Below are 50,019 nucleotides of genomic sequence, written 5' to 3'. Positions count from 1 at the left end.
CCCCGACGACCCCTTCGGCCAGTGGATCAACCCGATCGAGAAGCACGTGGCGTCCACCACGCTCGGCGACGACCTGGCGTGGGAGAACAGCACCCGGATCACGGGCGACGTCCTCGAGTTCGTCCGCGGGCTGCAGCAGCGGGACGGCGCCGACATCGCGGTGTGCGGCAGTGTCACGCTCGTGCGCAGCCTGTTGTTCGCAGGAGTCCTCGACGAACTGCAGCTGATGGTGCACCCGGCGATCGCCGGCTCGGGCCGCAGGCTCTTCGAGCCGACCGACCCGCCCACGCGCCTGCGCTTGGTCGACAGCACCGTGACGAGCAAGGGCAACGTCGTGAGCACCTACGCGCGGCGCGACGCCTGACGGAGGCGCGCAGCGCCTCCAGGCCGTCGAACGACTGTCCGAACCGCGCGTACCCTCGGTGGTGACCATCTCACCATCCGAGGAAGCCGGAGTCAGCATGCCCCAGGACACCCGCCCGCACGTCGTCATCGTCGGCGGTGGATTCGCCGGTGTCGCGGCCATGCGCGAGCTCGCCGACGCACCGGTGCGGGTCACCCTGGTCGACCGCCACGTCTACAACATGTTCCAGCCGCTCATGTACCAGGTGGCGACCGGTGGGCTGAACGCCGGCGACGTGACGTACTTCCTCCGGAGCCTCCGCGCGAAGCAGAGCAACGCCGAGTTCCGGCACGGGCTGCTGACCGGCATCGACCCGGTCGAGCGGGTCGCCGAGATGTCCGACGGCGAGCACCTGCACTACGACTGGCTGATCCTCGCGAACGGCGTGAACACGAGCTACTTCGGCACGCCCGGCGCGTACGAGTACGCGTACTCGATGTACTCCCGCTCGCAGGCGCTCCGCATCCGCGACGAGCTGTTCACCCGCCTCGAGGAAGCCGCCGCCAACCAGGGCCCCGACGAGATCAAGATCGTCATCGTGGGCGGTGGCGCGACCGGCGTGGAGATGGCCGGTGCGCTCGCCGAGCTCCGCGACCAGGCCCTCGTCGGCGCGTACCCGGAGATCGAGCGGGGCAACATCTCGATCACCCTCGTGCACCGCAGCGGCGAGCTCCTCAAGCCGTTCGCCCCGCGGCTGCGTCGGTACGCGGCCAAGGTCCTCCGCAAGCGCGGCGTGGTCCTGCGCCTCAACACCGGCGTCTCCGAGGTCAAGCCCGACGGTGTGATGACGGCCGAGGGCGAGTTCATCCCGGCGTCGCAGGTCATCTGGGCGACCGGTGTGGCCGCGCACAAGGAGGTCTCCGGCTGGGGCATGCCGCAGACCCACGGTGGACGCATCCAGGTGAACGACGACCTCAGCGTGAAGGGCGTCGAGCGGATCTTCTCCGCCGGTGACATCGCCGCGCAGGACGACGCCCTCGCGCAGCTCGCCCAGCCGGCACTGCAGGGCGGACGGCACTCGGCGCGGCAGATCGTGCGGCTCATGGCGGGCAAGCCGACCGAGCACTTCAAGTACTTCGACAAGGGCACGATGGCGACGATCGGCACGAACGCCGCGGTGGCCCAGCTCCGTGGGGGCATCACGATGGTCGGGCCCGTGGCCTGGGCGGCGTGGGTGGCCGTGCACATCGCGTCGCTGCTCGGCAACGGCAACCGGCTGTCGACGCTGTCGCACTTCTTCGTGCGGTACCTCTGGTTCATGCGGAAGCGGGCGATCCCGATCGTCGGCGACGTCCGGCCCGTGCGGCCGAACGGCGACCGCGAGCCCGAGCCCTGGCAGATGCAGAAGGCGGAGTAGGCGCGCGCGGGCGCCGCGCGCCCCGCGGGCGCGCACTTGGTGAGCAGGAATGGTCGGGTCCGGAGACGGGACCCGACCATTTCTGCTCACCAAGGGCGCGGTGGTCCGGACCGGCGACGGCCTGGAGGCGCGGGGCGGGGCCACCACGCGCCTCCAGGCCGTCGGTGGGTCGCGCTACGCCACCCGCACGTCGGAGTAGGCGCCGGCGGCGATGTCCTCGAGCAGCCCCGGCCCGGTGGGCTCCCAGCCGAGGAGCTCGCGCGTGGCCTCGGACGTCGCCGACATCTCCATGCCGAAGAACTGCCCGATGAACCCGAAGTGCGACAGCGCGTCCTGCGGATCGATCGAGGTCACCGGCAGCCCGAGGGCGTCGCCGATGGCCTCGGCGATCGCCCGGGTCGGGATCGCGGTCTCGGCGACGGCGTGCAGCTTCGTGCCCGCGGGTGCGTGCTCGAGGCCGAGCCGGACGAGCCGAGCGGCGTCCGTGACGTGTACGGCCGCCCAGCTGTTCGTGCCGTCGCCGATGTAGCCGGACTCACCCCGCTCCTGGGCGGCGGCGACGATCGCGGCGATGAACCCGTGGTCGCCGGTGCCGTGCGTGGTCGGGCTGAAGCGGGCCGCGATGGTCCGCACGCCCTGCTCGACGAAGTCGAACCCGCGGTTCTCGCTGCCGCCGCGCATGCTGTCCGGGCCGACGAACGGGTTGGGGTCCGCCTCGGTCGAGGGCCGCCCCTGTGCGAGTCCGGCGACGCCCGAGGCGACGACGAACGGCCGGTCGGTGCCGACGAGCGCCTCGCCGATGGTCTCGACCGCGGCGCGTTCGCTCGCGTTCGTGGCGGCCGGGTTCGCCCAGTCGTGCTTGTTCGCGAGGTGCAGGACCCCCTCGGACGCGGCGGCCCCGCGGCGGATGGCGTCGAGGTCGTCGAGGTCACCGCGGACGACGGCGACGCCCTTCGCCTCGAGCGCGGCGGCCGACGAGTCGGAGCGGGCGAGGCCGGTGACGGTGTGTCCGGCGGCGAGGAGCTCGTCGACGGTGTGGGAGCCGATCCATCCGGAGGCCCCGGTGACGAACACGTGCATGTGCTTTCCCTTCGCAGGTGTCCACGGCGGTGATGTCATGAACTGACATCACCGTAGCACTCGATGTCAGTCGCTGTCATCAGTAGACTGCGGACATGGCGAGATGGCAACCCGGGACCCGTGAGCGACTGCAGGCCACTGCCCTGCAGCTCTTCGCGGAGCAGGGGTACGACGAGACGACGGTCGCCGAGATCGCCGCCGCGGCCGAGGTCACCGAGCGCACCTTCTTCCGACACTTCGCCGACAAGCGCGAAGTGCTGTTCGCCGGGCAGGACGACTTCCTCGGCATGTTCACCACCCCGATCGAGGCGGCACCGGCCGGCACCCCGCCCTTCGACCTCGTCCGGCTCGCGCTCGACGCCAGCGGCGCGTTCTTCCCCGACGAGCGCCGCCCGTGGTCGCGCGCACGCCAGGGCATCATCGACGGCAACCCCGCACTCGGCGAACGGGAGCTCGGCAAGCTCGCGACCCTGAAGGTCCGACTGGGTGAGGTCCTGCGCGACCGCGGCGTCCCGGAGCCCGCCGCGACCATCGCCGCCGAGACCGCCGTCACCGTGTTCCACCTGTCGTTCGCGCAGTGGATCGCCGACGACGAGGACCGCCCGTTCGCCACGATCGCCCACGAACGACTCGACGCCCTGACGACCCTGGTGCACCCCGGTCGTTGAGACGGCTCTTACCTTCCGCGAGCATCATGTAACGATCCGGTCACGGCCCGACGGCCCGTGACCCCATCGACAGCATCGCGCAGGAGGCGTCCGTGGCCATCACCACGACCTCGCCGGAGCGGACCCGTACGACATCCGCACCGGCCGACACCGACGGCAGGCACGAACGACCGACGCCCCCGCCGCCGCTCACGAACCGTGCTCCGGCGCTCGACGGGCTCCGGACGGTCGCGATCCTCATCGTGATCCTCTACCACCTGCACGTGCCGCAGTTCGAGGGCGGGTTCATCGGCGTGACGGTGTTCTTCGTGCTCTCCGGGTTCCTCATCTCGACGCTGCTCCTCGGCGAGCACCGCCGCACCGGGCGCATCCGGCTCGGCTCGTTCTGGACGAAGCGGCTCCTCCGCCTCTACCCGGCACTGCTCGCGCTCGTCATCGTCGGCCTCGCGCTGTGGAACTGGGTCGGCGACTACAAGGGCGCCTCGTTCTCCCCCGGCGAGGCGGCGTTCATCGCGCTGAGCTACACCGGCAACCTCTTCCGCTCGTACTGGGACACCACGCAGGGCGTCTTCGCGCACACGTGGAGCCTGTCGATGGAGGAGCAGTTCTACCTCGTCTGGCCGCCCGTCCTCGTGCTCCTGTTCGCACTGCGGTCGCGTCGGCGCTGGCTGATGACCGGGCTCGGCGTCGTGATCGTCGGCGCCGCAGCGGCGTCGTGGCTGAGCTACCGGACGCCGAACAGCGGCGCGACCCCGGACGTGTACTTCTCCCCCGTGCTCGGCGTCGTGCCGCTGGCGACCGGGTGCCTGCTCGCACTGCTCCTCGACGACGAGCGCTTCCGGACGTGGGCCTCCGGGATCGCCGGGCACGTCGGCACCTGGCTCGGCATCGGACTGCTCGGCGCGGTGCAGTTCTGGATCGACGACGACTGGACGCAGCACGCCTGGTCGTTCGGTGTCGTGCTCCCGGTGACCGGGCTGATCTCCGCGCTGCTCATCGGTGGCCTGGTGTCGGTGCGGTCCCCGCTGTCGGCCGCGCTCGCGTGGACGCCCGTGTCGTGGTTCGGTCGTCGCGTGTCGTACTCGGCGTACCTCTGGCACCCCGTGGTCATCGCGCTGCTCGGCACGTTCGCGATCGGGGCGTGGGGCACGGTGTGGCTCGTGGGGGCGGCGCTGCTGGTCGCGGTCGGGGCGGCCTACGCGGTCGAGGTGCCGGTCGAGCGGCTGCGGAAACGGTTCCGTGAGGCCCGGCGACTGGTCGCCGCGGACCGGTCCGCGCGCGAGACGGCGGACGCGACCGCCTGACGGACGGGAGGCGCGGGTCGGCCCCGTACCGCGCCTCCCGACCCACGGTCTGCCGGAGGCGACACGACCGACGGCGCGTGCACCGCGCCTCCCGACCCGCGGTCTGCCGGACGCGACACGACCGACTGCGGCTGCACCGCGCCTCCGGGGTCCGCGTCAGCGGGTGCGACGGCTGCGTCCGACCAGCAGTCCGACGGCGCCGACCACGAGCACCAGCGCGACGACCACCGGCAACCGGAAGGCGAGCTCGGTGACGATCCCGGCGACGCCACCGCCGCCGAGGAGCACCCGACCGGCGATCCCGAGCACGGCAAGGACGACGATCGCGCCCGCGGCCACCACGACCGCGGCCTCCCACCGAGCGACCGGCGGCATCCGACGCGGCGTGCTCCGTCGCCACCACACCACGGCCGCGACGACGAGCCCGAGCAACCCGAGCACGCTCGAACCGTCCTGCACGCCGGCCCAGACCGGGTAGGCCGCCGGGCCCTCGCGGAGGAACGGGATCGCCTGCACCGCCCACCCGGCCTCGTGCGAGAACGCGTCCCACACGACGTGCGTCACGCTCCCGACGAGACAGGCGACGACGACCGCGACCGCCCGGCGGACCGGCCGGTCCCCGGCACGCGGAGGGGACGACCAGCTCGCCGGCAGCCGCTCGCGGACGCCGGGCACCGCCTCCGCCCACGCCGGCCGCACCAGGTACCACCAGGCCAGGAGGACGACCAACGCGACCACCAGGTCGATCGTCACGACGCCCACCCACGAGTGCGCCACGACGTAGGGCGGCAGGAACGGCGCGAACAGGACGGCGTCCGGCGCCATGGCTCCGACGGCGACCGCCGCGACGGGCAGCGGGGTGCGGCGGGCGGCCAGGGCGACGACCGCGTGGCTGACGGTGAAGGGCACGACCCCAGCATCGCGGACGGCCCCGGTGGAGCGCTTCGGTCGAGCGGATGACCCCGGGGCGCCGATCGGCTGGGTGGGCGCTGCGTCGACCGTCCGTAGGCTCGGGCCGTGACCACGGAGCGCGTCGACGTCCTCGTCGTCGGCGGTGGGCCCGTCGGCCTCTTCGCCGCGGCGCTCCTCGCGGCCCGCGGGCTCGAGGTCGTGGTGTGGGAACGGCGCGAGGGTGTGCCGACGGGCTCTCGCGCGATCGGGATCCACCCGCCGTCCCTCGACGCGTTCGCGGCGATCGGGCTGGACGGGCCGGTCCTCGCGGAGGCCGTCCGGGTCCGCCGCGGTGTCGCGCGCAGCCGTGGCCGGGAGCTCGGCGCCCTGACGTTCGACCACGCGTCGGCCACGCACCCGTACGTCGCGACGCTCGACCAGCACCGGACCGAGGCCCTGCTGCGGGAACGGCTCGCCGCGGCGGCGCCGGACGCGCTCCGGACCGGCACGGTGCTCTCGGCGCTCGAGCGGCACCCGGACCACGTCGACGCGGTCGGGACCGGCCCCGACGGCGCGGTGGCCGTGCGTGCCCGGTTCGTCATCGGGGCGGACGGCTCGCGGAGCACCGTGCGGGACCTGCTCGGCATCGCCACCACCGGTCGCGACTACCCGGACCGCTACGCGATGGGGGACTTCGCCGACGTCGAGGACCCCGCTGCCCGGACGGACGCGCTCGTCGACGTCGGACCGGCCGGCGTGGTCGAGTCCTTCCCGTTGCCCGGCGACCGTCGTCGGTACGTCGTGCTCCTGGCATCCTCGGACGATCCGTCGCCGAGTGCGGCGGACCTCGCGGCGATCGTGGCGGCACGCACCGGTGTCCGGCCGGACCCGACGTCCTGCAGCATGCGCAGCGGGTTCGGTGTCCGACGCCGGGAGGCCGAGCGGGTCGGCGTCGGCCGTGTCGTCCTCGCCGGGGACGCGGCGCACGAGATCAGCCCGATCGGCGGGCAGGGCATGAACCTCGGGTGGCTCGACGCGGCCGAGCTCGCGCCGCTCCTCGCGGAGGCGGTCGCCTCGGGCAGCGCCGGCCCGTGGCCGGAGTACGCGCGGCGGCGGCAGGCGGTCGCGCGGCGGGCGGCGCGGCAGGCGGAGGTGAACATGGCGCTCGGACGTCCGTTCGGCCGTCCGCTCGGCAGGGTGGGGGCGGCCGGACGGGAGGCGCTGCTCCGGACGGCCCTGTCCCTCCCGACCGCGGATGCGCTGGCCGGTGTGTACGCGATGCGGTGGGCATGACGGGTCGCGCGGGCGGCGGGTCAGGCGACCAGGCGGGCGCCGGCGAGGCCGAGCTCGACGACGAGCACGAGTGACGACGCGATGACGAGCCGGAACAGCACCCGCGATGCCCGCCCGGCCAGCACGAGCCGCGCCCCGACCCCGGCGAGCGCGACGACCACCACGGTCCCGAGCACCGCGAGCACCACCCCCACGCCGCGGACCGGATCGTCCCCGAGCACCTGACCACCGAGCACGAGCAGCGCCGCCACGACGAGCGACCCGAACGCCGTGACGCCCGCGCCCCGGAGCCCGAGCCGGTGCGGGAACCCCCGGACCCCGGTGGCCGCGTCGTCGACCAGGTCCGGCAACACGTTCGTGCAGTGGATCGCGACGCCGAACACGGCCCCCGTCGCGATCGCCCACCACGCCGGCCAGTCGCCGTCCGGCCCGGCCGAGACCGCCACGACCGGGAGCAGCCCGAACGCGACCACGAACGGCACGACGGACCAGACCGTGCGCTTGAGCCCCGCGTCGTACGCCCACCCCGCGGCCACGAGCACGAGGTGCGCGACGGCGGCGACCGGCCCGAGCAACACCGACAGGACGACGGACGCCAGGGCGGTACCGAAGGCCGCGCGACGGACCGTGCCGACGGCGATCGACCCCTGCGCCACGGGCTTGTCCGACCTGCCGACGGCACGGTCGCGATCGGCGTCGATCCAGTCGTTCGCGAGCCCGATCGAGAGCTGCCCGGCGACGACGGTCAGGGCGACGAGCACGACCGTCCACCACGCGTGCCCGACCGCCACGGCGATCACCGTCGCGAGCACGGTCACGGTGACGGTGGGCCCCGGGTGCGACGACGCGAACAGCAACCGTGCGGTCGAGGGTCGGCGTGGCCGGGTCACAGGTGCCAGCGTACGTCCGGCACCCGCCGAGTCACTCGCCTCAGGCCTGCCGGACGCAGTCGAGCCGTTCCGGGAGCTTCGTGAAGCCGGCCGCCCGGTAGGTCGCGACGGCGCTGTCGAGGTCGCTCGGGGTGCAGACCCACGCGGTCGACGCTCCCGTCTCGCGGAGCAGTGCCGCACCGGCGACGCAGATCGCGGTCCCGTGTCCCGCACCGCGGTGGGCGGCGTGGACGCCGAGCGGCTCGATGAGTCCGGGACGGCCGCGACCGGCCGACCAGACCGTGATCCCGGCGACCGGTTCTCCGGCGTCGTCCCTGCCGAGCAGACAGCGAGCCTCCGCGAACGGTGCACCGGCGGACATCGCCCTCCAGCGCTCATCGGTGAACGACCCGTTGTCCCAGGCCGAGCGGTGGACCGCCGTGAAGTCGGACGTGTCCGCGCCGTGCACGATCTCGACGTGCAGCGACGACCCGCGTACTCCGATCGGCGCGGCCAGGTCGAGGGACAGCGGCGTCCAGGACTCGCCGGCGCCCCATCCCGCAGCGTGCAGCGCTCCGCGCAGGGCGGTGCCGTCCGGTACCTCGATCGACGCGGGGCCGCTCGGGAGCACGCCGGTGCCGGGGTCGGAGGCGTCGGCCGCCAGGGCGCGCGCGAGGTCCGGGTCCGTCCAGCGCTCGGGGGCCACGGTCATGCGGAGCGTGGTCGGTCCGTCGAGGAAGCCGAAGGCGACGATCTGCCCGTCGACCTCCCAGATGCGCACCGCACGCGCGACCGCGTCCGCCCCCTGGCGCCACGCCCACCCGAGGTCGCCGGGGTGGAGCTGCACGAGTGCGTCGTCGCGCTGCCACGACCGCAGCGCCGCCAGGCCCCGAGTGAGTTCGGACGGCGATGGTGACCGCATGACGGTGTCCACGTCCACGTCACCCGGCCGCCGGGACCTCCGCGCCGAACCGGTCGACGAGCTCGCGCTTGAGCACCTTGCCGCTCGGGCCGAGGGGCAGCGCGTCGAGGACGTGCACCGCCCGGGGGTACTTGTAGGCGGCGATCTCGGCGGCGACGAAGTCGATCAGCTCCTGCGGGGTCGCCGTCGCCTCGGCACGGAGCACCACGGCGGCCTCGATCTCCTGCCCGTGCAGCTCGTGCGGCACACCGAACACCGCGGCCATCGTGACGTCGGGGTGGGTCGCGAGGACCTCCTCCACCTGCCGCGGGTACACGTTGTAGCCGTTGCGGATGATCATGTCCTTCGTCCGGTCGACGATCGTCAGGTAGCCGTCGTCGTCCTTCGTCCCGAGGTCGCCCGTCCGGAACCACCCGTCGACGATCGCGGCCGCGGTGTCCTCGGGACGGTCGAGGTACCCGTTCATGAGGTTGTGCCCGCGGATGACGAGCTCGCCGATCTCGCCGTGGGGCAGCATCACGATCGCGTCGTGCTGCTCCGGGTCGGCGATCTCGACGTCGACGCCCCACACCGGGGTGCCGATCGTGCCGGGGCGCGGCGGCCGTCCGACGTGGTTGAAGGTCGCGACCGGCGAGGTCTCGGTGAGGCCGTAGCCCTCGTGGATCGGCGCGTCGTAGACGTCCTGGAACCGCTCGAGGACCGCCAGGGGCAGCGAGGCGCCGCCGGAGATCGCGTACCGCAGCGTCGGACGGGCGTCGGAACGGGTCGCCGCGTCGAGCAGCGCCATGTACATCGTCGGGACGCCCATGAAGATGCCGCACCCGTGCTCGACCATCGCGGCGAGCGCCGTGTCGCCGTCGAACTTCGGCAGCATGACGATCGTCGCGCCGACCCGGAAGCCGGTGTTCATCGTGCAGGTCTGTCCGAAGGTGTGGAACAGCGGCAGGGCGCCGAGCAGGACGTCCCCGCGGTGCATGTCGAACGTCGTCATCAGGTTCGTGTTGACCTGTTCGAGCAGCGAGAAGTGCGACCCCTCCGCACCCTTGGGCTTGCCGGTGGTGCCGCTCGTGTAGAGGATCGTCGCGGTGTCGAACGGGTGCCGGGGGACGTAGGTGTCGAGCGGTTCCGCCTGCTGCGCGAGCGCTTCGAGTCGGTCCGGGGAGTCGGCCGGGGCGAGCACCGTCACCACGTCGACCTCGGCGAGCTCGGCACCGGCCGCGCCCTCGCCGAGCAGCGGTGCGGCGCAGACGAGCAGCGAGGCGCCGCTGTCGCGCAGGACGTACTCGATCTCGCGTCGCTTGAGCAGCGCGTGCACGGGGACCGCCACGGCGCCGAGCGCGAGGGTCGCGTAGTAGACCCGCGGGAAGTCCTCGACGTTCGGGACGAGCATCGCCACACGGTCGCCCGGTCCCACGCCGCGGGCCCGCAGCGCTCCGGCGTACGCGAGCGTCTGGCTCCAGAGCTCGGCGTAGGTGGTGTGCCGGTCGCCGACGATGACGGCGACGTCGTCCGGGTACCGCGCTGCGGACTCGGCGAGGATCGCTGCGACCGAGGCGGTGGCGCTGGTGTGGTGGGTGGCGGTCATGACCGGTCTCCGTCTCCGTCGACGACTCCGTGGACGACTTCTCGGCCCGATCCTACGGCCGCGGTCGCTTCCGGATCCGGCCCCCGTTCAGGCGGGAGCCCGCACGCCCAGACGCCGCCGGCCCACCACGCCCGACGCCAGCGCGATGCCGAGCAGCACCACGAGTCCCCCGACCGGCTCGTTCCACCGGACGTGCTCGCCGAGGACCAGCACGCCGAGCACCACCCCGACGACCGGCGTCAGGTAGGTGACCGTCGAGGCGCGACCCGCTCCCCACGCCTGCACCAGCCGCGTGTTCCAGGCGTAGGCCAGCCCCGTGCCCACGCAACCGAGCGCGACCATCGCCCCCACGATCCTCCAGTCCAGCCGTACCGGACCCGTGGCGATGACGGGCGCGACCAGCAGGAGCAGTCCGGAGGCCAGCGTCAGCTGCACCGTCGCGAGCGTGACCGGGTCGTACGCGCTGCCGACCGCCACCCGCCGCAGGTACGCGAGGCCGATGCCGTAGCACGCGGTCATCCCGAGCAGCGCGACCTGTCCCGGCACGCTCGCCAGGACCTCCGGGTCCCCGATGACGTTCCACGGACCGACCAGCACCAGGACGCCGACGATCCCGAGCACGATGCCCACGACCTGCCGTCCGCGGAGCCGCTCGGACGGCACGAGCACCGCGAGGGCCGCCAACGTCATGATCGGCGTCGTCGCGTTGTAGATGCTCGCGAGACCGGACGGCACGGTCTGCTCCGCCCACGCCATGAGCGACGACGGCACCGCGTTGAGGAACACCGACACCACGAGCAGGTGTCCCCAGACCCGTGGCTCCCGCGGCCAGCGCCGGCGGGTCGCGAGCAGGACCGCGACGAGCGTGAGCGCGCCGAGGACCGTGCGCACCGTGGCGACCTGCTGCGGTGCGAGCCCGTCGAGCCCGATCTTCGCGAACAGGAAGCTCGAGCCCCAGGTCAGTGCCACGAGGAGGTAGAGGACCGCGTTCATGTCGCCTAGTGTCGACATCCTCGGCGCATGCGGCAAACGCATGTCGCTCATGAACGGATGAGGAAGACGCATGACCGTCTCGGTGCCCCAGCTGCGCGCGTTCGTCGCCACCGTCGACGCCGGCTCCTTCACGGGCGCGGCGTCCGTGCTCGGCGTCGGGCAGTCCGCCGTGTCGCACGCCCTCGCAGGACTCGAGCGCGAGGTGGGCGGTCCGGTGGTCCGGCGCGGGGCAGCCGCGGTCACGACGCCCCTCGGCGACCGTCTGCTGGCCCACGCCCGCAGCGTGCTCGCCTCCGTCGAGGCCCTGGAGGCAGTGGTCCGGCCCGCCACGGCGCGCGGCACCGTGCGCCTCGCCGCCGTCCCCACCGTCTGCCAGGGCCTGCTGCCGCGGCTCCGCGAGCTGTGGGCGGTGACGCTGCCGGACGTCGACGTGCAGGTCTACGAGGGAGACGACGACGAGATGCCCGAGTGGCTCGAGGCCGGCACGGTCGACGCCGCCGTGCTCGTCGACCCGACGCCGGTGCCACCGGGCGGTGTGGTCGTCGCGCAGGACGAGATGGCCGCGGTGGTCCGCCGCGACCACCCGCTCGCCGACCTCCCCGCGCTGACGCTCGACGACCTGCACGAGGACGGGCTCGTCGCGGGCGGTGGCGGGTGCGAGCACCAGATCCAGCGGCTGCACGAACTCGACGGGCAGCCGTTCCGGTACGCCCACCGGGTGCGGGAGATGAGCACCATGTTCGGGATGATCGAGCGGGGCGAGGGCGTGTCCATCGTGCCGACGCTCGGGCGGGTGATGCTGCCGCCGGACCTCGTCATGGTGCCGATGGCCCGGCGGCTCTCACGGACGCTCGTGCTGAGCGGACCGACGTCCCGCGAGTGGCACCCGCTGGCGAGGGCGCTCGTCGACGCGGTCTGACCCGGTGCGGAGGCGACACCGGCAGGATGGGGCGATGGCCGAGACGCACGTGAAGACCTTCGCCTCCTCCGACGAGGCCGCCGCCGAGGCAGCCGGTCTGGACTGGCTCGCCGAGGCCGAACCCGACGGCGGCACCCGGATCGCCCGCGTGCTCGGTCGACCCCGCCCGACGGTCCTCGACCTCGAGCTGATCCCGGACGGTTCGCCGTCGACACGGCAGGCCGAGCGGTTCGGGCGGTCCCTGGCGCACACCCACGCCGCGGGCGCCGAGCACTGGGGCGCGCCGCCCTCCGGCTGGCCGACGGGCACGCCCCTGCGGATGGGACGCTCCCGCACGCCGTTCGTCGCCGCGGCGGACGCACCGGCGACCTGGGGCGAGTTCTTCGCGGAGTACCGGATCCGCGACTTCGTGCGCCGCATCGTCGACGCCGGCGGGTTCGACCACGCCCAGGCAGCCGTGTTCGACCGGGTCGCCGACCGGGTCCAGGACGGGACGCTCGGGTCACCGCAGCCGAAGCTCGTCGGGGACCGGCCGGCGAGGCTGCACGGCGACCTCTGGGCGGGCAACGTGCTCTGGCCGACGGACGCGGACCCGGTCGACGGGACGACGCCCACGGGAGCGGTGCTCATCGACCCCATCGCGCACGGCGGGCACGCCGAGACGGACCTGGCGCTCCTCGGGCTCTTCGGACTCCCCCGGCTCGAGGCCGTGCTCGCCGCCTACGACGCCGAGTCCCCGCTCGCCGCCGGGTGGCAGGAGCGGGTCGAGCTGCACCAGCTCGCGCCGCTGCTCCTGCACGTGTTCCTGTTCGGCGGCTCGTACACGGGGGCGGCCTTGCGCGCGGCGCAGCGGTACGCGTGAACTGCGCGCCGCGCGTCTTAGGGCGCGCATAGCCGACGCAGGGTGACAGTCGGGGAACGCCCGGAATCCTCACTGCCATGACCACGTACCCGATACCCGTGACCGATCGACGCGAGACCGCGCGCACCGACGCGCGGGATCGGCGCCGCAAGCCCGTCGCCCGCCTGTTCCTCGGCGAGCGCGAGGACGCCCGCTGGCTCCGGCCCGCGTTCTGGGCGCTCCTCGCCGTGACCGCCGTGGTGTACCTCTGGGACCTCAGCGTCTCCGGGTACGCGAACAGCTTCTACGCCGCCGCCGTGCAGGCCGGCACGAAGTCGTGGGAGGCGTTCTTCTTCGGCTCCCTCGACTCGTCGAACTTCATCACGGTGGACAAGCCCCCGGCCTCGCTGTGGGTGATGGTGCTGTCCGCCCGGCTGTTCGGCTTCTCGAGCTTCAGCCTCCTGCTCCCCCAGGCCCTCATGGCCGTCGGGTCCGTCGCGCTCGTGTGGGGCACGGTCCGCCGCACGCTCGCCCGGCTCGGGGCCACCACGGCGAACGTCGGCGCGCTGCTCGCGGGCTTCGTCGTCGCGGCGACCCCGGCCGCCGCGCTGATGTTCCGGTTCGACAACCCGGACGCGCTGCTCGTCCTCCTCATGACCGCCGGCGCGTACTGCACCGTGCGGGCGCTCCCGAGGGGCAGCTGGAAGTGGATCGCCCTCGCCGGGGTCGCCCTCGGGTTCGCCTTCCTGACGAAGATGCTGCAGGGCCTGCTCGTCCTGCCGGCCTTCGGCCTGGTCTACCTGTTCGCCGCTCGCACCACCTGGGGCAGGCGCGTCGTCGGCCTGCTCGTCGCCGCCGGGTCCCTCGTCGTCGCCGCCGGCTGGTGGGTGGTCGCCGTGTGGCTGTGGCCCGCCGAGTCCCGCCCCTACATCGGCGGCTCGACGAACAACACCGTGCTCGACCTCGTGTTCGGCTACAACGGCCTCGGTCGGATCTTCGGCGGCTCGGGCAACGGCGGCGGAGGCGGCGGCATGACCGGCGGCACCGCGGGCGGTTCGTTCGGCGGTTCGACGGGTCTGAACCGGCTGTTCTCGTCCGAGATGGGCCTCGAGATCTCGTGGCTCCTGCCCGCCGCACTCATCGCGCTGATCGTCGGCCTGGTCGTCGTCGGCCGCCGTCCCCTGGCCGACCCGGCCCGCGCCGGACTCGTGCTCTGGGGTGGCTGGCTGCTCGTCACCGGACTCGTCTTCTCGTACATGTCCGGCACGATCCACCCGTACTACACGGTCGCGCTGGCCCCGGCGATCGCCGGACTCGTGGGCACCGGCGGCGCGCTGCTCTGGCACGCCCGCGAGCGCTTCACCGGCCGCATCGGTCTGGCCGCCATGATCGGCGTCACGGCCTTCTGGGGCTGGTGCCTGCTCAACGAGAACCCGACGTGGCTGCCCTGGCTCCGCTGGGTGATGCTGGCCGGCGGCCTGCTGTCGGCAGCGCTCGTCGTGATGGGCAGCGTGCCGTCGCTCCGCCGGCTCGTCACGATCGGCGTCCTCGCCGGCACCCTGTTCGGGCTCAGCGGCACCACGGCCTACGCCCTCGCCACGACGACCGTCGCGCACTCCGGTTCGATCCCGAGCGTCGGTCCGGCGGGCAGCAGCTCCGGCGGCATGGGCGGCGGTGGCACGGGTGGCATGCCAGGAGGCGCGGGTGGACCCGGCGGGTCGACCTCCGGTTCCGAGAGCGGCGGCTCCACCTCCGACGATGGCTCCCAGCAGGGTCCAGGCGGGACCCCGCCGGAGGGCATGACCGGCGAGGCGCCCGGCGACTCCGCCGGTGGCACCACCGAGGGCTCGACCGACGGCGCTCCCAGCGGCACCGGGGGTGGCATGGGCGGTGGCGGGTCGACGACCTCGTCGGCGTTGCAGAAGCTCCTCGAGGCGTCCGACGCGAAGTGGGCGGCCGCGGTGAACGGCTCGCAGTCGGCCGCACAGCTCGAACTCGACACCGACACCGCCGTGATGGCGATCGGCGGGTGGTCGAGCGACCCGGCGCCGACGCTCGCCCAGTTCAAGGCGTACGTCGCCGACGGGGACATCGGGTACTACGTCTCCTCCGGCTCCGGTGGCGGCGGGATGGGCGGCGGTTCGTCCACGGCCTCGGCCATCCAGGAGTGGGTCGCGGCGAACTACGAGTCCACGACGGTCGGCGGCCAGACCGTCTACGACCTGAGCAGCACGAAGTGATCGACGACGAGGGCGCGGCGGATAGGCTCGCGGGCGTGACCGGGCAACCGCTGCAGCGCACCGACGGCTCGCCCGTCCGCGCCCTCGTCGTCGACGACGAGCACGCCCTCGCGGACGCCGTCGCACTCGCGTTCGCGGGTGACGGCTGGGAGGTGCGGGCCGTGCACCGCGGGCGCGACGTGCTGTTCGCCGCCCGGGACTTCCGACCCGACGTGGTCGTCCTCGACGTGATGCTGCCGGACATCGACGGGTTCGAGGTGCTCGAACGACTCCGTGACGCCCGGGACGACGTGCGGGTGCTGTTCCTCACGGCGCGGGACGCCCCCGAGGACCGGCTCGCCGGACTCACTGGCGGCGGCGACGACTACCTGACCAAGCCCTTCGGCATCGACGAGCTGCTCGTCCGGGCGCGGATCCTGGCCCGGACGTCGCCCCGGGTCACAGCCGTCGGGAGTCCGACCGAGACGAGCGTCGGCGACCTCCGGCTCGACGAGGACACCAGGACGGTCACGCGCGCCGGTGAACCGATCGACCTCACCCCGACCGAGTACGAGCTGCTGCGGCACCTCGCGCGGAACGCCAACCGCGTGCTCTCCCGGGAGCAACTCCTGGCGAACGTCTGGGGGATGGACTTCGGTACGTCGTCCAACCTCGTGGACATGTACGTCTCGTACCTGCGCAAGAAGCTCGACGCCGGACGCGAGCCGATGCTGCAGACCGTCCGCGGAGCCGGGTACGTGCTCCGGCCGACGACGTGAGCCGACCGCGGACGGCGAGCCGCGCCTCCCGGGCCCGGAACGGAACCGACCGTCGGCGGCGCGTGCCGTCGCTGCGGTGGCGGATCGTGGCGGCCGTGGCGCTCCTGCTCGTCGCGACCAACGTCGTCGTCGGAGCGGTGACGGTCGTCGCGTTCCGCGGGTACCTGGTCGACCGGCTCGACGCGGAACTCGCGACCGCGGCCGAGCGGACCGTCGGCGGACCGGACGGCGAACGGCCACCGCCCCGGTCGACCGGTACCGGCTCCGGCTCGGACCCGGACAACGCGTTCATCGGTGCTCCCGGACAGTCCGCCGGCACCGTCGTCGCGATCCGGCGCGACGGCGCGACCGTCCTCGGCGGGTACACGGACAGCAGCGGTCGGCAGCACGGGCTGTCGTCGGCGCAGGAGGCGACCCTGTCGCGCATCGCCAGCGACGGCGACCCCGTGACGGTCGACCTGGGGAAGCTCGGCACCTACCGGGCCCAGGCCGTCGGCGACGACGGCGACGTCTTCGTGACCGCGCTGCCGCTCGGCGACCTCGACGCCGCCATCGCCCGCCTCCTGCTCGTCATCGGTGTCGTGACGGTCGTCGGGCTGCTCGTCGCGGCCTGGGCGCTGACCCTGCTCGTCCGGCGATCGCTCCGCCCGCTCGAACGGGTGGCGGCCGTGGCGTCCGACGTCACCGAGCTCGACCTGGAGCGCGGCGACACGGACATCCCGGTGCGGGTCTCGGCCGGGGACCTCGCGGCGAACCGCGAGGTCGAGCAGGTCGGCACCGCGCTCAACCGCCTCCTCGGACACGTCGCCCGGGCGCTCACGGTCCGACGCGAGGCCGAGACGGGCATGCGGACGTTCGTCGCCGACGCGTCGCACGAGCTGCGGACCCCGATCGCGACCGTGCGGGCGTACGCCGAGCTCTCGGCGTCGTCGGACGACCCCGACGCGGTGCGCCGCAACGTCGACCGGATCGGGCGCGAGGCGGTGCGGATGGGCGACCTCGTGGAGGAGCTGCTCCTGCTCGCACGGCTCGACGCTGTCGCCCTGGCGTCCGGCCCGGCACCGGCGCGCGAGCCGGTCGACCTGACGTCGATCGTCGTCGAGGCGACGATGGACGCGCGCGCGACCGCACCCGGGCACCGGTGGACGCTGCAGGTGCTGGACGACCACCCGATCGTGGTGTCCGGGGACACGACGCAGCTGCGGCGGGTCGTGACGAACCTGCTGGCGAACGCGCGGACGCACACGCCGGAGGGCACGTCCGTGGTGGTCTCCCTGCAGCGGACCGGCGACGTCGTGCGTCTCGTGGTCACGAACGACGGACCGGTCATCCCCGCCGAGGTGCTCCCGACGCTGTTCGACCGGTTCACCCGCGGCGAGGCGTCCCGGTCCCGCGAGCACGGCACGAGCGGCCTCGGGCTGGCGATCGTCCGGGCCGTCGTGACCGCGCACGACGGGCTCGTCCGGGTCGCCTCGGAGCCGGGGCGGACGGCGTTCACGGTCGATCTGCCGGGTCGGACACCGGACGCCGGCTGACCGGGCCGGTTCGCTCGGGAGCGGCCGAGCAACTAGGTTCGGACGGTGCCCTCACGACTGTCCGCACTCGCCGGTGACCTCCGCATCCGGGCAGGAGTGGCGGCCGTGGTCCTGCTCTGGGCCCTGTACCAGTGCTTCTGGAACATCGGCGGGCCCAACATCACCGGCGACGAGGACATCTACCTCCGCGCCGGGTGGCAGTACGTGCACGGCGCCTTCTCGTTCAACCGCGAGCACCCCCCGACCGCGAAGTACCTGTTCGGTCTCGCGCAGCTCGTCGCTGGGCAGGGGCCGATCGGTCCGCGCGTGCTCGTCGCCCTGCTCACCTTCGGCGTCGGCGTCGCGCTGTACTGGTGGCTGCGGCGCGAGATCGGCTACTGGGGCGCCCTGCTCGCCGCCGCCCTCTGGTGGCTGACGCCGCGCGGTGGTGCCGGTCCGCGCGTCGACCGTCTGGCACTGCTCGACCCGGTGATGACCGCGTTCGCCGTGCTCGCGGTGGCCACGGCGTGGGTGTGGATGCGCGGCGACCGGTGGTGGCTCGCGCCCGTGTCCGGTGCGCTGATGGCCCTGTCGGTGACGTCGAAGGTCTCCACCGTGGTGCTGCTGCCGGTGTTCCTGCTGCTGCCCGTGCTGTTCCGGGCCTGGCGTCGACTGCTCGTCGGCGGCGCGACGTGGGCGGCCGCGTTCGGGCTGGTGTTCGTCGTGTCGTACGTGCCGATGGGGATCCGGTCCGCGATCCGGTACATGATCGAGTTCCAGGAGGGGCAGAACACCACCGGCCACCCGATCACCATCGGCGGCACCGTCTACCGGTTCGCCCCGTGGTGGGCGAACCTGCACTTCATGGAGGCCGGCACGGGGGTGCTGCTGCTCGTCGTCCTCGCGGTCGGGGTCGTCGCGGCGCTGGCGATCCGGGCCGACCGGCTCGTCGCGTACGTCGGCATCGCCCTGGCGCTGCTCGTGGGCTTCTACGTGGTCGTCGCGAAGATCGCGCTGCCCACGTACTACTCGGCGTGGATGCCGTTCCTGCTCGTCCTGGCCGCGATCGGGCTGGCGCGACTGCCGCGTGTGCCGGTGCGGCGGGCGGTCCCGGTCGCGACGGCGCTGTCGCTCGTGCTGGTCGTCTCGCTCGTCGTGCCGTCCGTCCGGCTCAGCCAGGACATCGCACGCCAGCACCCGACGGGCATCGCGCTGCTCGGGGACTACCTCGAGGAACAGCACGTGCCGGACGGCAAGATCCTGTTCGTGTCGGCGACCCCGGGGCTCTTCGTGCCGTACGTCGCCGAGCGCGGCACCACCCGGGCCGACCAGGGGCCGTACGTCGCGATCGTGGTCGGGAACGACCGACGCTTCCCGCCGTCCGGGGCCGTGACGCAGCTGTTCGACTCGGAGCGGTCGCGGTTCTCGGTCGCCGAGGTCGGCGGACTCCAGGTGTGGCTGCCGAAGGACGGGCGGGTCGTCCTGCAGTCGGGGGCGCTCACCGTCCAGGGCTGACCGGCAGCGCGGCTGCCGGTGGGCGTGCGGCCGGCAGCGCGGCTGCTGGTGGGCGTGCGGCTGGCGCGGAAGCCGTCGGTGCCGTCGGTGCCGTCGGTGCCGTGGCACACTGGACGGGAACGGACGGGGGCCCGCATGCCGAACGACTTCGCACGACTGCCGGAGCGGCCGCGCGCCGACGACCTCGTGGTCGAGGTGCCCGCGTTCGAGGACGACCGGCCCCAGCCCGAGCCCGCGCCGCCGGCCGCGGCCCCGGAGCTCGTCGCGGCGACCGAGTTCGCCCGGACGTCGCACGCGCCGGCCACGATCCGGCGGACGCAGGTGCGCGCCGGGGTCTGGATCGCGGGCGTCCCCATCGCGGTGCTCGTGGTCATCGCGGCCGTGCAGGTGCTGTTCGCGCGCTGACCCGCTGCGCGCTGTCCGCTCCGCGCTGCACGGCCACGGGTGCGCGCTGTTCGCTCCGTGCTGTCCGGCCACGGGTGCGCGCTCCGACGACGACTGCTCGTGGTCCACCGTGCGCAGTCGTCGTCGGGCTGCGCGGTGGCCGCACGCGCGTTCTTAGACGCGGCACAGCAGGCTGCTGCGGTCCCCGTATGCCCGGTCCCGAGCATGTGCGGTATGACGGAGACGAACCACACCCTCGACATCGACATCGACATCGTCGTCCCCTGCTACAACGAGCAGGACACGCTCGCCGCCCACGTCCGCCGCTTGCACACCTTCTGCCGGACGTCGCTCCGGAACACCTGGCGCATCACGATCGCGGACAACGCCTCGACCGACGACACCGCACGCATCGCCGACGACCTCGCCGCGATGCTGCCGGACGTGCACGCGGTGCACCTGCCCGAGAAGGGCCGGGGCCGTGCGCTCAAGGCCGTCTGGGCAGCGTCGCCGGCCACCGTGCTGGTCTACGTCGACGAGGACCTCTCCACCGACCTCGCCGCGCTCGAACCCCTGGTCGCCCCGCTGCTGTCCGGGCACTCGGACGTGGCGATCGGCACCCGGTTGGCGGGCTCGTCACGTGTGGTGCGCGGCGGGAAGCGCGAGTTCATCTCCCGCTCGTACAACCTGCTGCTCCGCACCACGATGGGGGTGTCCTTCTCGGACGCGCAGTGCGGCTTCAAGGCGATCACCCGGCAGGCCGCGGAACACGTCCTGCCCCTGTGCGAGGACGACGCGTGGTTCTTCGACACCGAGCTGCTCGTGCTGGCCGAGCACGCCGGACTGCGGATCCACGAGGTCCCGGTCGACTGGGTGGACGACGTGAATTCGTCGGTGCACATCGCCTCGACCGCGACCGAGGACCTCAAGGGGATGTGGCGGGTCTCCCGCGGGCTCGCGACCGGACGGGTGCCGATCGGTGCGGTGTACGACGCCATCGGCCGCCGTCCGTTCACGCCGCCGCACGTCGGGATCGTCGGGCAGGTGCTGCGCTTCGGGGCGATCGGCGTGCTGTCGACGATCGCGTTCGCCGTGCTCTACGCCCTGTTCCGCCCGGCGATCGGTGCCCAGACGGCGGACTTCCTGGCGCTCCTGGTCACCGCGATCGGCAACACGGCACTCAACCGACGCTTCACGTTCGGGGTGCGGGGACGTGCCGGCGCAGGGCGGCACCACGTGCAGGGGCTGGTGGTGTTCGGGATCGCGTGGGCGATCACGTCCGGGTCGCTGGTGATCCTGCACTCGGCGGCACCGGGATCGTCGCACGGTGCGGAGATCGTGGTGCTCACGGCTGCGAACCTCGTGGCGACGCTGGTCCGCTTCGTCCTGTTCAAGGCGTGGGTGTTCCGGTCGCGGCGTCGTCCGGAGCTCATCCGCCCGGGCACGACCCCGGCGGCGGACGCGAGCACGGCGGCGACCGAGCCGATCGCGGTCGACGAGCGCCACGCCGCCTGACGCCGGCGGCCGGTCCGCGGCCGGCCGCTCGTTCGCACAACCGAAGTCACTCCGCGCCACGGGGATCCGCGGCGCGGAGTGACTTTCGTTGTGCGGAAGCGAACCGCGCCGCGCCCCGGCCGCACCCGCGCCGCACACCCCCGCCGCGCCCGCGCCGCGCACCCCGGCCCCGCGGTGTTGCGCGGGCGGTATACCGCGCCGTAGCATCGCCTCACCGCACCACAACCCCACAGGGCCCGACTGCCACCATCGGTCTGCCCGCGGCGAGCGCTCCACTGATGCAGCCTGGCCGTCCGCTGCCGGCAACGCCCCACTGGACCTGCACACGTGAACCCCTCCTCCTTCGGTCTCTACGACCCTGCCCGCGAATCGAGCGACTGCGGCGTCGGTTTCATCACCCGACTCGACGGGACGCCGAGCCACGACGTCATCCGCAAGGGCGACGAAGCGCTGTGCGCCATCCCCCACCGCGGCGGCAAGTCCGCCGAGGGTGTCGGTGACGGCGCGGGCGTGAGCATCGACCTGTCGGTCGAGTTCTTCAGCGCGATCACCGGCGAGGAGCTCCGCGCGGGCCACTTCGGCGTCGCGAACTGCTTCGTGCCGAGCGGCACTGGCCCGGCTGCGGACGCCGAGCGCGCCCGTGCGCAGCAGACCGTCACGGAGACCATCGAGCAGCAGGGCTTCGAGCTCCTGCTCGTCCGTGACGTCCCGGTGGACCACTCCGTCGCGCGCCCCGAGGCCGAGCAGTACCAGCTGCCGATCGTGCAGTGGGTTTTCCGCGCCCCCGAGGCGTGGACCCGCGCCGAGGTCGACGCCGCCGCCAACCGCGCCCTCCTCGCGATCGAGGCGGTGTCGTACGGCCAGGCCGCCGCCGACCGCGCCGAGCACGCCGCCCTGTACCCGCTGTCGCTCAGCGCCCGGACCCAGATCCTCAAGGGGCGGCTGAACTCCGGCGAGGTCATCGGCTACTTCACCGACCTGCGTGACCCGCGCCACTCGGTCCGGACGCTCTACTTCCACACCCGGTTCTCGACGAACACCGAGCCGCACCCGACGATGGCGCAGCCGTTCCGTCTGATGGCGCACAACGGCGAGCTGAACACCGACCGGAAGAACCGGCTGTCCGACGAGGCCCTCGCCCGTGCACGGACCCGCAGCATCGTCCGCCCGCCCGGCCAGTCCGACTCGAGCCGCCTCGACCAGACCCTGCAGAGCCGGGTGTTCGACGACGGCCTCGAGATCGTCGAGGCCGTGGTCTCGCTCATGCCCCCGGCGTGGGAGAACGACCGCACCCTGACCCCGGCGGTGCGGGACATGCTCGAGTTCTTCTCGCTCTACGAGGAGAAGAACGACGGCCCGGCCGCCGTGATCTTCAGCGACGGCGACGTGGTCGGCGCCCGGCTCGACCGACTGGGCCTGCGCCCGCTGCGCTCGGTGCAGACCGCCGAGTACCTGATGGTGTCGTCCGAGGCCGGTCAGGTCGAGTTCGAGCCGGAGGACGTCGTGCACCGCGGCCGCATCGAGGCGGGCGGCATGCTCGTCGTCGACCACCGCACCGGCACGCTCATGCGCACGCGCGAGGTGCTCGAGATGCTCGCTGCGCAGAAGCCGTACGGGACGCTCCTCGACGCCGCGCGCGTCAACCTGGACGACGTCCCGGCGCCGGAGTACCAGCGCACGACGACCACGCTCGGCTACGAGGGCGACCTGTCGCTCGCGGGCCGCTACGTGGCGTACTCGCTGAACCAGGAGAGCTTCCGGTTCATGCTCGACCCGATGCTGCAGAACGGCTCGGAGCGGATCTCGGCGATGGGCTACGGCAACGCCATCAACGCCCTGAGCGACACCGAGGGCGGCATGGCGAAGTACTTCTCACAGCGCTTCGCCCAGGTGACGAACCCGCCGCTCGACTCGATCCGCGAGGCCGACGGCATGTCGATGCGCGTCGCCCTCGGCGCGAAGCCCGACGGGACGGGTTCGGCGACGCGACAGCTCGTCGTCGAGTCCCCGATCCTCGGGCACCTCGACATGGTGCGCCTGCGCGAGCAGGACATCGTGCCGCTCGAGCGCTTCGACATGCTCTACGTGCCGGTGCTCGGCGACGAGCAGGCGAACGCCGACGCGGTCCGCACCGCGACCGAGCACCTCGCCGACGCCGTCGCCGCCTTCGCCGAGCGCACCGGCGGCATCGCCGTGCTCACCGACCGCAACGTGTCGTCGACGCACGCGCCCCTCCCCGTCATCCTCGCCGTCGCCGCCGTCAACCAACGACTCATCGAGACCGGCCTGCGGCTGCGGATCTCCGTCGTCGCCGAGTCCGGTCAGCTGCCATCGTCACACCACGTGGCGACGGCGCTCGGCTTCGGCGCCGCAGCGGTGTACAGCCTCTCCGCACGTCTCCGTGCGGAGGAGAAGTACCCCGCAGCGCCCGCCCCGGCCGGCGAACTGACCGCGACCGACCTCGCCCTCAAGCGCTTCCGGAAGGCGGCCGAGAAGGCCCTCGCGAAGACGATGGGCCGCGTCGGGCTCTGCACGGCCGAGAGCTACATCGGCGGCGAGTTCTTCGAGCCGAACTACCTCGACACCCGCGACGACCTGCTCGCCCGGGTCTTCCCGCACATGCAGGCCCCGGTCGGCGGCGTCGGGTTCGCCCGCATCGCGCAGGCCGCGACGGACTGGCACGAGCGCGCCCGCACGGTCGAGTCCGAGGGCCAGGTGCCCATGCTCGGCCTCTTCAAGGAGCGCTCGGACGGTGCCGGGCACTCGTTCGGCGTCGCGAGCGTGCGCGGCTTCGGCGGCATGACCGAGGAGCGTCCGGCCTTCGAGCGCTCCGGCGACTCCGAGGCGCTGCGGCTCCTCACGCTCGGCCAGCTCGACGACGCGTTCGGCATCACCGACACCGCCTACCGCAACACGGGCTACGACCGGCTGAGCGACGCCGAGATCGACGCGCACCGGATCACCCCGGGCTACGTCACGTTCCTGCAGACGACGCACGACGAGCGCTCGCGCCGTCCCGCGGCCCTCCGCGACGTCCTCGCGCTGCCCGCGGACGTCACCGGTATCGACACGGCAGAGGACTTCGCCCGCGAGCTCGGCCGCTTCTCGACCACCGGCAACGCGAGCGTCACGGTGCGCGGACTCTCCGGCTCGCGTCCGGCCGACGACGGGGACCTTCCAGGAGGCACGGCTCGCTTCCGCCTCGAGCTCACGTCGACGGGGACCACGGGTGCACTGCGCCACGCGGCCCTCGCGGACGGCCTCGCGCTGCTGCACCCCGGCCAGGTCGACGTCGACTCCGTCGACGACACCCAGGTGACGCTCCGCGCCACCGGCTCCGCCGTCGAGCTGCTCGCACTGCTCGACCACGCCCCGGCGAGCGTCGCGCTCGACGAGGTCCAGCCGGCGCACGAGATCACCCGGACCCTGGCGTCCGGCGCGATGAGCCACGGCGCGCTCGTCGCGACCGCGCACGAGGCGGTGGCGCACGGCACGAACATGGTCGGCGGCATGTCGAACAGCGGTGAGGGCGGCGAGCACCACTCCCGCTACGGCACGATCCGCGGCTCGCGCATCAAGCAGTTCGCCTCGGGACGGTTCGGCATCTGGGCGGGCTACCTCGCCGACCCGATGCTCGAGGAGCTCGAGATCAAGATCGGCCAGGGCGCGAAGCCGGGCGAGGGCGGCCAGCTGCCCGCGCCGAAGGTCACGGTGGACATCGCCGCGGCCCGTGGTGGCACCCCCGGCGTCGAGCTCATCTCGCCGCCGCCGCACCACGACACGTACTCGATCGAGGACCTCGCGCAGCTCATCCACGACTGCAAGGCCGCCCGGGTCCGGGTGATCGTGAAGCTCGTGTCCTCCGAGGGCATCGGCACCATCGCGGTCGGCGTCGCCAAGGCCGGCGCGGACGTCATCAACGTCGCGGGCAACACCGGTGGCACGGGCGCCGCGGCCGTCACGAGCCTGAAGTACGCCGGCCGCTCGGCGGAGATCGGCGTCGCCGAGGTCCACCAGGCGCTCGTCGCGAACGGCCTCCGCCAGAAGGTCACGCTCCGCTGCTCGGGCGCGCACCAGACCGGTTCCGACGTGGTCACGAGCGCGCTGCTCGGCGGCGACAGCTTCGAGTTCGGCACGACCGCGCTCATGATGCTCGGCTGCGTGATGGCGAAGAACTGCAACGTGAAGTGCCCGGCTGGCCTCACCACGAACGCCGAGGCGTTCGAGGGCGACCCCCGTGCGCTCGCGCAGTACCTGCTCAACATCGCCCACGACGTGCGGCAGATCCTCGCGCGCCTCGGCCTGCGCTCCCTGCGCGAAGCCCGCGGTCGCACCGACCTGCTGCAGCTCCTCGACCACCCGGCGAGCGTCGGGCGCCTCGACGTCCGGGCGCTCCTCGCGCAGGTCCCCGAGAAGCTGGTCGAGGACCCGGAGTACCTCGAGAAGGACTTCCACACCGACGACGCGCTGCTCGAGCGGGTCCGCACGGCCCTCGTCGACCACGAGCAGGCGCACGTGCTCGTGCACGGCGTGCTGCTCGGCAACAGCGACAAGTCCGTCGGCGGCCAGCTCGGCATCGACGTGGAGCGCCTGCTCAACCACGAGCTGCGCGACTCCGACCTGTCCGGGCACCCGGCGATCACCACGGACGACCGCGGACGCCGCCGGCTCGTCGACGGCGCGGTCACGATCCGCACGCTCGGGTCGGCCGGGCAGTCGTACGGCGTGTTCAACAACGACGGCATCGTGCTCGAGCACACCGGCACCGCGAACGACGGCGTCGGCAAGAGCCAGAGCGGTGGCCGGATCATCGTCCGCGCCCCCGGTGGCGGCAGTGCCGGACAGGGCGGCAACGTCCTCGTCGGCAACTTCGCGCTGTTCGGGGCGACCGGCGGCCGCACCTTCGTCGAGGGCGAGGCCGGCGACCGGTTCGCCGTGCGCAACTCCGGCGCGACGGCCGTGGTCGAAGGCGTCGGGGACTTCGGCTGCGAGTACATGACGGGCGGTGCCGTGTTCAACCTCGGCACCTTCGGCAAGGGCCTCGGCAACGGCATGTCCGGCGGGTTCCTCTACCAGTACGACCCCTCCGGCGAGGTCACCGAGCGCGCGAGCACCGACTCGCTCCTCGTGTTCCCGGTCACCGACACCGAGCGCGGGGCCTTCCACGAGGCAGCGGCGCGCCTTCTGCTCGAGTGGCACCTCGAGGCGACGGGCTCGGCGCTGGCCGAGCGTCTGCTCGCCGAGTGGGAGACCACCCGCCAGCACGTCTTCGTCGGCATGCCCCGGGCGCTCCTGCTCACCCAGGACGCCGGCGAGATCCTGGCCGCGGCGAGCCGGAACGAGCTGCTCGACGAGCTGGCGACCTCGATCGCGACGGACAAGCTCCGCGCGTTCAAGGTCGACTACCGCGACCAGCGCGCCGTCCTCGGCGGCCGTGCCCCGTCGCTCGGCGACCAGGGCGACGACATGTTCTCGCTCCTGTCCTCGTACACGGTGCTCGGCGTCGCCCAGGACCTCGCGCTCGAGCGGGTCCCCGGCGCGGCCGGCCCGAACGACCCCCGGGTGACCGAGGCGGTCAAGAACCTCATCCTCACCGAGGACTTCTTCGTGAAGCAGCGCGTCGTGAAGTACCTGCGCGGCACGCTGGACCGCTTCGCGGACGACGAGCTCGCGACCCTCATCGCGATCAAGCGCCTCGACGACTACAAGCGCGCGCTCACGCAGCGGAACAACCGCAGCATGGACGCGCCGGGCACCACCGGGTGGATCATGCACCAGAACGCCAAGAACGACGGCCGCGTCCGCGAGGCCCGATTCGACGAGCTGCTCGCGAACGCAGCGCTCGAGGACATCGCCCGCCGTGCACCGCAGGCGCCGACCGAGGCGGTGTCCGCGTGAGCCTGCTCCCCCCGACCGGATCGCTGATCCCGGTCGACGCACCGTTCTCGCAGGCCCAGGAGTCCTGGCTCGCCGGGTTCATCGCCGGCATCGCCGCCGCGGGCAAGCGGGCCTCCGGCGGCGCCCCGACGACGACGATCGACGTGCTGTTCGGCACGCAGACCGGCAACGCGGAGTTCCTCGCCGACGAGCTGGTCGCCGGCGCGAAGGCCCGCGGGCTCGGCGGTCGTGCCACCGCGCTCGACGCCGTCACGCCGGAGCAGCTCGCCGGGATGTCCCACGTGCTCGTGGTCACCTCGACGTACGGCGAGGGCGAGATGCCCGACAACGCCGGACTGTTCTGGGACGCGATCCAGGCGACCACCGTGCCGCGGCTCGAGGGACTGCAGTACGCCGTCCTCGGGCTCGGCGACACGAGCTACGACGAGTTCTGCCAGGCCGGCAAGCTCCTCGACACCCGGTTCGAGCAGCTCGGCGCCACCCGCATCCACGACCGCGTCGACTGCGACGTGGACTACGAGGACCCGGCCGCGCTCTGGACGGCGGCGGTGCTCGACCGTCTGGCGGCGGAGGCGGGCGTGCAGCCCGGCGCGACCACGGCGGTGGCGGCGACCGGTGCGACGACCGCGGCCGGCGGGGCGGGCGCGAGCCGTGCCTCCAGGCCCGGTGCCCAGTGGAACAAGCGCAACCCGTACCCGTCGACGCTGGTCGAGAACCGGCTGCTCTCCTCGCCGCGCAGCGCGAAGGAGATCCGGCACTACGAGTTCGACCTCGGCGACTCCGGGATCGAGTACTCGGCGGGCGACGCGCTCGCGGTCGTGCCGGTCAACGACGAGGTGTTCGTCGGCGAGCTGCTCGAGCAGGTCGGCGCGAACGGCTCCGAGACGCTCGACGGCCGCCCGGTCACCGAGGTCCTGCGGACCGACCGTGAGATCCGGACGCCCTCGAAGGACCTCATCGCGGACCTCGTCCAGCGCGCACCGTCGTCGGAGCTCGCCGCCGTCGTCTCGCACGGTGACAAGCACGAGCTCGACCGCTGGCTGTGGGGTCGCGACGTGCTCGACCTGCTCCGCGACGCCGGACCCGCGGCACCCGGACTCGACGAGCTCCTGCCGAACCTCCGACCGCTGCAGGCGCGCCAGTACTCGATCTCGTCGAGCCCGCTCGCGCACCCGGACCGCATCCACCTGACGATCGCGTCCGTCCGGTACGGGGACCCGCACCGCATGTACGCCGGCGTCGCGTCGACGTTCCTCGCCGACCGGGTCGCCCCCGACGGCACCGTGGACGTCTACCTGCAGCCGAACGCGTCGTTCGGGGTACCAGCCGACCCGTCCGCGCCGATGATCATGGTCGGCCCGGGGACCGGCATCGCACCGTTCCGCGGGTTCCTGCACGAGCGTGCGGTCTCCGGGGCGACGGGCCGGAACTGGCTGTTCTTCGGCGACCAGCACCGCGACACCGACTTCGTCTACGAGGACGAACTCACCGAGCTGCAGGAGCAGGGCGTCCTGGACCGCCTCGACCTGGCGTTCTCGCGCGACCAGGCCGAGAAGGTCTACGTGCAGACCCGGATGCTCGAACAGGCCCCGGAGCTCTACTCGTGGCTCGAGGACGGCGGACACCTGTACGTGTGCGGCGACGCCTCACGGATGGCGAAGGACGTCGAGCAGGCGCTCCTGGCCGTCATCGGGAGCCAGCGGGGCAAGGGCGAGGACGACGCACAGGCGTACCTCGCCGACATGCGGCGCGGCAAGCGGTACGTCCGCGACGTGTACTGAGCGGCGCGCGCGGCCGGCGAGCGGCGCGCGCGGCCGGTGCCACGCCCGTCGCCCCGGTGCGGAACCCGAATCCACGACCGGGGCGACGGCGAGGGGGCGCATTGGGCCGGGAGGCCCCTGATCCGGGACTCCTCGCACGTCGCGTGGTTCCCCCCTCCGACCGCGGAGCCACCGTCACCGGCTCCCTGGGCCGGAGTCGATCACTCGCGCGGTACGCCCACCGTACTCAGACTGCACGGACGTGCGCGACCCGTTGACCGTTCACGGGCTGTGTGCTATCCGGCGTCGTCGGTGCCGGAGTCGTCGTCCGCGTCGCCGGGCACCACCGCACGGGACCACGCCGAGTCGTCCGCCGTGCTCGTGTCCGACGGCTCCGGGGTGAGCACGAGACCGGAGCCCGAGGTGGCGGCGGCGTAGAGGTCCTCGAGCCAGCTGCGGTTGATCCGGGGCACCCGGCTGCCGGAGAACTTGAAGTGCAGGCTCACGTTCGGGTGCATCCAGATGGTGCTGCGCCCGTTGCCGTGGACGGCGTCGTCCTTCCACGAGAACGCGAACCGGTGCTCCCGCCGGAGCATGTTCACGATGACGATCTGCAGGTGTGTGAGCGCTCGGTCGTCGATCCGGAGGTCGAGCGGCTCTCCGTCGTAGATGAGCTGACCCATGCGTCCTTGTACACCGCGGGGGTTGTGCGGCGGGCAGGACCGTCGTAACGTACAACCAAATGGTTGCACGAACCGAACTGAGCGATGCCGAGGTCGACCGGGTCTTCCACGCCCTGGCCGATGCGACCAGACGCGACATCGTCCGTCGCACCCTGGTCGGCGAGGCGTCCGTGAGCGCGCTCGCGGACGCCTACGCGATGTCGTTCGCCGCCGTCCAGAAGCACGTCGCCGTCCTCGAAGGAGCAGGACTCGTGACCAAGGAACCCCGGGGCCGCACCCGCATCGTGCGCGCCGAGCCGGGACAGATCGATCGCGTCCGCGGGCTGCTCGACGGCTACGCGGACCTCTGGCGCGGCCGGATCGACCGGCTCGACGCACTGCTGGGAGCAGACCGCGCGCCGCGCGGCGACGACCGAACGCAAGGGAGCCACTGATGCCGACCACGTCCGTCCACACCGACCCCGAGGAGCTCACCATGACCCTCGTGGCCGAGTTCCCCGTCCCCGTCGAACGCCTCTGGGCAGCGTTCGCGGATCCCCGGCAGCTCGAACGCTTCTGGGGTCCGCCCGGGTTCCCCGCCACGTTCACGTCGTTCGACCTCCGTCCCGGCGGCGTCGCCCACTACCGGATGACCTCGCCCGAGAACGAACGGTTCCACGCACTCTGGCAGGTGTCCGAGGTCGACGAACCCCGCCGGATCGCCTTCCGCGACCTGTTCTCCGACGCCGAGGGCACCGTCGACGACTCGCTGCCCGCGAGCGAGACCGTGCTGTCGTTCGACACCGTCGGCAGCGGGTCACGGGTGACGGTGCTGACGTCGTTCGCGTCCGCCGCCGACCTCGACGCCATGCTCGAGATGGGCATGCTCGACGGCTACGAGCAGGCGTTCGGGCAGCTCGACACGGTGCTGGCCGACCTCCGCGAGTACGCCCTCGGCCGGGGCACGGTCACCGAGATCGTGGACGACACCCACGTGGCCATCACCCGCGCGTTCGCGGCGCCGAGGCACCTGCTCTGGCGTGCGCACACGGAGCCGGAGCTGATGCGCCGCTGGCTGCTCGGCCCGGACGGGTGGGAGATGACGGTGTGCGAGAACGACCTGGTCGTCGGGGGCTCGTTCCGGCAGGCCTGGGCGCCCGTCGGGGACACCGAGGGCGAGGCGTTCGGGTTCGAGGGCGAGAACCTCGTCATCGAGCCGGAACGCCGCATGGTCACGACCGAACGGATGACCGGTGCGCCGTTCCCGGCCAACGTCAACGACCTGCAGTTCGACGAGGCCGACGGCGTCACGCTCATGACGCTCCGCATCACCTACCCCGACCGGGAGCAGCGGGACATGATCCTCGCGACCGGCATGACGGACGGCATGGAGACCAGCTACCAGCGTCTGGAACGCGAGGTCCCGTCCGTCAGCCGGTCGAGTCAGGGACGCGTCGCCTCGTAGCGGCGCGCGCCGCCGCGCACCCCGGCGAAGCGGTACGGCGCAGCCGTGACCCGCGGACGCTCGACGTCCTCGCTCGTCGCGGTGCCCGCGGCGTGCAGCTCCCGGTAGGCGTCGACCGAGAGCGGCACCCGGGCGGCGAGGAGCTCGCGGACCCGACCCACACGGCGGTGCTCGCGGTACGCCGGCTGCACGATGCCGGTGATGAGTTCCCCGACGCTGCCGGACCCGTAGCTGAACAGGCCGATGCGCTCCCCGGCGAGGTCATCGTCGAGGTCGAGCAGTGCGGCCAGCCCGATCCAGAGCGACGCCGTGTAGGTGTTGCCGGTCTGCTTGTTGTACGTGAACCCGAGTGCGAGCTCGGACTCGTCGAAGGGCACCCCGACGTGCTGCGTGAGCTTCCGGTGCGCCTTGAGCGCCATCTTCGTGAACGGCTGGTGGTGGACGAAGCGCACGATGTCCTCGTACGCCGGTCCGCCCTGCCCCGCGAGGTCGTCCCACGCCCCGACGAACGCGTCGACGTAGGCGCTCACGGACAGGCGGCCGTCGACGAGTGCGGTGGAGCGGTCGTTCGGCCGCCAGAAGTCGTCGACGTCGGCGGTGAAGACACCCGCGGCCGGCTCGATCTCGATGAGGTCGGGGTCGGCGGCGATCAGGATCGCGGCGGCGCCGGCACCCTGCGTCGGCTCGGCGGCGGTGTCGACGTCGTAGCGCGCGACGTCGGCGGCGATGACGAGCACGCGCTCCCGCGGAGCACGCGCGACGATGCCGAGGGCGAGCTGGACGGCAGCGGTCCCGCCGTAGCAGGCCTGCTTCAGCTCGACGACACGGACGTTCTGCGGCAGCCCGAGCAGGCCGTGCACGAACACCCCGGCGGCCTTCGACTGGTCCACGCCGGACTCGGTGGCGAAGAGCACCGTGCGGATGCCGTCGGCACCGTGGCGGTCGATGATCTCCTTCGCGGCGGCGGCGCCCATCGTGACGATGTCCTCGTCGGGAGCGGGCACGCTGAACGCGTCCTGTCCGATACCGACGTGGTACTTCGCCGGGTCCACCCCGAGGCGCTCGGCGAGGTCGTCGAGCTCGAGCACGTGGTGCCCGGTCGCGACGGCGAGGTCGTGGATGCCGATGCGGGTCACGCTGCACCTCCGGCGGGCTTCGCGCCGCGACGTTCCATCGCGACGTGGGCGGCCATCAGCTCGCCCGGGTTGGTCTGCGCGGCGAGCAGGGAGAGCTCCCCGCACAGGACGGTCGCGGCGCAGAGGGCGGCGAGCCGGCGTGCGTTGGCACCGGGCTCGCGGTCCTCGCGGCAGCCGAGGCGCACGAGGGCGTCCTCGACGACGGGCAGGTCCCCGCCCTTGCCGTTGCCGACCGTGCCGACGATGAGGTGCGGGAGCGAGGTGGCGAAGTACAGGTCGCCGTCGCGGTCCTCGGCGCTCGTGATGCCCTGGGACCCCTCGACGATGTTCGCCGCGTCCTGCCCGGTGGCCAGGTAGAAGCCGAGGAGCATGTTCGCGTAGTGGGCGTTCGCGGAGCGGATGGCCCCGGCGATGGTCGACCCGACGAGGTTCTTCGCGACGTTGAGCTCGGCGATGCGTGCCGCGCTCGACCGGAGCCGCTTCTCGACGACCTCGCCCGGGATGACGATCTCGGCGACGGTGTTCCGGCCGCGTCCGCGGATGCCGTTCACCGCGGTGGCCTTCTTGTCGGTGCAGAAGTTGCCCGAGACGCTGACGTACCGCAGGCCCGGCTCCCACGCGAGGATCGTCGGCAGGAGCTTGTCCGCCGCCTGCGTGACCATGTTGTGCCCGGAGGCGTCGCCGGTGGTGAACGCGAAGCGCAGGAACAGCAGGTCCCCGACGATCTCCGGGTGCACCTCGATGAGCTTCGCGAAGCGGCTCTGGCCGGCGACGATCTGCTCGAGCTCGTCCTGCCGGGCGAGGATGCGCCCGGTCGCGAGGTGTGCCGCGGCCGCGCTGTCGGCACGGACGACGACCGAACGGGTCATGCGCTCGTCGACGACGGTCGCGACGATGCCGCCCTCGACCATGCGCGAGATGCGGGCACCGCGGCCGACGGACGGCCAGAGCGGCGACTCGTACGTGGCGAGCGGCACCTCGTGCTCGCCCTCCACCGCGTTGCCGCTGATGCGGATCGGCCCCACCCACTTCGTGGGGATCGGGGTCAGCAGGTCAGTCATCGACGCTCCCTTCGGGCGCTTGCACCGCGACGCTGAGGTGTCTGATGTCGTGCGCCTCCCAGGCGCGGTGGATGCCGGCGAGGTCGATGTCCGCCGGGACGAGCGCGATGCCGCAGTCGCCGCCGCCGGCACCGGACGGCTTGGCCGCCCCGCCCGCCGCTTCGACGACGTCGCACAGGGTCGCGAGTCGCTCGGTCTCGATCTGCGAGCCGACCGACGTGCCGAGGCGCTGGAGCAGCCCCCGGGCGCGTCGGAGTGCCCCGAGGGTGCGCTCGGCGTCGCCGGTCTGCAGGCCGACGGTGAGGTCGTCGACGCAGGTGCGACTCTCGTCGAGGAACGCCTGGTAGCCGCCGTTGCGGTGCCGACGGACGACACCGACGAGCTTCGTGGTCGAGGCCGGCGAACCGGTCCAGCCGACGAGCAGCTCGAGGTTCTCGGGGGCGGGCAGCCGCTGGACGTCGAAGCCCTCCCACGCGTCCGCGTCGCCGAGGATCTCGGTCACGGTGCGGGTGTCGAGCTGCGCCGCGAGCCGTTCGCGGTCCGGTGCGCTGTAGCGGAGCCAGCCGCCGAAGGTGCTCGCGGCGAGGTCCCCGCCGGATGCGCGCGGGTTCACCCGGATCGTGGCGAGCAGGGCGACCTGGAAGCGCTTCCGCTGCGAGAGCCCGAGTCCGTAGAAGCGGTCGAGGGCCCCCACCGTGGCGACGGTCACCGCCGCGGAGGACCCGAGCCCGAACTTCCGGCCGCTCGCGTCGTCGAGCTGGCTGTGGATGCGGAGGTCGTGGAACCGCGGAGCGATGCCCTGCTCGGCGCGGAGCTTCTCGACGAGGTCGATCGTCGCCATCACGTAGTCGTACGGGTGGTGCTCGGTGTCGAGTGCGATGCCGTCCTCGGCGCGGGTCCAGGTGAGCGGGAGGTGTCCGTACTCCTCGGAGTGCACGCTGCCGGCGCCGTGGCCCTCGCGCACGCGCGCGGTGATGGCGCGGTCGAGGGCGATGATGACGGACGGCTGGCCCGGCTCGACGACGGCGTACTCGCCCGCGACGAACAGCTTGCCGTGGGCACGGAACTCGATCACTCGGCGGACTCCTCTGGTCGGACGACACCCGGTGCGGGTGCCTCCGGGTCCTGCGTCGCAGGGACTTCGGAGCCGAGCAGGCGCGCGCCTGGTCCGGAACCGGACTCGATCACGTCGCCGAAGCCCGCGAGCGCGGACGCGACGGCGCCCCGGTCCTCGGGCTTCGTGAGCACGACGACGTTCGGGCCGGCGTCCGCGGTGGCGTACGCCTCGACCCCGGCGGCACGGAGTTCGGCCACGGCGTCGAACACGGCGACGCTGCGGGCGTTGAGGTAGCGGATGGGTGGGAAGGCGCCCTCGATCGTGGCGTGCATGCGGAGGGCGTTGCTCTCGGTCAGCTCGCCGATGCGGGTGAAGTCCCCCGCGGCGCAGGCGGTGAGCATGTCCCCGACGGTCTCGGTGGTCGAGGTGACCCAGGCGGGGTAGAACGGCGACGTCGCGATGGTGCGCCGCATCGCCTCGCGCGAGCCGATCGCCTTCGGGCCGGCGTCGATCGTCACGACGACCATGGCCATCGGCGGCGCGGGGATCGGCTCGGCGTAGGAGCCCTCGTCGTCGCCGGCGTGCCACACCGCCACGCCACCGGGGATCGACCGGGTGGCCGAACCGGAGCCGCGTCGGGCGAGCCGGGACAGGTCGCGCGCGGAGAGGTCGAGACCGTACGCCGCCGCGGCCGCGGTCGCGAGCGCCGCGAACCCCGAGGCGCTCGAGGCCAGTCCGGCTCCGGTCGGCACGGTGTTCTCGGACACCACCGACGCCCGCGCCGAGGACCCGGCGAGCTCGCGCACGAGGTCGAGGAACTGCGTGACCCGCACGAGCGCCCCGTCGGTCGAGACCGAGCCGTTGAGGGTGAGGGTGTCGTCCGCCGTGTCCCCGACGGTCACCGACGTCGTCGTCGGGAACACGTCGAGTCCCATCGAGACGCTGCCGGTCGCCGGCAGGGCGAGGGAGGCGTCCGCCTTGCCCCAGTACTTGACGAGGGCGATGTTGGGGTGCGCGACGGCGGTGGCGGTCATCAGGCGCGGTCTCCGATCGTGGTGGTCCAGGTGGCTGCGGCACCCGCGCCGCGCAGTGCGGCCGCGATGCGGTCCGCGTGGTCGACGTCCGTGGCGAGCGCGATGACGCACCCGCCGCGGCCCCCGCCCGTGAGCTTCGCGCCGAGGGCGTCGGCCGCACGTGCGGCGCCGACGAGCCGGTCCAGGTCGTCGCTCGACACGTCGAGGTCGCTGAGCAGCTCGTGCGCGGCGTCCATCGTGGCACCGAGCGCCTGTGCGTCGCCGTCCACGAGCGTCGCCCGCGCGCGTCGGGCGAGTGCGCCGATCCGGTCGATCACGGCGCCGGTGCCGTCCGGGTCGGCGTCGTGACGGGCGCGGACGGCGGAGACCGCCTCGCGCGTGTGACCGGGGACCCCGGTGTCGGCGACCACGAAGGCGAACCGGGCGCCGAGCTCGACCGGCTCGATGCGGCCGCCCTCGAACCAGACCGGTGCGTCGGCGACGACCCCGCGGGCGTCGAGTCCCGACGGGCGGCCGTGGGCGACCCGCTCGCACTCCTGGATGAGTCCGTGGTGCGCCTCGGCGTCGAGCGTCTCGCCGAGTGCGTCCGCGACCGCCGCGGTCACCGCCGCTGCCACCGCCGCGCTCGATCCCATGCCGCGAGCGGTGGGGACCTCGCTGTCGACGCGCACGTGGAAGCGGCGGTCCGTCACGCCGAAGTGCCGCAGCGTGGCGGTGACCGCGGTGACGGTCGGCATCACGGCGGCGGGTGCGAGGTCGAGCGGGCCGGTGTGCACGGTCGACTCGAGGTGGTGCCCCTCGGCGTCGTCGATCGGCGTGACCGTCGCGACCACCACGGCGTCGATGACCGGCAGGACGAGCGCGGGTGCGCCGTAGACCACGGCGTGCTCCCCGATCAGGATCGTCTTGCCGTGGGACGACGCCCTACCGGTGCGGCGGGTGGGGCCGGCTCCAGTGGTCGCTGAGTTGTCGAGGTCGTTGGTGGTCATCGTGGGTCACGTCAGCCTAACCGTCCCGGCCATGCACGCGCTCGACGGTGTCCGTACCCCGCCCGTGAGCGCGCTCCACGAGGTCGCCGTTCCGGGCGTACGGTGATAGTCAGCATGCTGACTACCCGAGGAGCCGCCCCGTGAGCACCCACCACACCCCCGACCGCCGACGCTGGGCCGGACTCGTCGTCATCAGCATCGCCGTCTCGCTCATCATCGTCGACTCGACCATCGTGAACGTCGCGATCCCGAGCATCGTGGCCGACCTCGACATCGGTTCCACCCTGGTGCAGTGGGTGCAGGAGAGCTACACCCTGGTCTTCGCGGCGCTCCTGCTCGTGTTCGGCTCGCTCGCCGACCGCTTCGGCCGGCGGCGCCTGCTGATCATCGGCGTCACGGTGTTCGCGCTCGCCTCGGTCCTCGCCGCACTGGCCCCGACGGGCGACCTGCTCGTGCTCGCCCGCATCGTGCAGGGCGTCGGCGGCGCGATGGTGCTGCCGACGACCCTCTCGCTCGTGAACGCCACCTTCACCGGCCGCGAGCGCGGGATCGCCTTCGCCGTCTGGGGCTCCACCATCGGCGGCATGGTCGCGGTGGGCCCGCTCCTCGGCGGCTGGCTGACGACGGACTTCTCGTGGCGGTGGGCGTTCGGCATCAACGTGCCGCTCGGCATCGCGATCGTCGTCGGCGCGTCCCTGACCGTCCGCGAGTCCCGCGACACCGTGCACGCCGGCCGGATCGACGTCGTCGGCGCCGTCCTCAGCGTCGTGACGAGCGCCTCGCTCGTGTTCGGCCTGATCGAGGGACGCACGTACGGCTGGTGGTCGAACGCCACCCGGCTGACGGTCGGCGACTGGACCTGGCCCGGACCGCTCTCCCCGATCCCGTACGCGTTCGCGCTCTGCGTCGTCGCGGGCGTGGCGTTCGTCCTCTGGACGAGGCGGCGGCAGCGCGCGGGCCGCTCCACGCTCATCGCGCTCGACCTCTTCACGATCGGGTCGTTCCGGAACGGGTCGATCGCAGCACTCATCGTGTCGCTCGGCGAGTTCGGCATCATCCTGTCCCTGCCGATCTGGCTGCAGAACGTGCTCGGGTACTCGGCGCTGCAGACCGGGTTCGTCCTGCTCGCCCTGGCCATCGGGTCGTTCGTCGCGAGCGGGTTCGCGGCGACGGCCGGCCAGCGGATCGGCGCGCTGCGGATCGTCCGGATCGGCATCGCCGCGGAGATCGTCGGCGTCGCGGCGATCGGCTTCGTCGTGACCGCGTCGACGCCGTGGTGGGCGATCGTGCCGTGCCTGTTCGTCTACGGGTTCGGTGTCGGGCTCGCGACCGCGCAGCTCACGAGCGTCGTGCTGCGGGACGTCCCGGTCGAGCGCAGCGGCGAGGCCTCGGGCGCCCAGAGCACCGCCCGGCAGATCGGGTCGGCGCTCGGTATCGCGGTGCTCGGGACGGTGCTGTTCACGTCGACCGGCACGCTGCTGCAGCACCGGCTCGAGGACGCCGGGTCCTCGAGCGCGGCCGCGTCGCAGATCGCCGACGCCGTGGTCGCGTCCTCCGGCGGGTCGATCGCGGCACTCACCGAACAGAGTCCGACGGCAGGAGCCGCTGCGGCCGAGGCGTTCAGTGACGGCACGCGCGCGGCCGCCTGGTCGGCCGCGGGCTTCCTGGTGCTCGGCCTCGCGGCGACCCTGCGCCTGCGCAGCCGCCCGGAGGACACCGAGGACGCCGGACCGGACGCCGCCCCGGCGACCGCCGACGCGACCGACTGACGGACGGGAGGCGCGGGTCGGCCCCGCCCCGCGCCTCCCGTCCGCCCCACCGGGCCCCGCGCCGGGGAGACGCTCTCGTCCGCGCAGGTCGTGGGCATCGGCGTCGTCCTCGCCGCGGTGGGGACGGCGGTGACCATGGGCGGTCGACCGGGGCGTGACCGAGACAGATCGGCAACAGGTGTCCCCGATACGGTTGTGCACAACTGAGTTGCGTGCAATGCTTGTGGCATGCCCGTGACCGACGAGATGGTGTGCTTCTCCCTCTACGCGGCGAGCCGTGCGACCACGCAGGCGTACCGGACCCTGCTGGAACCGTGGGGGCTCACCTACCCGCAGTACCTCGTCCTCGTGACGCTGTGGATCGAGGGCGACCAGACCGTCTCCGGTCTCGGCGACCACCTGCAGCTCGACTCCGGCACCCTCTCACCGCTCCTGCGCCGCATGGAGCAGTCGGACCTCGTCCGTCGCGAACGTCGCAGCACCGACGAGCGGGTCGTCACGATCACGCTCGGCGACCGCGGCCGCTCGATCCGCGGCGAACTGGCACACATCCCGTCGACGATCGCCGCCGGGATGGGCCTGCCCGACGAGCACGCCGCGACGGAACTCATCGCGACGCTGCACCGGCTGACCGAGACCATGCACGCCGCTGCGACGCCGAACCGCGCCGCCGCGGACCACTGACCCCACGAAGGAAGGAACACCATGGAAGCCCTCTACACCGCCGAGGCCCTCTCCACCGGCGCCGGCCGCGACGGCCGCGTCGCCACCAGCGACGGCTCGTTCGCGCTCGACCTCGCGATCCCGAAGGAGATGGGTGGCTCGGGCGCCGGCACCAACCCCGAGCAGCTCTTCGCCGCCGGGTACGCCGCGTGCTTCCACTCGGCACTGCAGGGTGTCGCCCGCAGCCAGAAGGTGAAGATCGCCGACTCCTCCGTCGGTGGCCGCGTGCAGATCGGCCCGAACGGCGAGGGCGGCTACCAGCTGGCCGTGCTGCTCGAGGTCGTCCTGCCCGGGCTCGAGCACGACCAGGCACAGGCCCTCGCGGACGCCGCGCACCAGGTCTGCCCGTACTCGAACGCGACCCGCGGCAACATCGACGTCACCATCACCGTCTCGGAGGACTAGTCCATGAGCACCACCCCCACCACCATGCGCGCCGTCGTCCACGAGACCTTCGCCGAGCCGGCCGAGGTCCTCGGCGTGCAGGAGCGCCCGGTCCCCACCCCCGGCGCCGGCGAGGTCCTCGTCCGCACGGTCCTCTCCCCCATCCACAACCACGACCTCTGGACCGTCCGCGGCACGTACGGCTTCAAGCCCGAACTGCCGGCGGCCTCCGGCACCGAGGCGCTCGGCGTGGTCGAGGCCCTCGGCGAGGGCGTCACGAACCTGCAGGTCGGCCAGCGCGTCGCCGGCGGGGCGTTCGGCGTCTGGGCCGAGTACTACACCGCGAACGCCGCCGGGCTCGTCCCGGTGCCCGACGCGATGCCCGACGAGGCCGCGGCACAGCTCGTCTCGATGCCGTTCAGCGCGATCAGCCTGCTGCACTCGCTCGACCTGCACGAGGGTGACTGGCTGATCCAGAACGCCGCGAACGGTGCGGTCGGCCGCATGGTCGCCCAGCTCGGCGCCGCGCGTGGCATCAACGTGATCGGGCTCGTCCGCCGCGCCGCCGGCGTCGAGGAGCTCCGCGAGCAGGGCATCGAGCGCATCGTCGCCACCGATGCGGACGACTGGAAGGACCAGGTCGCTGCGATCACCGGCGGTGCGCCGATCGTCGCGGGCGTCGAGTCCGTCGGCGGCAAGGCCGCCGGCGACATCGCGAGCGTGCTCGGCGAGAACGCCACCCTCGTCGTGTTCGGCGCGATGGCCTCCCCCACGCTCGAGATCCCGTCCGGCAAGGTCATCTTCGGCCAGCTCACGGTGAAAGGCTTCTGGGGCAGCGTCGTCAGCAAGACGATGCCGGCCGAGACGAAGGGGCAGCTCTTCGGCGAGCTCATCACCCGCGTGCTCGACGGTTCACTGACGCTCCCCGTCGCGGAGACGTTCGCCTTCGAGGACGTCCGCGACGCGGTCCGTGCCTCGGACACCGCCGGCCGCGTCGGCAAGGTGCTCCTGCGCCCGTAGACGCGACAGCGCAACGGACTGGAGGCGCGGTGCCAGCTGGCACCGCGCCTCCAGTCCGTTGTGTCGGTCTGTCTACCGCCGTGCCTGCTTCGCGGGGACCGTGAAGATGTTGCCGGTGGTGACGCCCTCCTCGACCTCTTCGAGGGTGCGGCCGCGGCTCTCCGGGACGAACTTCCAGATGAAGAGCAGGGCGAGCACGCCGACGATCGCGAATCCGAAGAAGGTCCCGGTGATGCCGGTCGCGGCGACGATGGTCGGGAAGTACAGCCCGAGGAACGCGTTCGCGATCCAGAGGCAGAACACCGCGATGCCCATGCCGAGCGCACGGATCTGCGTCGGGAAGATCTCGGACAGGATCACCCACGTGGCGATGTTGAGGAACGTCTGCATCGAACCCACGAACGCGACGACGAGGAACAGGATGACCCACGGGCGGGCCGGGTTCCCCTCGACGAGCGTCATCGACGCGATGCCGATGAGGAAGTGGCAGACAGTCGTCAGCGAGTAGCCCAGGATGAGCGTCGTGCGCCGGTTGATCTTCTCCATGTTGTAGATCGCGATCACGCCACCGATGACGGCGATGATACCGGGGGCGATGTTCGCGATGAGTGCCGCCGACTGCTGGAAGCCGGACTCGATGAGCACGGTCTGGCCGTAGTACATGATCGAGTTGATGCCGGTGAGCTGCTGGGCGACACCGATGCCGGCGCCGATGAGCACGATGCGGATCAGCCACTTGTTGCCGAGCAGGGTGCGCCAGCCGCTCTGCTGCTGGACCTTCGACTCGAACTCGTTCGACCGCTTGATGTCCTCGAGCTCGGCCTCGGCGCGTTCCTTCGAGCGGATCTGCCCGAGGACCTCGAGCGCCTCGTCGTTGCGGCCCTTCGACGCGAGCCAGCGCGGCGACTCGGGGACGCGCAGCATGCCGACGAACAGTGCGATGGCGGGGAGCGCGCAGACGGCGAGCATGACGCGCCAGACGCCGTTGCCCTCACCCCAGAGGTTGCCGATGATCGCGTTCACGACGAAGGCGGCCAGCTGCCCGATGACGATCATGAGCTCGTTGCGGCCGGAGAGCGACCCGCGGATCTCGTAGGGGGCGAGTTCGGCGAGGAACACCGGGACGACCGTGGACGCACCGCCGACCGCCAGACCGAGCAGGACACGACCGACGACCATCACGCCGAACACCGGCGCGAAGACGCAGATCAGCGTGCCGACGAAGAACGTGACCGCGAGCAGGATGATCGTCTTGCGGCGACCCCAGCCATCCGCGATCCGACCGCCGAGCATGGCACCGATCGCGGCACCGAAGAGGAGCGAGCTCGTGACGACGCCCTCGGTGAGGTTCGTCAGGCCGAGCTCCTGCTTCATCGGCAGGAGCGCGCCGTTGATCACGCCGGTGTCGTAGCCGAAGAGCAGACCGCCGAAGGTGGCGACGAGCGCGAGGACGCCGAGGCGGCGGACGTGCGGGCCCTGTCCGACGGGCGGGAGCGGGACGCTCGGGGCTGTCGGTTTGATGTCGACCATGCGGGTGACTCCTTCGTCAGTGATCAGGCTGCATCGCTTGGAAGGATCGTAACCCGAATCCATGTCCTGTCAATCCGTCATGAAGACAACATGACGATTGGATCGCTCCACGAAAGTCCTGGTCAGCGATCATTCGTCGTCGTCGGCCGGCTCGTCCAGCACGTCCCCCAACGACGCCATGTCCGCACCGTGGTCCGTGTAGCGCCGGACCGTCCGTCGCGCCGCGGCGCTCGCGGCACCCGAGAGTCGTGGGTTCTTCCGTGCGGCGTCGGCGACGCGTCCGGCGTGCCCCGCGGTCGACAGCAGGATGTTCGCCAGGGCCCGCGCGTCGCCCGGTTCCGGCACACCCGTGACCGTCCACGCCGTGCGGACCTGTTCGTCGGGCGTGACCCCGCGCCGCGTGCCCATCCGGTGCCAGTCCGAGAGCGAGCCCTCGGTCCGGGAGGCGGCACGGTCGGCCTCTCCCGCCCGCCGACGGTCGGCGTCACGCGCGGCGTCGTCCGCGGCTTCGCTCCGCTCGATCCGGTCGACGAGCCCGTCCGCCCGCTTCCGGACGAGTTCGGCCCGTTCGCGTGCGGCGGCGTCGTCACCGCCGGCTTCGGCGATGCGGGCGGCGTGCGCGGCAGCCGCCGCGGCGAGGATCTCCGAACGCTCCATGCTCCGACGGTAACCCGTGCGGCCGACACCGCCGCACACGAACCGCGCGAACGGGTTCCGGATAGCCTCCAGCCAGCAGCGGCACCTCGTGCGCTCCCGCACGGTCAGCCGACGACCACGAACGGAAGTGGACGACCATGGCAGGACTCGACGACCTCCTCGGGGCGATCCCGATCGGCGACATCGCGAAGAAGCTCGGCATCGACGAGGCGACCGCGAGGAACGCCGTCAGCCAGGCGGTCCCGGCGCTCGTCGGCGGGCTGCAGAAGAACGTGGAGAACGGTGGTGCGGCCTCGCTCGACAAGGCCCTCGACAAGCACGCCGCGAAGCCGGACCCCAGCACGATCGACGACGTCGACGAGGAGGACGGCAACAAGATCGTCGCCAACGTCTTCGGCGGCAAGCAGCAGGACGTGGCGGCGGCGCTCGGCAGCACCGGCGGCGGCGTGGACCTCGGCGGGATCATCGGCAAGGTGCTCCCGCTCGTCGCGCCGATCGTGCTGAGCAAGCTCGGGAACCAGAAGGCGGCGACGCAGTCGGGCGGTGGCGGGTTCGACATCGGCGGGCTGCTCGGGGGCTTCCTCGGCGGCGGCTCCGGTGCGGCCGGAGGGGCGGGCGGCGGCAAGGGTGGCGGCGGCCTCGACGTCGGCGGCATCCTCGGCAGCCTGGGCGGCCTGCTCGGCGGCGGCAAGAAGTAGCGCGCGGCAGCGACGGCCGCCGGCCGCAGGGCGACCAGCGGACGGACGGGAGGCGCGGTGCCAGCCGGCACCGCGCCTCCAGTCGGTCAGGTGCGTGCGTTACTCGCCGCGCAGCTCCAGGTACTTGGCGATGAGCGCCTTCGTCGAGGAGTCCTGCGCGTCCAGCGCAGCCTGGTCACCGTCGACCGCCGGGGCGATTTGCAGCGCCAGCTGCTTGCCGAGCTCGACGCCCCACTGGTCGAACGAGTCGATGCCCCAGATGGTGCCCTCGGTGAACACGATGTGCTCGTACAGCGCGATGAGCTGGCCGAGGACGCTCGGGGTGAGCTCCGGCGCGAGGATCGACGTCGACGGCTTGTTGCCCGTGAACGTGCGGGCGGAGACGATTGCCTCGTCCGTGGTGCCCTCGGCGCGGACCTCGTCCGCGGTCTTGCCGAACGCGAGCGCCTTCGTCTGCGCGAAGAAGTTCGCGAGGAACAGCGCGTGCACGTCCTGCCCGGGCTGTACGGCCTTGCCGTCGCCGGTCTCGTCCTTGAGCGGACGAGCGGGCTTCGCGACCGTGATGAAGTCCGTCGGGATGAGTCGCGTGCCCTGGTGGATGAGCTGGTAGAACGCGTGCTGGCCGTTCGTGCCCGGCTCGCCCCAGAAGACCTCGCCGGTCTCGGTGGTGACGGGCGAGCCGTCCCAGCGGACGCGCTTGCCGTTCGACTCCATGGTGAGCTGCTGCAGGTACGCGGCGAAGCGGTGCAGGTACTGCGTGTACGGCAGGACCGCGTGGCTCTGCGCGCCGAGGAAGTTCGAGTACCAGACGTTGAGCAGGCCCATCAGGACGGGGACGTTCTGCTCGAGCGGCGTCGTGCGGACGTGCTCGTCGATGGCGTGGAAGCCCGCGAGGAACTGCTCCCAGTTCTCCGGGCCGATCGCGATGACGACGCTCGTGCCGATGGCGGAGTCGACCGAGTAGCGGCCGCCCACCCAGTCCCAGAAGCCGAAGGCGTTCTCCGGGTCGATGCCGAACGCGGCGACCTTGTCGAGCGCGGTCGAGACGGCCACGAAGTGCTTCGCGACGGCGTTCGACTTCTCGTCGTCGGAGGCGTCGGTGAGGCCGAGCCGCTCCCAGAGCCACTGCCGCGCGAGGCGGGCGTTCGTGAGGGTCTCGAGCGTGCCGAAGGTCTTCGACGCGACGATGAAGAGCGTGGTCTCGGGGTCGAGGTCCGCGGTCTTCTCGTAGATGTCCGCGGGGTCGATGTTCGAGACGAAGCGCGCCTCGAGCCCGGGCTGCACGTACGGCTTCAGGGCTTCGTAGACCATGACCGGGCCGAGGTCCGAGCCACCGATGCCGATGTTCACGACGGTCTCGATGCGCTTGCCGGTGACACCGGTCCAGGACCCGTCGCGGACCTTCGTGGCGAAGGCGTAGACCTTGTCGAGCGTGGCGTGCACGTCGGCGTCGACGTCCTGGCCGTCCACGACGAGCGCCGGCGAGGCACCCTTCGGGCGGCGGAGGGCGGTGTGCAGGACGGCGCGGTCCTCGGTGGCGTTGATGTGCTCACCGGCGAGCATCGCCTGGAAGCGCTCGGCGACGCCGGTGTCCTTCGCGACCTGCAGCAGGTCCTGGAGGATCTCGTCGGTGACGAGGCCCTTCGACAGGTCCACGGTCAGGTCGGCGGCCTGGAACGTGTAGCGCTCGGCACGACCGGGGTCGGTGTCGAACCACCCTCGCAGGTCCGGGGTGAAGCCGTCGGCGATGCCGGCGAGCTTCTTCCAGCCGTCGGTCGATGTGGGGTCGACGGGAGCGGATTCGGTCACTTGGGTCCTCCTGGGATCACCTTCAAGACGTACAAGCCCGCGGGTCACCGCAGCGCTGCGTCGCGGACCGTCTTCGAGCGTAGCGCCGTCCGACGGGTGGCGCGCACCGCCGGACGGGAGGCACGGGGTGCGTTCGCTGCGCGCGTCACCCGGGCAGCGGGGCGAGCGCGTCCGCGACGGCTCCGGTCGGTGCGGCGCGCCAAGCGCGTCCGGCCCACAGGTGGAGCCGCTCGGCGGCGCGAGTCGTACACGAGGGCCCGGCGGCTCCGAGGATTCCTGACAGCTGCACCATGCCCCCCATCCTGCCCGAACCGCATCGGCGAAATACCGGCGATGTCGTCCACCCGGTCCAGCCGTGCAATCGTGGCCGGATGCCGGGGAGTGACATGGAGCTGCACGCCTGGATCGATGAGAGTGCCCGCATCGCGAACGCCGAACCCCCCGCGTACTTCCTCGGCGGCGTCGTCGCCGCTCCTGGAGCGAGCGAAGCACACCGTGACGCCCTGCGGCCACTCCAGAACACACGCCGGAAGTTGCACTGGCGGGACATCGACGGACCACACCGGCGGCGCGTGGTCTCCGTCATCAGGGGGTTCGACGTCCAGCACGTGGTGGTGGTCGGGACGCCGATGGACCCGAAGCGACAGGAACGAGCCCGCGCGCTGTGTCTCGAGCGGCTGGCGTGGGAGCTCTGCGAACGGCACCACGTGATCCACACGACGCTGGAGGCACGCACACCCTCGTTGATGCAACGTGACCGCCGCACCATCGATGCGCTGCGCGGTCGTGGCGGCCTGCCGAGGGGCATGCGCGTCGACCACGGCAATCCACTCGACGAACCCATGCTGTGGATCGCCGACCAGATCGTCGGCGCGGTGGGCGACGCGCACACCGGGGACGACCGATGGCTGCAGGCACTCGCGAACGCGGTCGAACTCATCCGCATCGAGCTCTGAACAGCGCGAAAGCCGGGTCCCGTCAAAGGGCGGGGATCCCGGCTTCTACTTCCACATCCCCCAGCGGGGGCGGGCAGGTTCATGGTACACCGCGCCGCGGGCCCCGCGCGGGACCCGCGGCGCGGTGGTCAGGGCAGCGGGGTGAAGCGGCGCAGGCGCAGGCTGTTCGTCACGACGAACACCGAGGAGAACGCCATCGCGGCACCGGCGAGCACCGGGTTGAGCAGCCCCGCCATCGCGAGCGGGATCGCCGCCACGTTGTACGCGAACGCCCAGAACAGGTTCCCCTTGATCGTGCGCAGGGTGGCTCGGGACAGCCGGATCGCCTCGGCCACGACCGTCAGGCGGCCGCTGACCACCGTGATGTCGCTCGCTGCGATCGCCGCGTCCGTGCCGGCCCCCATCGCGATGCCGAGGTCGGCAGCGGCCAGGGCTGCGGCGTCGTTCACGCCGTCGCCGACCATCGCCACGCTGCGTCCCTCGGCCTGCAGGCGACGGACGGTCTCGAGCTTCGAGGCCGGGGTGGCGCGGGCGTGCACCTCGTCGATGCCGACCGCGGCGGCGACGGCTCGGGCAGCGCCCTCGTTGTCGCCGGTGAGCAGCACCGGGTGCAGGCCGAGCTCCACGAAGCGCCGGACGGCGTCCGCTGCCTCGGGCTTGACCGTGTCCGCGACGACGACCACGCCGAGCGCGCGTCCGTCCGACGCGACGACGACCGCCGTGCCGCCGTCCGCCTCGGCGGCCCGGACCGTCTGCGACACGGCGTCGGGCACCGTGATCGCCCAGGACGCCTCGAGCCACGCGACGGTCCCGACGAGCACGACCTCGCCGTCGACGACCGCCTGGACGCCAGCGCCGGGCGTCGCGGTGAACTGCGTCGCACCGGCGACGTCGAGTCCGCGGGCCCGTGCGGCCGTGACGATCGCGCGCGCGACCGGGTGCTCGGAGCCGTCCTCGACCGCGGCGGCGAGCCGGAGGACGGCCGCGTCGTCGGTGTCCTGCGTGCCGGTGACCGAGCGGAGGGCCATCGACCCGGTGGTGACCGTGCCGGTCTTGTCGAGGACGATCGTGTCGACGCCGCGGGTCTGTTCGAGGACCTGCGGACCGCCGATGAGGATCCCGAGCTGCGATCCCCGGCCGGTCCCGACGAGCAACGCGGTCGGGGTCGCGAGTCCGAGCGCGCAGGGGCAGGCGATGATGAGCGTGGCGACCGCCGCGGTGAAGGCCGCCGTCAGGGAGCCGCCCAGGACGAGCCACCCGACGAAGGCCAGCACCGCGAGCCCGATGACGATCGGGACGAAGACGCCGGACACCCGGTCGGCGAGGCGCTGGACCTCGGCCTTCCCGGTCTGCGCGTCCTCGATGAGACGGCCCATGCGGGCGAGTTCGGTGTCGGCTCCGACCCGGGTGATCGTGACGACGAGCCGCCCGCCGACGTTGATCGTGGCGCCGGTGACGTCGTCGCCCGGACGGACCTCGACCGGCACGGACTCGCCGGTGAGCATGCTGAGGTCGACGGCCGACGAACCCTCGCGCACGGTGCCGTCGCTCGGGATCCGCTCCCCCGGCCGCACGACGACCACGTCGCCGACGACGAGCGAGGCGGCGGGCACGCGGGACTCCGTCTCGCCGCGGAGCACCGTCGCGTCCTTCGCCCCGAGTTCGAGCAGGGCGCGGAGCGCGGCCCCGGACTGCTGCTTCGCGCGGGCCTCCATGTACCGCCCGGCCAGGATGAACACGGTCACGGCGGACGCGACCTCGAGGTACAGGTCACTCGCCTCGGGGTCGGTGGCGAACCACGAGAAGGTCATGTGCATGCCGGGCATCCCGGCGTCACCGAGGAACAGCGCGTACAGCGACCACCCGAACGCCGCGAGGACGCCGACGCTCACGAGGGTGTCCATCGTCGCGGCACCGTGCCGGGCGTTCACCCACGCAGCGCGGTGGAAGGGCAGGGCGCCCCAGACGGCCACGGGGGCGGCGAGTGCGAGGGCCAGCCACTGCCAGTTCGGGAACTGCAGCACGGGCACCATCGACAGGACGACGACGGGGACGGCGAGGACGGCCGAGACGACCAGGCGCTGGCGGAGCGCCGCGGACGCATCGTCCTCGCGCGGAGTGCCGGAGTCGTCCGGTGCGGGCGGAGCGGGCACGGACGCCCCGTACCCCGCCGACTCCACGGCCGCGATGAGCGCGCCGGTGTCCGAGCTGCCGGAGACCGTGGCCTTCTCGGTCGCGTAGTTCACGGTCGCCGTGACGCCGGGGAGCTTGCCGAGCTTCCGTTCGATGCGGTTCGCGCACGAGGCGCACGTCATCCCCGTGATGTCGAGTTCGACCGCGCCGTCCGTCACGACCGCACGACCTCGTAGCCGGCCTCGGTGACCGCGGCGCGGAGCGCATCGGACGCCACCGGGGCGTCGGACGTCACCGTGACCTCGGACGCACCGCCGGGGACGAGTCGCACCCGGACGTCGGACACGCCGTCGAGCTCGGTGAGCTCCTCGGTGACGCTCATCACGCAGTGGTCGCAGGTCATGCCCTCGACGAGCAGCAGTTCGGTGTTCATGGTGGTTCCCTTCAGGAGCGGACGAGTCGGGCGATGGCCTCGCTGGCTTCGCGGACCTTGGCGTCGGCGGCCTCGCCGCCCTCGGCGACGGCCTCGGCGACGCAGTGCTTGAGGTGGTCCTCGAGCAGCGACAGGGCGACACGCTCGAGCGCCCGGTTCGCTGCGGAGATCTGGGTGAGGACGTCGATGCAGTACGTCTCGTCCTCGACCATGCGGGCGATGCCGCGGACCTGGCCCTCGGCTCGGCGGAGTCGCTTGAGCAGGTCGTCCTTGTCGCCGATGTAGCCGACGTGTTCGTGCATGCTGGCCTCCGTCATGGTCAATACGGTACCCCCCTAGGGTATTCCCTGACGCCGAACGCGCAACCATGGCAGGATGCGCCCATGACCGAGGCGGCGACGAACGGCTTCCGCAGGCTGCTGTTCGCGGACGCCGACGGCTCGGACTACTCCGACATCTTCGAGGCCGAGTACCACGGCTCGGACTTCGCCTCCGACACGTTCGCGACCGAGGACGCCCGCTACGAGTACACGGTCGTGGGCGACGACGACCTGACGCTCCGCACGATGCGCGCCGAGGGCGGGAAGCGCGGTGGCGTCATCGGCCCGCGGGACGACCACGTCGTGTTCTGGCTCACCAGGGGCCAGCTCGAGATGCACTTCGCGGACCGCTCGCGCGTGGTGGAGCCCGGGAGCCCGTACATCGCCTCGGCGTCCGAGGCCTACCGCTTCGAGTCCACGGGCACGGTCTACAACGGCGTGCACATCGCCGACCGGTTCCTCCGAACGGTCGGGCGGGACCTCGGCTTCGCGCTCCCCGACGGCCCGCTCCTGTTCGAGCAGCAGGACGAGGCCGTCGCGCGCCAGGAACCGCTCCGCCACCTCGTCCGCGAGATCGGCCCGATGCTCGTCGACGACCGCGTGCTCGGACCGATGCGGACGGCCCTCAACCGGCGGCTCGCCGTCGTCGTCCTCGACACCTTCCCGATCCGGAACCGCGGATCGGACGTCCCGGTGGCGAACCGTCTGCGGGACGCGGTGCGGTTCATCGAGGAGCACGCCGCCGAACGCCCCTCGGTCCCTGAGATCGCCGCCGCGTGCGGGCTCAGCCAGCGGGGGCTGCAGGACGTCTTCGCGCGAACGCTCGACTCGACCCCGCACCGGTTCCTCCGCGACCACCGGCTCGACCGCGTCCGACGCGAGCTCCTGCACTCGGACGGCGACGAGAGCGTCACCGAGATCGCCCGACGCTGGGGCTTCACGAACCACGGCCGCCTCGCCGGCGCGTACCGCGACCGGTACGGCGAGGACCCAGCCACGACGCTCCGCTCGTCGCGCGCCGCCAAGCCGGGCCGCGCCTCCTGGCGGCTCCGCCGAGCCGTCGAGTTCATCGAGTCGCACCCCGACGAACCGGTGACACTGCAGGCGATCGCGGACGCGGCGGGCGTGCGTCCGCGCCGGCTCCAGCAGCTCTTCCTGGAGGAACGGGGCGAGTCCCCGATGGCGGCCGTGCGGTCGATCCGTGGTGCTGCAGGACGCAACCAGACGGACGGAATCAGCGCAGTCCGCTGAACGTCCCACCAGCCGGGGTACGGAAACACCGGCATCCGGCGGTGTCTCTGAAAAGTTCCTGAATCCGATCACCTCCGTGTGACGAACGTCTGGTGAGCCCCGTCTCATCCGTGAACAGCAACCGCTGGGAACGCCCGGCGGGTCAACGGAAGGAACGAACATGGCTGACACCACGACCACCACGACTGCTTCGGCTGCGACGGCTTCGGGGGTCGCTCGGAAC

42 protein-coding genes are annotated in these 50,019 nt (G+C 72.4%); 24 read left to right on the top strand and 18 right to left on the bottom strand.

The window, feature by feature from the left end:
- Positions 1-364 (top strand): dihydrofolate reductase family protein (locus tag JSX79_RS14385; RefSeq protein ID WP_229086780.1); only part of this gene is annotated, 364 nt, incomplete at its 5' end.
- Between the two features lie 61 nt (positions 365-425).
- Positions 426-1,760, top strand: coding sequence for an NAD(P)/FAD-dependent oxidoreductase (locus JSX79_RS14380; protein ID WP_229086779.1), 1,335 nt, complete (start codon positions 426-428; stop codon positions 1,758-1,760).
- Positions 1,761-1,934: 174 nt separating this feature from the next.
- On the opposite strand, the gene JSX79_RS14375 is transcribed toward JSX79_RS14380, so the two are convergent.
- The gene (locus JSX79_RS14375; RefSeq protein ID WP_229086778.1) at positions 1,935-2,840 is read right to left on the bottom strand and encodes an SDR family oxidoreductase; all 906 of its coding nucleotides are present in this window, start codon (positions 2,838-2,840) and stop codon (positions 1,935-1,937) included.
- Between the two features lie 95 nt (positions 2,841-2,935).
- On the opposite strand from JSX79_RS14375, the gene JSX79_RS14370 reads away from it, so the two are divergent.
- Complete coding sequence (locus JSX79_RS14370) at positions 2,936-3,508, top strand: TetR/AcrR family transcriptional regulator (RefSeq protein WP_070418073.1); 573 nt, start codon at positions 2,936-2,938, stop codon at positions 3,506-3,508.
- A 92-nt stretch (positions 3,509-3,600) separates the two neighbouring features.
- Positions 3,601-4,812, top strand: coding sequence for an acyltransferase (locus JSX79_RS14365; protein WP_229086777.1), 1,212 nt, complete (start codon positions 3,601-3,603; stop codon positions 4,810-4,812).
- Positions 4,813-4,968: 156 nt separating this feature from the next.
- Here JSX79_RS14365 and JSX79_RS14360 read toward each other — a convergent pair whose 3' ends face one another.
- On the bottom strand, positions 4,969-5,721 hold the full coding sequence (locus JSX79_RS14360; protein WP_229086776.1) for a DUF4184 family protein: 753 nt from the start codon (positions 5,719-5,721) through the stop codon (positions 4,969-4,971).
- A gap of 108 nt (positions 5,722-5,829) precedes the next feature.
- Between JSX79_RS14360 and JSX79_RS14355 the strand changes: the two genes are divergently transcribed.
- Positions 5,830-6,996: an NAD(P)/FAD-dependent oxidoreductase gene (locus tag JSX79_RS14355; protein WP_229086775.1), complete on the top strand. Its 1,167-nt coding sequence runs from the start codon at positions 5,830-5,832 to the stop codon at positions 6,994-6,996.
- A gap of 20 nt (positions 6,997-7,016) precedes the next feature.
- On the opposite strand, the gene JSX79_RS14350 is transcribed toward JSX79_RS14355, so the two are convergent.
- The 4 genes from JSX79_RS14350 to JSX79_RS14335 form a co-directional block, all read right to left on the bottom strand.
- On the bottom strand, positions 7,017-7,886 hold the full coding sequence (locus tag JSX79_RS14350; protein WP_229086774.1) for a UbiA family prenyltransferase: 870 nt from the start codon (positions 7,884-7,886) through the stop codon (positions 7,017-7,019).
- A gap of 40 nt (positions 7,887-7,926) precedes the next feature.
- Positions 7,927-8,787, bottom strand: a complete 861-nt coding sequence (locus JSX79_RS14345; RefSeq protein WP_229086773.1) for an N-acetyltransferase — start codon at positions 8,785-8,787, stop codon at positions 7,927-7,929.
- Positions 8,788-8,806: 19 nt separating this feature from the next.
- Positions 8,807-10,372, bottom strand: a complete 1,566-nt coding sequence (locus JSX79_RS14340; protein ID WP_229086772.1) for a long-chain fatty acid--CoA ligase — start codon at positions 10,370-10,372, stop codon at positions 8,807-8,809.
- A gap of 87 nt (positions 10,373-10,459) precedes the next feature.
- Complete coding sequence (locus tag JSX79_RS14335; protein WP_229086771.1) at positions 10,460-11,365, bottom strand: DMT family transporter; 906 nt, start codon at positions 11,363-11,365, stop codon at positions 10,460-10,462.
- A gap of 70 nt (positions 11,366-11,435) precedes the next feature.
- Here JSX79_RS14335 and JSX79_RS14330 point away from each other — a divergent pair, with 70 nt between their 5' ends.
- The 10 genes from JSX79_RS14330 (at position 11,436) to JSX79_RS14285 (ending at position 28,730) form a co-directional block, all read left to right on the top strand.
- On the top strand, positions 11,436-12,284 hold the full coding sequence (locus JSX79_RS14330; protein ID WP_070418066.1) for a LysR family transcriptional regulator: 849 nt from the start codon (positions 11,436-11,438) through the stop codon (positions 12,282-12,284).
- Between the two features lie 34 nt (positions 12,285-12,318).
- Positions 12,319-13,146 (top strand): fructosamine kinase family protein, encoded by an 828-nt coding sequence (locus JSX79_RS14325; RefSeq protein WP_229086770.1) that lies wholly within the window; start codon positions 12,319-12,321, stop codon positions 13,144-13,146.
- A gap of 98 nt (positions 13,147-13,244) precedes the next feature.
- Positions 13,245-15,365, top strand: a complete 2,121-nt coding sequence (locus JSX79_RS14320; protein WP_229086769.1) for a glycosyltransferase family 39 protein — start codon at positions 13,245-13,247, stop codon at positions 15,363-15,365.
- A 35-nt stretch (positions 15,366-15,400) separates the two neighbouring features.
- Positions 15,401-16,123 (top strand): response regulator transcription factor, encoded by a 723-nt coding sequence (locus JSX79_RS14315; RefSeq protein ID WP_308061390.1) that lies wholly within the window; start codon positions 15,401-15,403, stop codon positions 16,121-16,123.
- A gap of 62 nt (positions 16,124-16,185) precedes the next feature.
- A complete protein-coding gene (locus tag JSX79_RS14310; RefSeq protein ID WP_229086768.1) occupies positions 16,186-17,658 on the top strand; it encodes a cell wall metabolism sensor histidine kinase WalK in 1,473 nt (490 codons plus the stop codon).
- A gap of 45 nt (positions 17,659-17,703) precedes the next feature.
- Positions 17,704-19,152 carry a glycosyltransferase family 39 protein gene (locus JSX79_RS14305; RefSeq protein WP_229086767.1) on the top strand — a complete coding sequence of 483 codons (1,449 nt, stop codon included), beginning with the start codon at positions 17,704-17,706 and terminating at the stop codon, positions 19,150-19,152.
- Positions 19,153-19,287: 135 nt separating this feature from the next.
- Positions 19,288-19,557 carry a hypothetical protein gene (locus tag JSX79_RS14300; protein WP_156794844.1) on the top strand — a complete coding sequence of 90 codons (270 nt, stop codon included), beginning with the start codon at positions 19,288-19,290 and terminating at the stop codon, positions 19,555-19,557.
- Between the two features lie 204 nt (positions 19,558-19,761).
- Positions 19,762-21,051, top strand: a complete 1,290-nt coding sequence (locus JSX79_RS14295) for a bifunctional glycosyltransferase family 2/GtrA family protein (protein ID WP_229086766.1) — start codon at positions 19,762-19,764, stop codon at positions 21,049-21,051.
- Positions 21,052-21,378: 327 nt separating this feature from the next.
- A complete protein-coding gene (locus JSX79_RS14290) occupies positions 21,379-26,949 on the top strand; it encodes a glutamate synthase-related protein (RefSeq protein ID WP_229086765.1) in 5,571 nt (1,856 codons plus the stop codon).
- The gene (locus tag JSX79_RS14285) at positions 26,946-28,730 is read left to right on the top strand and encodes a sulfite reductase subunit alpha (protein WP_071296100.1); all 1,785 of its coding nucleotides are present in this window, start codon (positions 26,946-26,948) and stop codon (positions 28,728-28,730) included. The genes JSX79_RS14290 and JSX79_RS14285 overlap by 4 nt, the downstream gene beginning before the upstream one ends.
- 275 nt (positions 28,731-29,005) lie before the next feature.
- Here the strand turns inward: JSX79_RS14285 and JSX79_RS14280 are convergent, their stop codons facing one another.
- Entirely contained in the window at positions 29,006-29,392 is a 387-nt protein-coding gene (locus JSX79_RS14280; protein ID WP_070418059.1) for an ATP-dependent DNA ligase, read from the bottom strand.
- A 59-nt stretch (positions 29,393-29,451) separates the two neighbouring features.
- On the opposite strand from JSX79_RS14280, the gene JSX79_RS14275 reads away from it, so the two are divergent.
- Positions 29,452-29,826, top strand: a complete 375-nt coding sequence (locus JSX79_RS14275; protein ID WP_070418058.1) for a helix-turn-helix transcriptional regulator — start codon at positions 29,452-29,454, stop codon at positions 29,824-29,826.
- Positions 29,826-30,836, top strand: coding sequence for an SRPBCC family protein (locus JSX79_RS14270; RefSeq protein WP_229086764.1), 1,011 nt, complete (start codon positions 29,826-29,828; stop codon positions 30,834-30,836). The genes JSX79_RS14275 and JSX79_RS14270 overlap by 1 nt, the downstream gene beginning before the upstream one ends.
- On the opposite strand, the gene JSX79_RS14265 is transcribed toward JSX79_RS14270, so the two are convergent.
- Genes JSX79_RS14265 through mvk form a run of 5 tightly spaced genes read right to left on the bottom strand, consistent with a single transcriptional unit; the run spans position 30,815 to position 36,113 of the window.
- Entirely contained in the window at positions 30,815-31,972 is a 1,158-nt protein-coding gene (locus JSX79_RS14265) for a hydroxymethylglutaryl-CoA synthase (protein ID WP_229086763.1), read from the bottom strand. The genes JSX79_RS14270 and JSX79_RS14265 overlap by 22 nt on opposite strands.
- On the bottom strand, positions 31,969-33,033 hold the full coding sequence (locus JSX79_RS14260; protein WP_229086762.1) for a hydroxymethylglutaryl-CoA reductase: 1,065 nt from the start codon (positions 33,031-33,033) through the stop codon (positions 31,969-31,971). Before JSX79_RS14260 ends, JSX79_RS14265 begins: the two co-directional genes overlap by 4 nt.
- Entirely contained in the window at positions 33,026-34,108 is a 1,083-nt protein-coding gene (locus JSX79_RS14255) for a phosphomevalonate kinase (protein WP_229086761.1), read from the bottom strand. The genes JSX79_RS14260 and JSX79_RS14255 overlap by 8 nt, the downstream gene beginning before the upstream one ends.
- Positions 34,105-35,124, bottom strand: coding sequence for a diphosphomevalonate decarboxylase (gene mvaD / locus JSX79_RS14250; protein ID WP_229086760.1), 1,020 nt, complete (start codon positions 35,122-35,124; stop codon positions 34,105-34,107). The genes JSX79_RS14255 and mvaD overlap by 4 nt, the downstream gene beginning before the upstream one ends.
- On the bottom strand, positions 35,124-36,113 hold the full coding sequence (gene mvk / locus JSX79_RS14245) for a mevalonate kinase (RefSeq protein ID WP_083413974.1): 990 nt from the start codon (positions 36,111-36,113) through the stop codon (positions 35,124-35,126). Before mvk ends, mvaD begins: the two co-directional genes overlap by 1 nt.
- Positions 36,114-36,253: 140 nt before the next feature.
- Here mvk and JSX79_RS14240 point away from each other — a divergent pair, with 140 nt between their 5' ends.
- From JSX79_RS14240 to JSX79_RS14225, 4 genes are all read left to right on the top strand, one after another.
- Positions 36,254-37,882 carry a DHA2 family efflux MFS transporter permease subunit gene (locus tag JSX79_RS14240; RefSeq protein ID WP_229086759.1) on the top strand — a complete coding sequence of 543 codons (1,629 nt, stop codon included), beginning with the start codon at positions 36,254-36,256 and terminating at the stop codon, positions 37,880-37,882.
- 228 nt (positions 37,883-38,110) lie between these two features.
- Positions 38,111-38,566, top strand: coding sequence for a MarR family winged helix-turn-helix transcriptional regulator (locus JSX79_RS14235; protein WP_175473692.1), 456 nt, complete (start codon positions 38,111-38,113; stop codon positions 38,564-38,566).
- Between the two features lie 21 nt (positions 38,567-38,587).
- A complete protein-coding gene (locus JSX79_RS14230; RefSeq protein ID WP_022905450.1) occupies positions 38,588-39,010 on the top strand; it encodes an organic hydroperoxide resistance protein in 423 nt (140 codons plus the stop codon).
- 24 nt (positions 39,011-39,034) lie between these two features.
- Positions 39,035-40,009 (top strand): zinc-binding dehydrogenase, encoded by a 975-nt coding sequence (locus tag JSX79_RS14225; RefSeq protein WP_071302910.1) that lies wholly within the window; start codon positions 39,035-39,037, stop codon positions 40,007-40,009.
- Positions 40,010-40,081: 72 nt separating this feature from the next.
- On the opposite strand, the gene JSX79_RS14220 is transcribed toward JSX79_RS14225, so the two are convergent.
- Both JSX79_RS14220 and JSX79_RS14215 read right to left on the bottom strand, forming a co-directional pair.
- A complete protein-coding gene (locus JSX79_RS14220) occupies positions 40,082-41,539 on the bottom strand; it encodes a sugar porter family MFS transporter (protein ID WP_070418050.1) in 1,458 nt (485 codons plus the stop codon).
- A gap of 129 nt (positions 41,540-41,668) precedes the next feature.
- On the bottom strand, positions 41,669-42,196 hold the full coding sequence (locus JSX79_RS14215; protein ID WP_070418049.1) for a hypothetical protein: 528 nt from the start codon (positions 42,194-42,196) through the stop codon (positions 41,669-41,671).
- A 137-nt stretch (positions 42,197-42,333) separates the two neighbouring features.
- On the opposite strand from JSX79_RS14215, the gene JSX79_RS14210 reads away from it, so the two are divergent.
- Positions 42,334-42,894: a DUF937 domain-containing protein gene (locus JSX79_RS14210; protein WP_071302874.1), complete on the top strand. Its 561-nt coding sequence runs from the start codon at positions 42,334-42,336 to the stop codon at positions 42,892-42,894.
- Between the two features lie 99 nt (positions 42,895-42,993).
- Here JSX79_RS14210 and pgi read toward each other — a convergent pair whose 3' ends face one another.
- Entirely contained in the window at positions 42,994-44,703 is a 1,710-nt protein-coding gene (gene pgi, locus JSX79_RS14205; RefSeq protein WP_229086758.1) for a glucose-6-phosphate isomerase, read from the bottom strand.
- A gap of 290 nt (positions 44,704-44,993) precedes the next feature.
- Between pgi and JSX79_RS14200 the strand changes: the two genes are divergently transcribed.
- Positions 44,994-45,659, top strand: coding sequence for a hypothetical protein (locus JSX79_RS14200; protein ID WP_229086757.1), 666 nt, complete (start codon positions 44,994-44,996; stop codon positions 45,657-45,659).
- A 128-nt stretch (positions 45,660-45,787) separates the two neighbouring features.
- On the opposite strand, the gene JSX79_RS14195 is transcribed toward JSX79_RS14200, so the two are convergent.
- Genes JSX79_RS14195 through JSX79_RS14185 form a run of 3 tightly spaced genes read right to left on the bottom strand, consistent with a single transcriptional unit; the run spans position 45,788 to position 48,542 of the window.
- Positions 45,788-48,010 carry a cation-translocating P-type ATPase gene (locus tag JSX79_RS14195; RefSeq protein WP_229086756.1) on the bottom strand — a complete coding sequence of 741 codons (2,223 nt, stop codon included), beginning with the start codon at positions 48,008-48,010 and terminating at the stop codon, positions 45,788-45,790.
- Positions 48,007-48,225: a heavy-metal-associated domain-containing protein gene (locus JSX79_RS14190; protein ID WP_229086755.1), complete on the bottom strand. Its 219-nt coding sequence runs from the start codon at positions 48,223-48,225 to the stop codon at positions 48,007-48,009. The genes JSX79_RS14195 and JSX79_RS14190 overlap by 4 nt, the downstream gene beginning before the upstream one ends.
- A gap of 11 nt (positions 48,226-48,236) precedes the next feature.
- Positions 48,237-48,542: a metal-sensitive transcriptional regulator gene (locus tag JSX79_RS14185; RefSeq protein WP_139199276.1), complete on the bottom strand. Its 306-nt coding sequence runs from the start codon at positions 48,540-48,542 to the stop codon at positions 48,237-48,239.
- 66 nt (positions 48,543-48,608) lie between these two features.
- Between JSX79_RS14185 and JSX79_RS14180 the strand changes: the two genes are divergently transcribed.
- On the top strand, positions 48,609-49,796 hold the full coding sequence (locus JSX79_RS14180; protein WP_229086754.1) for an AraC family transcriptional regulator: 1,188 nt from the start codon (positions 48,609-48,611) through the stop codon (positions 49,794-49,796).
- Positions 49,797-50,019 lie beyond the last annotated feature (223 nt).

This window comes from Curtobacterium sp. GD1 (assembly GCF_020882855.1).
Taxonomy (GTDB): Bacteria; Actinomycetota; Actinomycetes; order Actinomycetales; family Microbacteriaceae; genus Curtobacterium.
The sequence above is the reverse complement of the archived record's forward strand: the minus strand, read 5'-3'. Positions and strand labels throughout refer to the sequence as shown.

Excerpts from the sequence above, each read along its gene's own strand:
- JSX79_RS14375 (WP_229086778.1), bottom strand. The coding sequence starts at position 2,840 with ATGCACGTGTTCGTCACCGGGGCCTCCGGATGGATCGGCTCCCACACC.
- JSX79_RS14370 (WP_070418073.1), top strand. The coding sequence starts at position 2,936 with ATGGCGAGATGGCAACCCGGGACCCGTGAGCGACTGCAGGCCACTGCC.
- JSX79_RS14345 (WP_229086773.1), bottom strand. The coding sequence starts at position 8,787 with ATGCGGTCACCATCGCCGTCCGAACTCACTCGGGGCCTGGCGGCGCTG.
- JSX79_RS14340 (WP_229086772.1), bottom strand. The coding sequence starts at position 10,372 with ATGACCGCCACCCACCACACCAGCGCCACCGCCTCGGTCGCAGCGATC.
- JSX79_RS14335 (WP_229086771.1), bottom strand. The coding sequence starts at position 11,365 with ATGAACGCGGTCCTCTACCTCCTCGTGGCACTGACCTGGGGCTCGAGC.
- JSX79_RS14330 (WP_070418066.1), top strand. The coding sequence starts at position 11,436 with ATGACCGTCTCGGTGCCCCAGCTGCGCGCGTTCGTCGCCACCGTCGAC.
- JSX79_RS14325 (WP_229086770.1), top strand. The coding sequence starts at position 12,319 with ATGGCCGAGACGCACGTGAAGACCTTCGCCTCCTCCGACGAGGCCGCC.
- JSX79_RS14300 (WP_156794844.1), top strand. The coding sequence starts at position 19,288 with ATGCCGAACGACTTCGCACGACTGCCGGAGCGGCCGCGCGCCGACGAC.
- JSX79_RS14295 (WP_229086766.1), top strand. The coding sequence starts at position 19,762 with ATGTGCGGTATGACGGAGACGAACCACACCCTCGACATCGACATCGAC.
- JSX79_RS14280 (WP_070418059.1), bottom strand. The coding sequence starts at position 29,392 with ATGGGTCAGCTCATCTACGACGGAGAGCCGCTCGACCTCCGGATCGAC.
- JSX79_RS14275 (WP_070418058.1), top strand. The coding sequence starts at position 29,452 with ATGGTTGCACGAACCGAACTGAGCGATGCCGAGGTCGACCGGGTCTTC.
- JSX79_RS14270 (WP_229086764.1), top strand. The coding sequence starts at position 29,826 with ATGCCGACCACGTCCGTCCACACCGACCCCGAGGAGCTCACCATGACC.
- JSX79_RS14260 (WP_229086762.1), bottom strand. The coding sequence starts at position 33,033 with ATGACTGACCTGCTGACCCCGATCCCCACGAAGTGGGTGGGGCCGATC.
- mvaD (WP_229086760.1), bottom strand. The coding sequence starts at position 35,124 with ATGACCGCCACCGCCGTCGCGCACCCCAACATCGCCCTCGTCAAGTAC.
- mvk (WP_083413974.1), bottom strand. The coding sequence starts at position 36,113 with ATGACCACCAACGACCTCGACAACTCAGCGACCACTGGAGCCGGCCCC.
- JSX79_RS14235 (WP_175473692.1), top strand. The coding sequence starts at position 38,111 with ATGCCCGTGACCGACGAGATGGTGTGCTTCTCCCTCTACGCGGCGAGC.
- JSX79_RS14230 (WP_022905450.1), top strand. The coding sequence starts at position 38,588 with ATGGAAGCCCTCTACACCGCCGAGGCCCTCTCCACCGGCGCCGGCCGC.
- JSX79_RS14225 (WP_071302910.1), top strand. The coding sequence starts at position 39,035 with ATGCGCGCCGTCGTCCACGAGACCTTCGCCGAGCCGGCCGAGGTCCTC.
- JSX79_RS14220 (WP_070418050.1), bottom strand. The coding sequence starts at position 41,539 with ATGGTCGACATCAAACCGACAGCCCCGAGCGTCCCGCTCCCGCCCGTC.
- JSX79_RS14215 (WP_070418049.1), bottom strand. The coding sequence starts at position 42,196 with ATGGAGCGTTCGGAGATCCTCGCCGCGGCGGCTGCCGCGCACGCCGCC.
- JSX79_RS14210 (WP_071302874.1), top strand. The coding sequence starts at position 42,334 with ATGGCAGGACTCGACGACCTCCTCGGGGCGATCCCGATCGGCGACATC.
- JSX79_RS14200 (WP_229086757.1), top strand. The coding sequence starts at position 44,994 with ATGCCCCCCATCCTGCCCGAACCGCATCGGCGAAATACCGGCGATGTC.
- JSX79_RS14190 (WP_229086755.1), bottom strand. The coding sequence starts at position 48,225 with ATGAACACCGAACTGCTGCTCGTCGAGGGCATGACCTGCGACCACTGC.
- JSX79_RS14185 (WP_139199276.1), bottom strand. The coding sequence starts at position 48,542 with ATGACGGAGGCCAGCATGCACGAACACGTCGGCTACATCGGCGACAAG.
- JSX79_RS14180 (WP_229086754.1), top strand. The coding sequence starts at position 48,609 with ATGACCGAGGCGGCGACGAACGGCTTCCGCAGGCTGCTGTTCGCGGAC.